The following is a 56,766-nucleotide window of genomic DNA, read 5'->3' on the forward strand; positions in this document are numbered from 1 at the left end:
GGTCTCCTTAATTCAATGCCAAGACAGCTACAGACATAGGAGGAAGCGTGATGTCTAATTTTTTACCGTCCAATGAATATCCAGTAAATTCCACAGGCTTTACATTTTCACCATCTTCAAATGAATTATGAGCATCCATCTTATCAGCTGTTAAAATTCTACCGCTAACTGCAGATGTTGCTAGACCACGAATGTCGATGGTCACTTCCGCTTCATTCTTATGGTCGACATTACAAATGCTTACATGCACCGTTCCTTCGTCATTTTTTGAAGCGGTAAGGCTGACTTGCGGAATGGTTTCTCCATCAAACTCATATTGGTTTGCCTTCATATCAATGGCTACCTTTGTTGCATCATGGTGGACCTTATACATTTCGAATACATGATACGTAGGGGTGAAAATCATTTTCTCTCCTTCCGTTAAAATCATAGATTGAAGAACATTCACGGTTTGAGCGATATTCGTCATTTGTACACGGTCACAATGATCATGGAAAATATGAAAATGGATACCTGCAACAAGTGCATCTCGAATCGTATTTTGTTGATACAAAAATCCAGGATTTGTACCAGGCTCTACATCAAACCATGTCCCCCACTCATCAATAATCATTCCAACTCGCTTGTCGGGATCATATTTATCCATAATGGTGCCATGCTTACGAATTAACGTATCCATATGTAACGCTTTTTTCATCGTTACAAACCACTCACCTTCAGGGAATCCAGTTGCTGCCCCTTTCCCAGTCCAAAATTCACCAGGCACCGTATAATAATGCAGACTTAGTCCATCCATGTAGCGCGCAGACTCTCGCATTAACACTTCTGTCCAATGATAATCATCCACATTAGCACCACCGGCAATCTTGTAAATTTGGTTTCCATCATAGTTACGAACATACGTCTGATAACGACGATAGAGATCAGAATAGTATTCAGGACGCATATTCCCTCCGCAACCCCAGTTCTCATTCCCAACACCAAAATAGGTTAATTTCCAAGGTTCTTCTTGGCCATTCTCTCTTCTCCAATTGGCCATCGGCGACTCTCCTTTGAATGTCATGTACTCAACCCATTCCGACATTTCTTGGACCGTCCCACTTCCAACATTTCCACAAATATACGGCTCACATTCAAGCATTTCACAAAGCATCATAAACTCATGTGTACCAAAATGATTGTTTTCAACTACACCACCCCAATGTGTGTTTACCATCCGTTTTCGATTTTCCCTTGGTCCTACCCCATCTTTCCAATGATACTCATCAGCAAAGCATCCGCCAGGCCAGCGAAGAACTGGGATGTTGATGTTTTTTAATGCCTCTACCACATCGTTGCGAATTCCATTTGTATTAGGAATCGGCGAATCTTCTCCTACCCATATCCCTTCATAAATACATCTACCTAAATGCTCAGCAAAGTGCCCATATATATTTTTATTAATCCTTCCCTGTTCAACATCTACATTTAAAATCGCCTGTTGTTTCATATTCATTTCACCTCATAGTTTTTGGTTTTTCTTACCTATCTGAATCCGTTTACGTACACGATAAAAAAATCACTTCCCACTTAGCAAAAAATATATATGCTAATTTACAATAGTTCGTGTACATAAACGTCTAAGATATAGTTACTTATTCTAGGGACTATATAAAATTCCCCCAAATAAGCTCAATCATATGCTCATCTACTTTTATCATCACCACTCCTCATTTATCATTTGATAAACGAGGAGTGATGAAATTTACGATCAACTATGACTATTCTTGCATATTGGCTTCAATAGTCTCCTGCGCACGTTTCAACGCTTCTTCTGCCGTTTGCGTTTGTTGTCTTAGTACATCATTAAAAATATTTGTACTAAACTCATTAGCTACACTAGGCGTATGTGGTGTAATATTTACTGAATTAATCTCATCACGAACCTCTAATAATACATCAAAAATATTATCACCAAAGTATTGATAGAAACTATTATCCTCTTTAAATACGTCATTATCCCATACATCCCAACGAGGAGGATCAAATCCAAGAACAGTCCAAAGCTTTTCGTTTGCCTCTTCAGACAGCTTCGCATAGGCTAAGAAATCTTTAGCAAGGTCTTCATGGTCTGTTTGATTTGTAACAACAGTTCCCGTCCCCCCCATACCGGCTGAACGGAATCCACCTTCTTCCCATGCAGGCAGTGGATTTATAACCATTTTCCCTTTTAAATCAGGCATATTTTCAAGGAAGCGTCCCATATACCAGATTGGCATCGCAAAAGAAGCTACATTCCCTTCATTCATATACGCATAAAATTCTTCAGCATGCGGTTCCCCACCTGGCGTAAGTTCAGCAATTTCATGGACATAAATGAGATCATGCAAGAACTGTAACACTTCAATATTTTCCGGAGCGTCTAGAGTTAAATTGCCATTCTCATCAAACCAATCTGAGCCACGTTGGCTGACCATCTGAAACATTGGTAAGTAATCATCCGTATGAACGGTTGTCATGACTTTTCCCGTTTTTTCTACCACTTGTTTACCAGCTTCAACATAGTCATCCCATGTTTGGATCGATTCAATGTCTACTCCTGCTTCATCCATAATTTCTTGATTATAGTACATTACAGACGCACCAACATGAGTAGGCATTCCGTAATATTGGCCCTCTTTAGCATAGATATCAAAACGAGCTTCAATGAATTTATCTATAATTGGTTCCACATGGTCATTCATTGGTAATAGTTGTGGTACCCCTTGGAGGAAGTTAGGAAAACGAGAAATCTCAATATCTGCTATATCAGGTGCTCCTGAACCTGATTGTAATGCTAGTAAGAGATTGTTGTGCATTTGATCAAATGGATAGGTTTCTGCAACAAGTTTCAGTGGTCTATCAGGAAATTCTTCATTCCAAGCAATCGCTGCATCCTCAAATAAATCCACATGCTGACCAGCAAATGTCCAATATGTGAGTTCTGTAGCACCCTCAATATCATCCCCAACAACAGACGTTTCATCTGCCTCCCCTGAAGAGGAAGAACTACCCCCACAAGCAACTAACACGAGTGTCATAAACCCAATCAACGTCAATAACAAACTTTTCCTTTTCATCACAATCCCCCTATTATTTAATAAGTGATATTTGAAAAATATATAGCAAATTAGTTCCCCTATCACCTCCTTAGATTTCTCGCTGCTTTTAGATGATCTTTTGTCGACGCTTACAATTTATTAGTTTAAGAGGTTTGTTCGTCTATTTTGACAAAAGTTTGCATAGAGAGCCACATGCATCCTATTGCAGCGAAGCTAACTGAGAAAAACGGGATCAATCCTGGAAAATCAAGTGAAACATATATGACTGTAAAAACCACTACACCACTTGCCATCGTATAGTGGATTTTCGTCAATCCAATAATGATCGCATTACGAATGTATGAAATCCATGTTGTTTGATAGTGTGCCAATAGTGGAAAAGCCCAAATAACAACGATAATATAAAAAAATAATATAAAATAGAAAGCGAACGGAATAACAAATAGTAGATCTTCACTTCTTGCTATTGCTATATAATTCAGATAAAGAATCCCTCCAATGACGGTTAAACTCCAACCCATTAAATTAGAACGAATGAACTCTTCTTTGTAAATTTGCTTAAACGATTTCCAAAGTTTAATATCCGTGTTTCCCATGATCAATTTTCTCGATAACCCTAATGCTGCTAACGTTGCTGGAAAGACGCCTCCTACAAATAAACCCAAGAGCGTGTAATAAAACCATAAAATATTAATTGCAGCTAGTTGCACGATCCAACGAAGGATTCGATCAAGGGATGATACAATTTGAGCTCCGTTCATATACTGCTCACCTCTTTAATTACAATAGTCCTTTTCCTCTAAAGTCATAAACAATTACCCTTTTACTCCCCCAACTGTTAGACCTGCTACAAAATAACGTTGGAAGAAAATAAACAATATAACGATCGGAACAATCGTCATGACAGAACCAGCAAGTAAAATATCATAGTTGTTACCATATGGTGTTAATAGTGTCGCTAAACCAATTGGTAGCGTAAACATATCATTAGATCGTAACACAACTAACGGCCATAAGAAGTTATTCCAACTATTTAATCCTTGTAATATAGCCATTGCTGCTAATGACGGCCCCATAAGCGGAAGCATAATCCTAAAAAAGATTCCATATTCAGTACAACCATCAATCCTTGCAGCATCCATTAGTTCTTTAGGAAGTCCTAACGCATATTGTCTAAAGAAAAAGACAGCAATTGGCGCAACTATCGCAGGCAAAATAACGGCTGAATAGGTATTTACCAAATTTAGCTTAATCATTAATTGAAAAAGAGGTAGCATTAATATTTCAAATGGAATCATCAAAATGATTAAAACGAGTAAAAAGAAAAAGTTTCTACCTTTGAAATCATATACTGCCAATGCATAACCTACCATAGAAGAAAATAGTAAAGATAAGACAACAATGACTAACGATATCCAAACACTATTTCCAAACCATTTCCAATAGATTTCAGCTTCAGTAAAAATAAAGATGAAATTATCGAGCGTTAATGTACTTGGATCAAAGATTAAGCTTATCCCATTTCTCATTAAATCGGTTGCTGGTCGAAATGAAGCAAGAGTTAAATTCAAAAGTGGAAATAAGGCAAGAAATGCTACAACCATAAATCCAATTGTAAGCAGCCATGTTAGTAAAGGATTATTTTTTTGCTTCATTACTCATCCCCCCTTTTAAAGGCACCGGTTAGAAACAGTTGAGTCAAACTAATGACAAAGATGATTAACATTAATACAACGCCAATCGCTGCACCAAACCCCATATCATTCTGTTGAATTCCTTCTTGATATAGATAACCAACGATCGTTAAACCAATATTCCCTGGTGAACCGGATGTCCAGAATACGAAGCTTTCCTCAAACATTCTAAATCCACCAATAATTGAAATGGTAGCAACGAAAATAGTAACCGGTTTTAAAAATGGCAACGTAACATAAAAGAATTTCTGCAGGGCACGGGCACCATCAATGTCTGCCGCTTCATATAGCTCTTTCGGTACATTTTGTAACGCAGCTAAAAAGTACAAGATATTAATTCCCATCCAGCGCCAAGATGCAAGTACTACCATTAGAAACATCCCAGACCAAGCGTTGTATCTCCAATCAACTGATTCAAGGCCAATCCAATTCAAGATTTGGTTCGCTACTGCCGTATCACTTTCAGCAAACATTAAACGAAAAACCATACCTGCAACAATGACTGACGTTAATGCAGGTAAAAAGAGAGCTGTCCTAAATAATATTCTGAATTTCACTACCTTCGAATTTAACAAGACAGCTAACAACATCGGCAATGAGACTAAAATAATAACGGTTAAAATCATATAGATCGTTGTATTTTGTAATGCTGTGAAAAACGTCGGATTAATAATTCTCGTATAATTCCTTAACCCAATAAATGTTACTTCACCAGGTAATACTCTTTGAAAGCTCATAATAATCGCTTGAATTGCTGGGTATAACGACAATACTAAAAACGAGAGTACAAATGGTGAAATCAAGACATACGGCACGACTTTTTGAGAGTTTAAGAATGTGAGTAATCCGCCATTCCTCCTGTTTCTCATTTGGACGACTTCTGTTTTGCTATCCTTTCCAGTTTGTAACATAGGAACCCCCTCTATCGTTTTGGATTTTCTGTTCAAATACAGCGTACACGACCGGAATGAATCCGCTTACATAATGTAGTTTGACATCAACTCCCCATTAAATGTAGTGAGTCTTGTTTTGCACTTCAATTGTTTTGTATACGAATTTCTCTAGCACCGTGTACGTACACGAAATTGCGCTTGATGATTCTACTAAATGATGTTGTTTTGTTTCATTTCTTTAATATGATTAATAGCGTGTACGTACACGAAAAAATCCGGTAAGCAATGATCACCTTTACTTTTGAAAGGTAATACATTTCTATTTAGCTCTTGCGAAAGCTTCGTGTACGTACACGAAAAAATGAATGTTAATTTAATCTCCTTTTCTTCCATAAAAAGGGAAGAAATTAATGACTTCCTTAGCTCTGAAATTATCGTAACACCCTTCTCAACGACCGTCAACTACATTTTAAAATTTTCTGAAAACGTATTAAATAGACTCACCTTTAATAATTTCATAATCTAACAAAGGAGTTGGTACAAAATCCCCATGATCAATTTTGTTTACGATGCTTTCTATCGCCCTTCTGCCGATTTCTTCAATTGGATATTTAACAGTCGTTAACCGTGGCGTGACATACTCTAATATATCAATATCATCAAAGCCCATTACTCCCACTTGCTCAGGAATGCTCACACCTTGTTTCTTAAGATAATGCATTACCTTTAATGCATAGAGATCCGTCGAACAGACGATAGCTGCTTTTTCATTTTTGCTAAACGTTAGATTCTCTAACTCTTTAATATACTCACTACTCTTAATAATAACTGGTTTAGAGTGAATTCTATTTCTTTTTAGTCCTTCATAAAAACCATTCAGCCTTTCTTCCTGCGTGTAAATATTTGATTTCCCTAAATAAGCAAGAGGCGGACTAATATAAATAAATTTTTGGTATCCTTGACTTACTATATAATCGATGGCATCCTTCATAGCTTGGCGCTCTCGAATCCCTATATATTCCCATTTTTCAGATATATAATTGAAGATTGTAATAATAGGAATATCAAACTTGCTTAAATAAGATTCAAATTGCTCCCCCTTATTAACAGTAAACAGGATGATTCCATCAACCTTTCCATTCACTAAATAGTTAATACAATCGATTTCACTTTCCGGCTTTTTGTCTGATAAAGTAATATTAACAAAGTAGCCTAATTGTCTAGCTTTCAGCTCAATTGCATTTAGTAATTGTGCAAAAGATCGATTATGCAAATCAAACAAGATTACCCCGATCGTCATCGTTTTTCCCATGACAAGACTTCTTGCCGTATAATCAGGTTGGTAGTTCATCTCTTTTGCTACTTCTAGAATCTTTTTTTTCGTTTTCTCGCTAATTCCTGTTCGGTTATTAAGTGCCCGGTCCACTGTACCAGCTGACACTCCGCAAATCGTTGCAATATCTTTAATGGTTACCTTCACTGTCTCTCCCCCCCCCTAGCATTTGACGGATAAGATTATTTCGATATGTGTATACCTCACCCTTTCGTTTGTACTTCTGTATTAAATCTATAATTCTAAAATATACAACATTTTATAAAATAAAAAACAAAAAAATACCATAGGAACTATTAACCCTTTTGTATAGCTTTTTTAGACAGCATAAGTAAAATGTGGTAAAATCACCCTACTTTTTATACTTAATTACAAGAAAGCCTTTTAGTAGAAGTTTTGCTAGCCTACCTATCCCTTCTAACATTAATCATCAACATCCAAAACAAGGTTCAAGTGTGTCATTTCGTCAACTTGATTCGTTCTTCATTTTTTCCATCATCTTTCTTGTCACATAGTTTTTTGCTTAAATTAAAATATAGCGTTATACTCACTACACCCATTATTCCTATTATTGTAGTTAAAGTTATAGGTGATAACCAACTACTCATGATCATAAAAATCCCCGCTGAACTAACACCCATGATAGCTGCAACTGAATAGAACGCCATATAAGTGCTGCGGGCATGATCAGGAACCATATTAGATAGCATCGCTTGTGAAACCGGAATATACATAATCTCACCAATCGATGCAAAAAACATTGCCAAAACAAGGATCATTGGCGTTTGGCTAATACTAATAATTGTATATCCAGCAAAAAAGAAAAACAAACCAATGACTAATACATGTTGATCGTTTCTTTTATTTATCAACCCTGTCAAAATCATCGTGAAACATACAACAAGAATGGTGTTTTCTGATTTCAATATCCCAAGGAGATTGACACCATCCACTTCAAATGGAAGAAAAGAAACAAACGGAATTGAATCAGTTATCTCATTGGCAAGACGTACACCAATGTAATTCGTTAACTGCTCTTCAACTGAAATAAAAAGAAGACTCGCAACAGAAAAGATCACAAAGAATCTATGACTCATAATTTTCGTATAAGACCTTAACATTTGAAAGGACTCTTTTCCTTTTTGATTGTTACTCTGTTGAACTGGGACATATGTTTCTTTAATAAATAGATACGTCATTAAGAATGTAAATAACGTCGTAACAGCAACACCTAGAAACAAGTAAAAAAGATAGTCAAAGAATAAAAAGGCACCAATCATACTACCAATCGCTATACCTATATTACGAAACCAATAAGAAAATGTATAAATAGATTTTCTTTCTTCTGGGGTACTCATATCGATAATCAAAGCTTGATAAACAGGGTTACCGACGCCATGACTAAACTGAATCAAAATAAAAAATAAAAATGTAACATAAGGAAAAACTCCCCAGTTAGAGTTCGCAAATGCTACACCGATATACCCAACAAAAATGATTAGCTCAGAAATAAGAATTAACTTCTTTCTACCTGTTTTGTCAGAGACATAGCCACCCAGTACGGAACCCAATACATTAAAGATCATTACGATTAAAAATAAAATACCTGTCATTAAACTCCCGACTTGTTTAGAAAAATATATAATTAAATAAGGGAGTACAGCCATGGTTGAAGTTGTAGAAATAAACATCAACCATAACCGGATTTGAATGGTTCGATCAAAGGAATAAAATTTCATATATTGCCTCCTCATAAACGATTGACTGATCAATCATTTGTAATGCGAAAAGAAAACCTATTTATAAATAGGTCCAAAAAGATTCATTATTGATGAAATATAACTATCCCATATTGCACTTAATCTAGCGTCTGTAGTATTTAAACGAACTCCAATTAAAAGGCTTGTATATAGGGCGGCAACCGTAAATGGTGGTTGTTGAATAAACAAGCCTTTATCCTGTCCATTCTCTACAAGGCGACTAACTTTATCCAGTAGTTTATCATGAAATTGATTCAGTTCACTAAAGATTTCAGGAAACTTATTGTGCTGTCCAACCACTTGAATAACAAGTGTTAGATATGAATTCATTCCGGAAAATATATGAATGTGCGTTTTAATCATTTTTTCTAACTCTTTAGTTGGATCTTCCGCATCTGGATTAAAATCAAATAATACATCGGAAAATTCATTCAGCGGTTCTAAAACTACTGTCCGAAAAAGTTCCTCTTTATCTTTAAAATAAGTAAAGACACTGCCATAACTAATATTAGCGGCTTCGGATACCTTTTTAATCGTTGTGCCCTCATATCCTTCAGTAGCAAAAAGACCTGTCGCGACCTCGAGAATACTTTCTCTTCTCTTCTTCATATTTAATTTTTGTTCTTCTGACAAAGGCATGTTCTCACCTATTCACGAGTGATTGATTAATCATTTGTGATCATCATATCGAATCTTTATCAATTTGTACAGCAATATTTTTCCATTTTATCTCTCAACCTGATAATATTACAAAAAAGAGCCCAATTAAACAGGCTCTTTTAATCAATTATTGAATTCAAGTACCGCAACATTTTCTATATGTGTTATCATTTACACTTGATACATTTTCGCTAAAGTTTGTATTTCGCGAGAAGGTGGCCTCGACTATCGGAGCATACTCGAATGGGTATTTATTCGCAGCTGCATTTGGGAGCATTACAGAGAATTATCGAAATATTCAAACCTCTATTACCATTGCGATTGGTTTGAAAAAAATCGTTATGATTTTCTCCTTAAATTATACCCATAATTCCGATAGTAGTACCCTATAAAAGTCTAATTTTTAATATATGAAAGCAACAAATCTTCTAGCCATTTAGGTATATAATCAACCTTTTTTCTCTTCGTAATTTTCCCAAAAATCTCAATACTATCCTCTTCTCTAAAAAATCGATCTCTTACATAGCAGTCATTGCTACAGAACTTACGCTTTTTAACCCTTTCAGATATATACTCTTTTCTGCAATAATCACAATGAAGCTTATAGAGCTTGGGGTTATCTCTTTCCCAATCTCGTTTACAAGCAAGAGAACAATATTTCTTCTTTGCTCCTCTTTTTGGATGTTCTAACTTCAACCCACAACTGAGGCAATACTGATAGGACATCTCACTAATAAATTTCTCGTCAATTTTTACCTTAAGATCTTTTCCAAAACCATCTAGACCATTACGCTTACAATAAAATCTAACGCTATCACGTGATAGGCCAGTTGCTTCTGCTATTTTCATATAGCCTATCCCTTGGTACCTCATAACTTTAATTTGTAGTCTTTGCTCTTCAGTCATTTTCAAATCACTCCTTAACAAATAGTAGCCTAGTAATCACTCGGCATGAACTATTTGTCAAGTTGTGCTTTTGACTAAGAAAAACTCTTACCAGTAATTTTCCTGACTAGTTTGCAAAAAGCTTTCCAGTCGTCTGGATACTTGTTTTCACCGTACTTTTTAATGTTTCTACCATTTCTAATAATCTCTACACTCCAGCTTGTACCATCAAGTACACCTGGCTCTTTGTATTCCCTTTTCCAGTTAAGAAGGTCGATCATCTTCAGCTCCTCAATAACTTTTTTTACAGTAGCTTCTTTTGCAGTCTTAAACTCCATATCCACTATTTCTCCTCTATCCCAATAGTGCCAAGATATGCTACCCATAGTTAAATCCACTTCAACACTATAAGAACCACCGAAGTAACCACCAACTGAAGCCTTAAGCCCCATAATTCTTTCATAAGCCGCTTCAGTGGCCTGTTCTTTATTCCATTCATTGTCGCAGTCATTACAGTAGTATTCCGGCCCACCAACTATAACGCAGCATCCACCAAGCTTAATTTTTCCTGCTTCAGCTTGTTCAATAGCCTCATGAGTTGGCATGCCATATAAAATTTTCACTGTATTTTTAGCCCCACATTTTGGACACTGCTTATAATTAATAGCCATGAATACTCCCTCGCTTCCTTAGCTACACTAAAGATCTTATTCGGTTGATTTTTTCTTTCAATTCTTTAATGCTATACGGTTTACCACCAACATTTGAGTGTATGGCTAGATGGCAGTTGGGACAAAACGGCCGTAAATCATTTATTGGGTCCACTTCATACTCATCATTTATTTCAGAAAGAGCTTTCAGATGATGGACATGAATTTTACCTTCAAACTCGTCTCCGTAAAACTTTGCAAAATCAAATCCGCAAACTGAACAGTGACAACCATAATGGTCGATACATTGTTGTCTTGCTTTGTAATCTCTTTCATACGCATTAACCAGAGCCTGTTTCTTTGCTCCTTCTTTTAGCTTAGGAGATTCTTTTACAGGCAATTCTTCTGCCATTAGTGTCATTTGCTTTCTTTTAATCAAATCATCAATTTCAGGCCAATATAAAACATCAATTTCCTGTTTCGATTGTGAAAATCTAGTTAGACTACCGTCAATTTTATTTATTTCTACTATGGTAATGGGTTGAAAGATTTTGACCGTGTTTATATCAAATTTATAGGCTCCATAATATTGTCCCTCGATTGGACTATCATACTTTATAATGCTCTGAAGATTCGCCGATGCAATAATGAAATTATCAAATTGAAAGAGTACTAGAGAACCTTCAGATGCATTCATCCCAGTTTTCCTAAAATAATACAAGCCCTCCCGATTATTTATTAACTTTCCTAAGAAAAAGTTCCTTTGAACATTCTCGATGCTCATTTCTGGAAATTTTTCTCTACTACTCATTGGTAATATTCTTATAGAAGGTGGAACATCATTTTTGGAAGTAGGCCTTGGCAGGTCAATATCAATCTGTAAAAAATCTGCAAGCTTATACCACTCATTACATTCTCTAATTTTTTTTAGTTCCTCACTAAATACTTCATTAGGAGTAAGCTTCTTTGCATCAGGAAAATACTCTGTGTAAAGTTTATAGAACCCCTGTCCTGCTACATTTAATCCTTTTGTTACAACCTTTGCTGAAAGAAATGGCAATCCTAGCTCATAGCATAGTTCCGAAATAACTCCAATATTTCGAGGAACCTGACGATGGTGAATCGGTGGAGAAATCCTATCTCCCAGCTCCTTATACTCCACAATTGTTTCCTTTTTCATCACTGTAATCAGAAGTTGTTCTGCAAGCTTTATCTGCTCTTCTGTAAGCTTAATCATTTTTTCAGCACCTACCTTACACCTCAAGATATTTATTTTTCGGGAATTTCAATAACAAAATACTTCCTACTATTATTTAGGTCAGTCCATTGAAACTCATGTCTTCTTGAAAGGGAAATAACATCTATACCTTTTCGAGCACCAGTTGGTTTATAAACGTCCCCGTAAACCGTGAATTCTCCTATAAAATATTTATAAATACCTTTATTTACTTTACCTTCATAAAAGGGCTTGTCCGATACAAGAACAACACAGGCTGTTTTATTGAAACCTCGGTCGTTCAGTTCTTCCATAAATTTAATATCTTTTGTGAATGAATACATCTGTTCAGGGTATTGACCATTTAACGGATGTTTAAGCTCAATAGCATATTTTTCAGACTGATCAGCATTATAGATTCAATATTATCTGCTTTGACGTAATGAAAAAAATCGTGAACAATCACCTTCAATTCAAGCATACTTATCACCTTTCTTCGTTCGTGTAATCCCGATCAATTATTTTCTACTTCCCCTAGGTACTTTTTCATTAATTCTTCAGCCTCTTTAATACCAGCTTCCGTTAAGTAAACGGATTTGGATCGCACGTTCCCTCGATTAAAATCCTCATCAGTTAATTCATTTAAGGTATCAAACGGATATCCCTTCCAGCTTCTTCTCATTTCCCCAGGTAGATCATTTTCTTTCCATGATGTTAAGTATAGTAATAACAGCGTAAGCTCTTTAACCTTTTCCTCCATGTCTAACTAAACCCTTTCTATATCAGTCTTAATTTTAGCTTATTAGAAAAACCAACAATTTACAATATTGTTTCTTCGTCGTCAGCCCTGTCTATCATAGGAATAATAGTTTATTAGTATAGGAGAGGATTTTTATGAATTTATCAACGATTTGGCAGGGTTACCAGGCAGATAAACAGATTGAAGGCTACTCACCTAAAACATTAAAGGCTTACCAACTTCAATCCACATTACTAATACGTTACCTCGGAGATGTTCAAATCAAAAAGATTACTACGGAGAATTTAAAACATTATTTAAGTGAGGATGGTAAAAAGCTTAAACCAGCAAGTCTTGGCCATCGAGTAAGATTTATAAAATCATTGTTCAGGTGGGCTCATGATGAAGGAATTATCTCCAAAAATCCAGCGGCTAAGTTAAAAGAACCAAAGACCGGGAAACGGATTCCAAAATTCCTTACAGAAAAAGAAATTGAGCTACTTAGAGAAGCTTGTTACTCCTCCATGGAAAATGCTTTGTTCGAGTTCATGTACTCAACCGGTTGCCGCATTGGAGAAATCGCTTCTTTAGATATCAGTAGCTTCGACTTCATGAATCGCTCTGCTATTGTTCAAGGAAAGGGCGATAAGGAACGGGAAGTATATTATAATATCCGTTGCGATATTTGGCTAAAAAGGTATCTACAAAATAGAACGGATGATGACCCAGCTTTGTTTGTGACTGAGCGCTTTCCACATCGAATGAGTATCGCTCAAATGAGATATGTAATTAAACGCATTTCGAGTAGAGCCGGTGTAAATAAAAGTATTCACCCTCACCAATTACGACATAGCTTTGCTACTCATATGTTAAACAATGGTGCGCCCCTTGAAGTGATCCAAAATTTAATGGGGCATGAAAAAAGTGAACCCACCCGACTCTATGCACAATTAAGTGGAAAATTGAGGCGTGAATTGTATAGTAAATATTTTTAAAAGGGAACGTCTTTCTTCTCATTTACCATTTTTTGTAAATTATTATGTTATTATGGAACTGTAATTCACTAAATATAAGATCGTTAATATGGAAGTTAGTGAACTTTTTCACTTAAAGTAACGGGGGAGTAGAGTTGAAGAATTTTTGTTTAAAGAATTGGCTATCCAATTCTTTTTTTTATTTCATTCAAATAAACACTTGAATATTTTTAAAATAGAGTTATACTATATTCAAGTAGATATTTGAATGATGATGGAGTGATGATAATGAATAAAAAAGACACTTGTGAAATCTATATTTATGACGAGGAAAAGGTCAATCGAATACAAGATGATTTACAAACAGTAGATATTTCTAGTGTTGCCCACATGTTAAAAGCTATTGCCGATGAAAATAGGGCGAAAATTACTTATGCTTTATGTCAAGATGAAGAACTTTGTGTGTGTGATATTGCAAATATCGTTGGAATTACGGTTGCCAATGCTTCACACCACTTGCGAACGCTTCATAAACAAGAAGTTGTGAAGTTTCGAAAAGAGGGTAAACTTGCGTTTTATTCGTTAGATGATGAACATATCAAGCAGATAATGATTATTGCATTAACTCATTCGAGAGAGGGGAAAAACAATGTCTGAACAAAAAGTAAAAGTGAATGAACAAGAAACAAAAACATATCGTGTTCAAGGGTTCACCTGCACTGACTGTGCGAAAAAGTTCGAAACGAATGTAAAACACCTGGATGGTATTTTGGATGCAAAAGTTAATTTTGGTGCTTCTAAAATCACGGTTACTGGTAAAACAACCATAGAATCACTTGAAAGTGCAGGAGCTTTTGAAAATTTAAAAGTTCGAGATGACAAAGAACAAAGAGTTGAAAGGGTTGCCTTCTGGAGACAAAAAGAGAATTTCAAAGTGTACATTGCAACATTTTTGTTGATTAGTAGCTTCTTTCTTCGATTACAATTAGGGGAAGAGCATATTATTCCTATTATTGGTTATGCGGCATCTATTGTAATTGGTGGATATTCTTTATTTATTAAAGGGTTAAAGAATTTAGTTCGTTTAAATTTTGATATGGCAACACTTATGACAGTAGCGATTTTAGGAGCAGCTGCCATTGGTGAATGGGGAGAAGGAGCAGTAGTTGTTATTCTCTTTGCTATTAGTGAAGCACTGGAGCGGTACTCAATGGACAAAGCTCGCCAATCGATTGAATCGTTGATGGATATTGCCCCTAAAGAAGCACTGATTCGTCGTGGCAATAAAGAAATGATGGTTCATGTTGATGACATTCAGGTTGGCGATGTTATGATTGTAAAGCCTGGGCAAAAATTAGCGATGGATGGAGTCGTTATCAAAGGAACATCAACTTTAAATCAAGCAGCGATTACTGGAGAAAGTGTTCCCGTAACAAAGACTATTGATGATGAAGTGTTTGCTGGGACTTTAAATGAAGAAGGTTTACTTGAAGTAAAGGTAACAAAACGAGTAGAAGATTCAACACTGTCTAAAATTATTCATCTAGTTGAAGAAGCTCAAGCTGAACGTGCACCTTCTCAACAATTTGTTGACCGTTTTGCAAAATATTATACCCCTGGCATTATCGTTTTTGCTCTTTTGCTAGTGATAGTTCCTCCATTATTCATGGGAGCGGATTGGAGCGAATGGATTTATAGGGGTTTAGCTGTATTAGTGGTAGGTTGCCCGTGTGCGTTAGTCATTTCAACTCCTGTTTCCATCGTTACAGCGATTGGAAATGCAGCTAAAAATGGTGTACTAATTAAGGGTGGTATCCATTTGGAAGAAACAGGGGGACTGAAAGTTATAGCATTTGACAAAACAGGAACTTTAACGAAAGGTGTGCCTGCGGTTACTGATATTGTCACCTTTAATAATAATGAAGAAGAATTATTGACTATTACAGCAGCTATTGAAAATGGTTCACAACATCCTCTTGCTTCAGCTATTATGAGAAAAGCAGAAGAACATGGTTTGAACTTTAATGAAGTATTGATTGAGGAGTTCCAGTCCATTACAGGAAAAGGTGTAAAAGCAATTGTTAACAATCAAATGTACTATGTCGGAAGCCCAAATTTATTTGAGGAAGTTCTTCCTAAAGGTGTAAAAGCAGAAATAAAAGAAAGTATTTTAAATCTTCAAACACAAGGAAAGACGGTCATGGTATTAGGTACAGACAAAGAAGTTCTTTCTTTAATCGCTGTTGCGGATGAAATAAGAGAATCGTCGAAAGAAGTTATTCGCAAACTTCATCAAGCTGGCATTGAAAAAACAGTGATGTTGACAGGTGATAATAAAAGAACAGCTGAAGCAATAGGAAAACAAGTGGGTGTTTCAGATATTGAAGCAGATTTACTTCCAGAAGATAAACTTAACTTTATCAAAGAACTAAAATCTAAACACTACAAGGTTGCTATGGTTGGTGATGGTGTAAATGATGCACCTGCATTAGCTGCTTCTACTGTTGGTGTAGCTATGGGAGGAGCTGGTACGGATACAGCACTTGAAACAGCCGATATAGCTTTGATGTCAGATGACTTAAGCAAACTACCATATACGATTAAATTAAGCCGTAGAGCATTAACTATTATTAAACAAAATATAACCTTCTCTTTAGCTATCAAAGCGATTGCTCTACTTTTAGTGATTCCTGGATGGTTGACTTTATGGTTGGCTATTTTTGCTGATATGGGAGCAACATTGCTTGTTACATTAAATAGTTTACGTTTGTTAAGGATAAAAGAATAAGTTTATGATAGCAGATAGATAATCACTTCATAGTTTTAAATTATTTCTGACATATTCTTCTTAAAGTAATGGAAGCGTTAGTGCAGGAAGCAATATAGGCTTGGAGCTATTTCCAAGCCTCTTTATCATTTGTCAATTACACACTCAATTTCTGTCCCATCAAGCAAAGTTACAATTACCATCCCTTCTTTTAATACTGTCATCTTTTCAACTAATGCAAAAAATAGGTTCGCATCAAACTCTGTGATTGGTTCGCCTTTGGTGATGATCTCAATAAACTGTTTTGCTTTATATTTTTCTAGTAGATTCTCACTACTAAGCTTCTCTCGCCATTTCTGAGTAAAGTAGTCTTTGTTTTCTAAGATGGTGTTGAACACATTCATAAAGATTTGGTATAAAACTTCATCGTTGATGTGCGTGTTGTCGCAGCCCTTTTCGCCTTTCTTTACGTATCTTTTATTGCATCTCCATACTCTCCGCCTAAAACGGTCATCATTAGAGTTCCAAACCTTTCTGCCATAGGCACCTCCACAATCGCCACATATCACCTTACTTGCAAATGGGTTATCATCCATTCCATAGTCCACTCTTCTAAATCCGTGTTTTTCTGCAAAGGATTTTTTCCTTTCCATCTCAAGCTGCACCGCTTCCCACATGTCTTTATCAATAATGGCCGGGTGATTATCTTCCACATAGTACCTTGGAATTTGTCCGGTGTTGGCTACCCGTTTCTTTGTTAAGTAATCGACTGTGTAGGTCTTTTGCAAAAGGGCATCGCCTTTGTATTTTTCGTTTTTTAACATATTCCTAATGCTGCCTTCATACCATTTTGTTTTCCCGTTCCAGTTTGGAACTCCCTCTGCTTCAAGTTCCCTTGCAATTCGATTTGGTCCTTTTCCATTCAAATAGTCAGTAAAAATCCTTTTGACGATTTTAGCTTGTTTTTCATTGATAATGAGGTTTCCATCTTCGTCTTTATCGTAGCCTAGAAACTTTGTATGGTTGAGTGCGACTTTCCCCTGCTCAAATCTCCTTCTAATTCCCCAGGTAGAGTTTTCTGAAATGGAGCGACTTTCATCTTGAGCCAGGCTCGAAAGGATACTGAGGAGCACTTCACCTTTTCCGTCTAATGTATTTATGTTCTCTTTTTCAAAAATCACGCCAATTCCTAAATCTTTCAACTGCCTCACATAATTCAAACAGTCTAATGTGTTCCTTGCAAACCTTGATATGGATTTGGTGATGATCATGTCTATTTTCCGGTCAAGACAGTCTACAATCATTTTATTAAATTGCTCTCGCTTTTTCGTGTTGGTGCCTGATATTCCTTCATCTGCATAGATTCCTGCTAAAACGTAGTCGGGATGATTGCTGATATAATTTGTGTAATACTCTACTTGGGCCTCATAACTTGATAACTGTTCTAATTGGTCTGTTGACACTCGGCAATAGGCTGCCATTCTCTTTTTCTGGGGTTCTAGCTGTTCGATACTGTTCTTCTTGCTTGTGTTTGCGGGAATAACTGTAATGTTTTTTGCCATTCTTCAAGGCCTCCTTCACAACCGTTTCTTCCTTTATATTGAGCTCGCCAACAACTTCATCGTCAATCCTAGTTCCTGGACAAGCTTTTTTTCCGTTTTTAATATAACTGCTGCATTGCCATACGATTTTTCTACAGGGGAGTTTACTATTCCATGTCCTGCGTTTCAAGGTCGCTCCACACTTGCTGCAATAGAGCATCCCTGTTAATGGATAGCGTTTTTGGTATTTTTTCTCCTGACCCTTGATGTTCCCCTTTGCTTCAGCCCTAGCCCTTAGTTCTTTCTGAACGTCATCCCACATTCCTTTTGGGATAATGGCTGGATGGTGATCTTCGATGTAATAGCTATCAACTTGTCCATTGTTTCGGATGGTTCCTTTCTTTAAATGGTCAGGTGTAAAGTATTTCTGCAGGATCACTGCCCCTTTATACTTTTCATTTTTAAGAATATTGAGGATCGTACTTTCTTGCCATTTGCCACCGGCTACTGTCGGTAACCATTCTGCATTTAATTCCTTTGCTATCGTAAATGCACCTTTTCCTTTTAGATACTCGGTAAATATTCTTCTAACAATTTCTGCTTCGTCTTGATTGATAACCAATTGGCCATTTTCATCTTTGTTGTAACCAAGAAACCGATTGGTGTTTATGAGCAATTCCCCTCGTTCAAATTTCTTCTTAATTCTCCATTTGATATTTTCACTGATATTTTTACTTTCTTCTTGTGCAAAAGAGGAGAGGACGGTTAACATCATCTCCCCGTCCCCCGATAATGTGTTTATACATTCTTTTTCAAATCTTACTTCTACACCTAACTCTTTAAGCTCTCTTACTTTTTGCAAGACCACAGTTGTGTTTCTAGCGAACCTTGATATAGACTTCGTGATAATAATATCGATAGCACCCTGCTTTGCGAGTTCTAGCATTCTTTTAAACTCTGGCCGGTTTTCAGTGGTTCCACTAATCCCATGGTCTGCAAAGACTCCAACAAACTCGAATTCTGGGTTAGTCTTAATTAACCTTTCATAATAAGCAATTTGGTTTTGCAGTGATTCTCCTTGCTTTTCATGATCAGTTGAAACGCGAGCATATGCACATACTCTTTTCTTTGTCTCTTTTTGAACGGTTGGTTCTATGATTCTAACTCGCATAAAAGGCTCTCCTTTCTATCAATTTGGTACTACCATATATCACTCTGAAGCCCTGAATAGTCAAGTTAATAGAGAATTATTCATACTTAATAAACCCTTCAAAACCTGCTGTTTTAAGCTTTTCAAGCAAAGTATTTGCATTATTTTTGTTCGTGAATGCTCCCACCTGCACCCTGTAATATTTCTGTTTCTCTTGAGGACTAGTTGATGAAGAGTTAATGGACCTCAAAGCCCCCTTATCAATCCACGTCATAATGCCAGCCGATTCTTTTCCGCTTCCCTTATCCACTTTTCTACCTAACAACACGCATTCCCTACCACCTCTAACAACAGGCTTTCCATTAGACACTGCCTGCGTCACTTTGTGATAAGAATTCCGTTTAACCCAGTCTGGAATGCTTGGCCCACCGGGATAGTAAGCATTAGCTGATGATTTCACTTCCACAACATCGCCCACTTTAATTGAAGATATCGTTTCTGTTGGGCCACTTGATTTATTTAATGCTGACCTAACAGCAGCACGAAAGGTTTCTGTACTTTCTTTGTGCTTCACAAACCAATGCATGACATCAGCATGATTACTCGCAATCCCTCTTTTACTACCTTCCGAGTGACAAATAATATCTTGCTCACTTAGCCGATACTTTCGGCAGAGCTTCACACAAAGTTCAACTGCATTCTGCCAAGCTTTTCTAAAATAAGCTTCGTTCTTCGCAACATTGTAGCCGACCATGTTCGAACCCCCTGAATAAGAAAAACCACCCGGTTCACAAATTTCAATACCAATATGAGTATTGTTTGCTGTTCCTCCAGCATGCCAACCACGATGATCCCACGGGAGATACTGCCACGCTTCTTTATCATCAACAAAGGCATGAACACAAACTTGACGGTTAATCTCACCAGCCTGATACGACTTGTTCCAGCGACTAAACCAAGCCGCAGCCATCACACCCGGAGTAGCTGTTGAATGAATCATAATCCCTTTTGGGTTAATTTTTCTCCCAGCCTTATAACAATCGTTCCTTGTCATATACTTAGTTTTTAAATTCATTCTTCTCATCTCCTTTCGACTTTCTATTTAATTGTGCGAGAACATCTTTAAGCTTCTGTGGTACTGGAAGTCCAATTCTAGAGGCATTTTCAATAATGCTAATCCCTTCATTTGAAAGGTAGAAAAATAGGACCGCAGTACGTATCGCACTACCGTCACCGATCAGTCGAGTGTCAATAATATGAGCAACACCGACAAGGATGAAAATAAGTATCTTTTTAAAAATACCTCTAGCACCAATTTCGCTCGAAAGTTCTCGATTAATAATGGCAACCATAATCCCTGTGATGTAATCAACAATCACAAAGGTAACAAGAGCATATAAAAAGCCGTCAAACCCACCAAGAAACCACCCTAACCAACCACCGACTGCTGCAATTCCAACCTGTGCATATATCCAAAGTTCTTTTACTGCCACGTTACCTCCCCACTCTCTCTTTGATTTGATCTATAAAAAAGACGCCTCTGACCAAGTGGGTCACAAAGCGTCTGAATTTTTGATTAAATGATTTAGTTAAATCCCTTTTACCCTAGCTCTCAGTCTTTTTATGAAAAATAATTACATAGTTGTGCTAGAATAAAAGTGACTTTTAATTGTTAGGTGTGAAAATAAAATGAGCTTGATTGAGAAACTGTATTCTTTCATTATTTTTCTTGCAGTTCTTATTGGCATACTTCTTGGCCAAGTTGGTTTTATACAAACGAATGCAGAAAGTTTTATTGTACCGCTGTTAATAGCAATGCTCTTTATAACCTTCTTACAGATCCCTATTGAAGAAATAAAGACAGCTTTTAAAAATATTAAGTTTACCTATACATCCGTTATCATTAACTTTGCTTGGACCCCTATTTTAGCATGGTTACTAGCACTTGTATTTTTAAGTGACAACCCTGCATTGTATATTGGTTTTATCATGTTAATGGTTACTCCTTGTACTGACTGGTACTTAATTTTCACTGGTATCGCAAAAGGAAATGTTGCTTTATCGACAGCTATATTACCTTTGAACCTTATATTACAGGTCACCTTGCTACCAGTTTATTTACTTATTTTTGGTGGAACAACAGGAGTGGTAGAACTCTCATTCTTGATAGAAAGTGTTCTTTTGGTTTTATTTGTGCCTTTATTGTTAGCCCTATTGACCAAGTTTCTCTTAAGAAAAAAAGAACAGATGAGAGAAAAAATCATTACCAATTTAAGTGTATTGCCAATCATTTTTCTAAGTCTAGCGATCGTAGCCATGTTTGCTTCGCAAGGTCAATTACTCCTTGAGAATTTAGATTTAATGTGGCAAATAACTATTCCCATTCTTCTATTCTTTGTGATAAACTTCATCATCGGTCAAAGGATGGGACAGCTTATGAAGTTCCCATACTCCGATAGAGCAAGCTTAAGTTTAACCACTTTAGCTAGAAATTCACCGATTGCTCTAGCCATTGCAATGACTGCATTTCCAGACCAACCTTTGATTGCTTTAACACTAGTGATCGGTCCATTGTTAGAACTTCCTATTTTAGCTATCATTACTCAGCTTTTACTATTGAAAGGTAAAAGTATATCTCACTGAAAAGTAAGAAGAACACATCGCCTAATAACATTGATGTGTTCTTCTTATTCTTCACAAACTGTCTACCCAGCACAACAAGATAATTTCGATACGTCTTTATCAAACGTAAGTGCAGCTAATTTTAGCCCTTCTGCCATCGTTAAATAAGGGGCAAGGCTTTCTTTTAAGTCTTCTACTGTTAAACCGAATTTTACGGCTAGAGTCGCTGCATAAATCACGTCCCCTGCATTTTCCGAGACGATATGAACACCTAACACTTTTAATGTTTTTGCATCTACTACAAGTTTAAAAACACCGGTTGTTTCTCTATTCACAATCGCTCTTGGAACAGCTTCTAACGGCAACACAGATGTTTTTACTTGATAGCCCTTTTCTTTGGCTTGTGCTTCTGTTAATCCCACCGTTGCAATCGATGGATTGGTAAACGTAACACCCGGCACAACCGATAAATTTACTTTTTTGTTTAACCCACCAATCGCATTATCAGCGACAATTCCACCTTCATATGCTGCGACATACACAAATTGCGGCCCTAAGGTGACATCTCCTGCTGAGTAAACTTTTTCATTACTAGTCTGAGCAAAGTCATTAATGATTATCTCTTGTCGTTTTCCAACGTCAACACCTGCTGCTTGTAGGTTTAAGTTGTCTGTATTTGGTTTTCTTCCTGTTGCAACAAGTAATTGCTCTGATTCGATTATTTTTTCCTTGCCATCAACTGAAACATAAACCTTTTTGATTTCGCCTTCTTGCTCAACACGCTCAAAGGTTGCCCCTTTTACAAGGTTTATGCCTTGATCAAGTAGTGCTTTTTCGACGGCTTCAGAAATCTCAGGATCATATTCTTTTAAAAGGCGCTCACTTCTTTGCATGAGCGTAACTTCTGATCCTAAATTGTGAAACAACTGTCCAAGCTCCATTCCAATATACCCTGAACCAATGACTGTCAGGCGTTTGGGCACCTTCTTTAATTCGAGTAGTGTTGTACTTGTTAGATACTCGACTTCTTCAAGTCCTGAAATTGGCGGTAAGGATGGAGAAGCACCTGTCGCAATTAAAAAGTGTTTAGCCGTTAATTTCTTCTCATTTACTTGAACGGTATCTTCAGCGATAAATTCAGCTTCACCCTCTATTAAATCAAAGCCATATTCATCAATTAAATCAACATATTTCTGGTTACGAAGCTCACTAACGAGCTCATTCTTTTGTTTAATTAAAGGAGCTAATTCCACTTCACCTGCAGATGTTTGTAACCCTATAAATGGATTTACTTTTGCCAGATGATTAATTTCTCCTGCACGAAGAAGCGTTTTTGATGGAACACAACCAATATTTACGCATGTTCCGCCAACCGTTCCACGTTCAATCATCCCAACTTTCGCTCCGTATTCAATCGCTTTAATGGCAGCAGAAAAAGCCGCTCCTCCTGAACCGATAATGAGTAAATCATAATTACCTTCACTACCTAGTTCCACATTCTCTTTTGATGAGATTTCTTCTATGTCTCCCGCTTGATATTTTGCATTATTAATTGCCTTTTTGGCATTTTCAACTTCCACTTCATCCGGTAGTTCAAACACTGCTTCACTGCGTTGATAACTAACGTCGATGTTTTTTGCACCGATATTTTCAAGTGCAACAGCTACATGTTCTTCACAGCCAGTGCATGTCATACCTTGTACATTTATTTTGAATTTTTCCACTCTACACCCTCCTCTTTTTTCTTACATTTTCCTATTTTCTTATTTCATAACCCAATTCAGAAATCACTTTTTCAATTTCAGCTAGACTTATTTCTGATGGATCATAGGATAGTGTTGTTTCACCTGAACCCTCAACATCAACTTCATATACACCATCCAAGTTGGAAACGGCGGAACTCACCGTAAAAGCGCAACCATCTCATGTAAATCCATCGATTTGAAGTGAAACTGATTCTATGTTTTCAGGTGGAACTTCTTTTGTATCACTCTGACCACCCTGTTGCCCACAGCCAGATAAAATGAAAACCACTCCCATTATGATTGCCAAATATGTTAAGTATTTCATAAAAGTTATAACCCCTGTCCAATTAGTGTATAAAGGATCATTGCTCCAGAAACAACGGTACTAATCCATAACAACTTTTCCGTTTTCTTAGATTTCTTTTTTTGTTTCCACACTAGGAAGTGAGCAATGAAAAGCATAATCACCGTAATGACAATAAACCACATTCGATATGGCAGAAACGCCACAGCAAGTGTTCCAGCTAAACCACTTAGACCAAGTGGTATTAAAATCGCTAAGCCAATTCAACAAAGGCTTGCTAAAAAAGCAGAAAATATTGAACCAATCGCAACCATTCTTTCTTTCATTATCAAGACTCCTCATTTCTCTTCAATTAATGTGTCAATAATCGGGCATTCATGTAACTTTTTTTCATTTGGACAACGATTTTTTAAATCTTGCAGCATACGTTCAATTCGTTTTAAATCCCTTATTTGCTTTTGAACTTCCTCTTCTTTTTTAGATACAAATTCAAACATATCTTGGCAACGAACCTCATCTTGATCGACAACGCCTAGTAATTTATGAATTTCATTTAAAGAAAAGCCGAGTTCTTGCATTCGCTTAATAAACCCGACACGTTTTACCGCATTCTCTGAATAAAGCCGATAACCGGCATTTGTTCGTGAAGGTTCCTGTAGTAACTTTTTTCTTTCGTAGTATCTAATTGTTTCTTTATTTACCCCGCATTTATCTGCAAACTCACTAATACGGTAGCTCATCAGATTCACCTCATTTAAAATTATAAACCATGTACTAAGGTACATAGTCAAGTATCGGGGGGAATTTTTCACTTTTTTAATAAGGAGCATAATACACAAACCCACTCGCCTTCACATAAAACCCATCGCCAGGTACATATATTGCTCCACCAAAGGTATCATAGGTCGTTGTTGTAAAGCCTGGTTGTTCCACTCCTTCCCAAGTCACTCCATCATCTGATACATAAAGCATGCTTTCGTTAAAAAGAGCAAACTTCCCCCAAGCATCCATCCATATGATATTTTGAGGGTTAGCAATTCGATTGTCAGCAAGATCGCCAACATGGGAAAGGTTCGTTTCTGTTAGCTGTGTAGCACTATCATTCAGTACACAAAGGTTCACATGATAAGTGTTATTGACATATCTCCACCTCATCACAAACAACTTCCCCTGAATGGACCTGATAAACATATACCGACTATTATAATTATCTTCTGGTATTGTTGTGGTCCATGATGTTGGACTAGAAGAACTGGCTACTGCAATCGATCGGTCACCACCAACCACACCAACAAATTGTCCTTTATGGGTAGTAAGATACCTAAAAATCGGAACCCCACCGCCACTTGCTAGCGGCCATTCGGTTCTTTCGGTCAACGAGTCAAAACTATAATAAATAGGGGTTTGGTTATACCACCAACTGACAACTCCACTGCCTCTATCAACATCATAAGCACCAGTCGTCATCGCATTTTGAGCCCCAACACAGTACCCAGCATTATGCCAAGTGATACCGTCAAAGGAAGCTATGATGTTTGCAAATCCCGTTATTTTTGCTAGAAACACGCCACCACCAGCATAAAGTATCTCAGGTTCCCCATGTGCCCACCAAGATACATCAACCACCGTCCATTGCCTCGTTGTTTTGTTGTAATAGGACATATAAGGTGTTTTCGCATGATACACAGCGATTTGAACGTTCCCGTTATCATGAACATTTATTTGCCTTTCACTTTCATATTGACTGTACCCAAAGTCGTAATAATATTTTCTTTGCCAGCTCAAGGTAGGGATAGGAAGAATAAGTTCACCTCTGCCACCAAAAGCTGTCCAGATCGCTAATGTATTATTGAAATTTCGATCATAACTCATGAACTCCCCTCCGTTTGAGCATAAAAAAGACCTGCAATCGCAAGCCCCTCTAATCGCTATAACATTATATCCATATAATTTATTCAACCATTAAATAAAACAAGGGTTAATCACCCTTGTTCAAATAGTAAAGTTATTGACCTAATCCAGCTGATTTCAATGCATCTACATTTACACCATTGTTATTACAACAATCAATTAACTTCCCATTGATTGCAACGGCTGGAACAGATTGAACACCATATTCTTTCGCTTTTGTTTCACATTCATTTGTTGCACATCCTTTATTTAAATCATAAACAACCACTTCACAGTTATCACAAGCTAAGTCTTTTACTTGTTTTACAACATCGTCACATAAATAACAACCAGATGTGAATACTTCTACTAAACGTTTAGCCATTTCCATTCACTCCTTCAGTAAAATTTTTAATAATTGGACATTCATTCTTCGGAACACCAGAACCAGGACACTTTTCTGCTAAGTCCTCAAGCAGTGCTTTCATCTGATGCAGATTACGAATTTTACTTTCAATTTCTGTTACTTTGTTTGTTGCATATTCGTAAATTTCTTCTGAATGAAAGTCTTCATCATTTTTGGAAGCAGATAAGAGCGTTTTTATTTCCTCAAGCGTAAACCCTAAATCTTGAGTACGCTTAATGAATTGAATATCTTTTACCACTTCTTTAGCAAATTTTCTGTATCCTGATTCATTACGAGGAGGTTCCGAAATCAAACCGCGTCTTTCATAATATCGAATAGTTTCAATATTAACATCTGCTTGTTTCGCCACTTGACCTATTGTTAATCCTTCCATTTCATCCCCTCCTCAGTTCTTAGTATGCACCCCGTACCATAGTACAGGGTCAATAGTAATTTTTAGTAATTTATTTTATTGAAAATAACTGTATATCATTTTATAACTAATATTATATATGTAAAAGGAGCTCTTTACTTTAACTTACTTCGTAATAACAAGTGCTCCTTTATCAGCAATTAAACCCTATTATTGTTCACGGTCCTCTATTCTAAATTACCCCTCCTCCACCTTATCAATCCCAGTAATTCGACCACTGCCATCAGTCGTATAGTTATAATTGGCAGTTGTACCATCCACATAAGTAATCTTAAACATTGAAGTATCTACCAACAACGAAGATACTTCTTTTAATAGTAATTCTGAAAAGATATCTTCTAGAGTTATAGATGTAATTCTTCCATTATTGTCCGCAGTGTAGCTGTACTCTGCATGGTACTGATGGGTGTCCCCTTTTTCTACTTCATAGGTAACATTAATCGAATTCACATCGACAGTCAGGTTTTTTACAATCGTATATGAAATACCAAGTTGATTCACTTGATACTGAAGGCCATCGACAGAACTACCAACTTGAGTTAAAGAAGATTCTACTGTACTCACGGAACTTTCAATTCGGTAAAACGTGTCAGAGATGCTCGGTCTATACCTTCCCACTTCTACACGAATGTTGTATCGGTAAAAAGGGTTGTACTCTAGTGAAATAATCCTTGTTTTTACATTAATACCAAGTGGTTTAAAGACGATATGAACATTGTCACCAACAGCTAGGTTCAAAAGCTTAAAGAAAGATATGTCATAAGAAGAGGCGTTTTCCCTCGAGTCATAAGAGACAGATACATTCGTTACATTTTTTGTGTCCATCACAGATTTATGTTCATCACTCCCTCGGTGGCTTCGAATATTAATCTGGTAGCCATCGTACTCTATCTCTCCACCTAATAGAGCAATAAACTGCATCAATGCGGCTCGTCTTCTAACCAATTGGTTTATTTTCATATTAATAGTATTGGTGAATTCAACCACACCTACAGAAAAAGGAGTCCCAACTAGCAGTAATCCGAGTCCTTCAGCTGGATCCCCGGAAAAATCAAAGTCATCAATTCTGTATCGGTCATCATTTAAGGTGTACGACACGTGTTCACAAGTTACTGAACAAATCGGAAGACTACCTTGAATGGATTTATTAATTTGAACAATTTCAAAGAACTGCTCGTTTATCTTCGCCACTTGTTTTGTTTTTAGGGCAAGGGCAGATTTGGTCAGAACCGTAAAAGATAGGGTAAACTCACCTTCAAGCGTTTCTCGGATGTTCGCTGTCATTACCTTTTTCACAGTTTGGATTAGAGTGTTTCCTGCAAAAATTTCAATCATTGCCTATCTGCCCTCCCTTCGCAATCTGAGGTTCATCTATGTTCTAGCCACTCCTAAGTTCCTAATGGTGACAGTGTTTTGGTTCCATTGAAGCTGGGCAATAATTCGAGTTAATACCGTTCCGTCAATAGTTAAAGGAATCGTTACATCAAGTAGCGAACCATTCGCTCCTTTGGCTGTGGCACCAACTTCACTATTTAGATCAAGGTCAAAGTCAGTAGGGATAGCACCTTCCATGTCTTTTTCCACATCTCTCATAGCACTACTAAAACCTTCTCCAATCCCTTCACCCATGTTCTCACCAATTCCAGCAAAGACTCTTGAAGGGGAACGAATACCGAGGACTCCTTTCACATTGCTGACAATCCCACCGACAAATCCACCAATCTTCTCTTTGATCCAACCAATCATGGAGGCAATCCCGTTCCAAAGACCACGAACAATTTCACGACCAATGGAACCTATTGATACAACAGCTTTGCCTAAGCCTATGAGAAGAGCGGAAATGACCTGTGGCAGTTGAGCAACGAGTTGAGGAATAGCTTGAAGAATACCAGCTGCCAATTGAACAATTAGTCTCACTCCCATCTCGACAATCTTCGGTAAGTTCCCAGTAATAAAATTGATAAGCGTTATAATAATTGTCGGCAGTGCTTCAATCAGTTTTGGAAGTGCATTAATTAAACCTATTGCTAGACCTTCAATAATTTTAAAAGCAGCATCTAATACCATGTCCAAATTGCTGATAATTGTATTTACAATGACCATGATCGTTTCTACAATGACTGGAATAAGTTCAGGTATGGCTTCTCCAATCCCTTCTGCCAATGTAACAACCATTACCAATGCCGCTTCTACTAATGAAGGTAGATTTTCGACGATGCCATTAACAAGTGCGAGTACCAGCTGAAGTGCACCTTCGGTGACCTGTGGTAGTGCCTCAATAATGCCACCCACCAAAGTCATGATGATGTTCGTTGCAGCAGTAATTAGGGTTGGTAAATTCTCAATAATTCCGTTTACCAGAGCCATCATGAGATCCGGGGCTACTTCTGCAATCGCTGAAATCAATCCTGTTACAACATCAAGTATTCGAGGAAGTATCTCTCCAATCTGCTTAACGGTTTCTTCAGCACCCTGCTTTAGCTTTTCAGATGCCCCTTCTTGTCCAGTGATGAGGCCAGTCAAACCATCAAGAATCATCGTAAATCCCGGTAGCAACTCGGAAGCAATGTTGTTTTTCACTGCTTGGAATGTTCGTGTAAAGTTATCCATCGCATCGGTATATTCAACTGCTGCATTGACCGCATCTTCACTCATGACAAGACCAAGTTCATGAGCTTTTTGCCTTAACTCATCCGTACCTTCAGCTGTCTGATTAAGTAGTGCGGATAATTCTACAGAAGAACTCCCGAGTAGATCATTGGCTACTGCTGCCCTCTCACTTTCATTCGTCATCCCTTGAAGACCACGAACGGTCATTTCAAAGATTTCTTCACGGCTTTTCCCTTGCAGATCATCCATGGAAATACCTAACCGTTCAAACCTTTTAGCCGCAGAATCACTCCCATTAATCGCATCATCAACAGTATTATTGAGTTTCTTCATACCGTTATCTAACGTATCGATACTGGCACCATTCTGAGATAAAACATAGTCCCATTCTTGATAAGCCTCTTTTGAAAAGCCAACTCGTTGACTCGCTTTGTCAATTTCATCGCCAGCTGCGGCTGCATCGTTGGCCATATCATATAACTTCTTTCCAGCTGTGACTGCAGCGGTACCAATGGCAGCCATGGCTACACCAATCCCAACCGCTACACCTTTTACGATTGAACCTAGCTTTTCAAATTTACCACCTGCATCATCTGCGGTATCAGCTGCGTCACTAATATCATCACCAAACTTCTCTGCTTCATCTCCAGCTTCATCAAAACCATCACTCGCTGCTTCTAAAGCTCGGTTATTCTCCTCTAATTCACTTTCCATCCCATTCAAAGCAGCTTTCGCATTATTCAACTGAATTTGCCAGGCTTGAGTCCGTCTATCATTTTCACCAAAGGAAGAGGCCGCATTTGCTAGAGCTTTTTCCAGCATGCCAACTTTGTCTTTCTGGGCGTCAATCTCTTTATTGAGTACAGCGTTTCTCGCAGTAACAGCCTGAACCGATTTATCCTGCTTATCAAACTGAGAGCTAACGAGTTTCATTTCACTACCTAGCACTTTAAAGTTACGATTGATATCCCTTAAAGCATTTTTAAACTCCTTCTCTCCCTCAACACCAATCTTTAGACCGAAGTTATCAGACACATTTCCACCTCCTCCCTTTCAGGCATAAAAAAATACACTCCTCAGAGTGCTGAAACTAGAGCCATGTCGGAATGACATCATCTATTGAAACTTCTTTCTTCGGTTGAGCTATCCCAGTGAACTGCTTGTGGCATTCCCATAAATCCAACAAATAACCTAAAGGCATGAGCCATACCTCTTCTTCTCTACGGTTCAAATGGGCCGTTCCATAATAAATAAGTCGGATAAACAACTCTTCATCGCTTACCCGACTTCCACGTTTTTTGCTTGTTCACTCTCGATGTGCCGTTTTGTACCTTTCATCATGCTGACCATGATCGCATTTTTGTACTCGGCTAATTCAAAAGGTGTTGTTAATAGTTCCACCTCGTCTTCTTGCAGCAAGTCCTTCTTGTCATCCTTATTTCGGATATTGTGAATAAGAATTGACTGGTTGGCCAGTAACGTAACAAGCCAGACAACTTCATCTAATGCTAGTTCAAAATCTTTACTCTCCATTAACTTAGTACCGAGGTTTTCTAAACCCCCATACCGTTTAGCAATCTCTTTCGTTGCTTTCGTCGTAAGAATTAGCTTATATTTCTCTCCACCAATTTCAATAGCTGCACTTCTTTCATTTGCTACTTCATCTACATCAAGTGGTTTCACTTCAATCTGTTCATTTGCCATTTTCTATCACCCTCTCCTATAACCCTCTATGAAACTACAACTGTAGCAACATCCGATTTAACATCTGTTGCCCCCACTGAACTAAGTACACAATAGTAATAATATGTTCCAGCAAGTAGGTCTGTTGGAATATTAAAGCTCGCTGAAGTTTCTCCATTAATAACCGTTCCACCAACTGTGCTATCAGTCGTGTTTTCATACCACTGATAAGTGATTGGATGACTTGTATTCACACTTGCTACAACAGAAAGACTACCGGAAATATCTCCTTCCACTACTTCCGTCAGTTCAGCTGGCTGGGTCGTAATCGTGATTACTGGTTCCACTGGAGTAAAGTCAGGTTCATACACTTTGTTGAACCATTCTGCAATCGTTGAAGTCGCAACACCTGAATCGCCTTCTGTGACCTCTGCCTTCCAGGGGTGCTTGCTTTCTCCATCTAGTTTGTTTCGTCTAAACACAGTCCCTTCAATGGTTGGACTACTAAACGTGATTGATTCTCCTTTGGTCGCCAAGCTTGTTGTAGGAATGCTGAAAATAACACGATACAACCAGAAGTAGCGATATCGTCCATTTGATTTCTTTGCACGAAAACCTATGGCCACAGGTTTTCCCCCATCTTCACTTCTAGAAACGACGACGTTATTACTATCAATCTTACATCCTGTTAAATCTTGAGCTGCAAGTGGTCCAATGTCATCAATGCCCAGATTTAAAGTCCCGCTTTGAAACTCCTTTACAATCTCAGACGCCCCGTCATCTGCATAAAGGATTGCTTCAATTAGTTCAACACTCAGTTCCGCTGTCATTGCCTTTGCTAGTACCTTTGGGGTTCCGTAAGTCTCGATGCCATTTTCATCTTCCGTAATGTTGGCATAATATAAACGATCCAGTCCTATCGTTGCCATTAATTTTCCTCCATTTCATATTCTTTCATTACGTCTATGGCGTAATGGTGATATTTTGTTTCGTTTTCAAACCCGATGTATCGCCTATCAGTGATTGTGATCTCATTCTGTAGCAGTTTTTTCGTTAGCTGCTTTTTAATAGGCAAGTAATTCTTTTTTGAAAACACAGATATTCTTACTTCTTCAATAACAGAGTGAGCTTGATTATCCGCAAATAAATCAAACCTATCAGAGAGGGGCGTGAGGACCATATATTCATCTGGAGGTAAACCAGAAAAATAACCTGTTTCAATAGGAATGTTCATAGGATGAATAATGGAATTTAACGCTGCTAATAGCTTCATAGTTTATCAATCTCCTTATCCAGTGCCACTTTCATCGCTTCAACACAAGCTTTTCTCGTCGCTGATTTTGTTGGTTTTAGCCATGGTTTAGGTGGCTGACCCGCTTTCCCATACTCCATGACCGCTGCTTTTAAGGCGTTGGATACACCTTTACTATCTTTGGTTGTTGGAATTCCAACACGGAGGTTCCAATTCCCTTTATAGTCCTGGACAGGTTTTGTCGTTTCTAAAGACGCGATCAGTTCACCCGTAGACTCAGAGGGATTTTTCGTTCCTACGCCTATCCTTGCAGCCAGATTACTCTTTGCTTTTTTAACAACAGGTTCTGTACCCGCTTGCAGGACTTCAGGGACAATCCGGTCAAACTGATTATTCAGCTTAGACAGTTTTTCTAAAAAATCATCAGGCATTTTAAAAGTTGCTCGTGCCATCCCCTCACCCCTTTGAACCTACAATTTTCTCAGCTAACACTTCGAGATACATCCCTCTTTCCTTTAAGTCTTCAACGCTTAAAATGTTATATCGCTCACCTCGACATACAACCTTCAAAGCCGTTGTCACATTAATGTCATGAGGTTTTCTGAAGCGAAAAAGAGAAGTGGCCGTTGAAAAACTTGCTCGATTCTTCCATGCCTCATTCCCGTGTCTGTCTTCTTTATAGGCACGGGTGGAAGCTAGGGTAAGTTCTTCTTCGGTTGTAAAACCATCTTCGTCTTTAATGGACTGTGTTTGAATGATGTCTATCATCGTTCTCATTTTTCCAAAGCTCATATAACCACTTCCCGGTTTAACCTAAGAAGCATATTAACGACTTTCCACACCTGCTGACTCGCCTCTACTTTATCTGCAAAAAAGCCACCAGTACTACCGTCTCGGCTTTCATAAAAGTGAGACGATAGCATGATGACCGCTTGTTCTGTCGTTGGATGCATGGGATTTTCTCCATAGTATCCATCCGCTTTCTTTTGATAACTCTCTGCATAAGAGGTCGCAGCAGCAATGAAACTTAGTAGTAAATCATCATCCTCATTGTGCGTTAGAATTAAGTTGCTTTTCACCTTAACAAGTAATGATTCCATTGCTGCCCCTCCTTATTATTCATTTGCCATTAGGCCCGCTTCCTTGAGTTTTGCTAACAGAGCATTGAAATCAGCAACAAGTCCTTCCACATCGGTTGCTGTACTATCCTCTTGATTTACTGATGGGCTTACTTCTTCACCCACAAATGTCAGCTTCCCACCTTCGGATATATCAAGCGTTCCTCCAATAACGGTTCGTTCTCCACCTTGTTCTGTATAATTCTTGACGTTACTCATTTCTTTTCACCTACCTTTATTTTTGCTGAAGTACTTTAATGGCTTCAGGAAGGATTAATTTTCCGTCTACACGTTGGCTTCCTTTAAATCCAACTTGTCCCGTTGCAGCGTACAATTCGTTTAAACGTTGGAACGAACGGCCTTGTCGATCTGCAACCCAGTAGTAACCAAAGTCACCAAAAGCGATCGTCTTCGCACCAGTAGCGACTGTTGGTACATACGCTGACGTTTTCACTGGACGATTTAAAATGGTATCTGGTTGTCCAGCTTGAATGGAAGGCTGCCATAAATATTGCCCGTTTCCGTCTTTTAGCTTACGAATCAGCTTCACGGTCGCGTCGTTCATGACAAAGACTGCATTTTTACGATATGGCGAACGTAAAGAATAGAATAAGTCCATAATCTCATCAACAGAAATGGCCGTTGCAGATGATGCTATAATGCCAAGTTCTGCTCCACCTGTGGCATTAAAAATGCCAGTCGGCTTTCCGGTACCATCTCCTACGAAGAACGCTTCCTCTTCTTTGGCACCAATCCGTCTGGCAAATTCTTTGGCAATATACGCTTGTAAATTAAACACACTGTCGTTTAATAGTTCCTCTGATACTTTAATCATCGTTGCGAGTTTATAGGCTCCAATTGAAACTTGACCAAAGCTGTCATCTGACTCTGGAATTAATCCTTCTTCGTCGACCCAAGAAGCGGTTCCTTTAGAAGCAACCACTGGAATTTTGCGATCCCCTGAAGAAGTGGTAATGACCTTGGCTAGCGAACGGAAAATATTTTCTTCTTCTAATGCTTCAATGAGTGTACGTTCAAATTCATCTGGTGCTAAATAACCTCCCTCAGAATCCGTACCAACCTTTAAGGCGTTTTGAACATCAAAGTTGCTTTTGTTTCGCATCGACTTCCAGAAAGCATCTTTGTACTCATCGGTTGCTCGTCCTGTTTTATGCTCGCCGGTGCCAGTAGGTTTTGATGTAATCGGCTGGTTAATTGGCTTGGATAACTCAAAATCAATAGCCTGTTGTCGTTCCAATCGGTCGATTTCCTTTCCAAGATTGACGACCTCTTTTGGAATCCAGAAAAGCCTTAGCCCCTTCCCATGCTTTTGCTCTTTTTTCACGAAGCTCTAATACTTTACTCATTCAAATCTCCTCCTTAATATTTCAAGAGTTCTAATCTCTTGTCTAAGATTGTGATATCGGTACCTTTTTTCTCTTCTTTTTGTGGCAGCTTGTGTAAGAACGAATTCACTACTGCCATTTTGCTGTAGATGATCCCTTCCTCTGGTGAATCTGATTCACTTTTATTTACAAACATGACTTCATCAGCAAACCCGAGTTCCACTGCCTTTTTGGAATTAAACCAACTTTCAGCATCCATTAAGTCAGAAAGCTCTGTCCTTGAAAGACCTGTCTTCAATTCATAAGCATTAATGATGCTCTCTTTAACTTCACTCAGCATATTAATGGCTTTTTCCATTTCAACTGCATCCCCAAAGGCGATAGTCATGGGATTATGAATCATCATCATGGAAACAGGAGACATATGCACTTCTCCACCAGCCATGGCAATAACTGATGCAGCACTAGCTGCAACTCCGTCAATTTTTACAGTAACCTTGCCCTTATAATCCATCAGCATGTTATAGATTTGACTAGCAGCAAAAACGTCGCCACCTGGTGAGTTAATCCAAATGGTAATATCCCCACTTTCATTGGTCAGTTCAGACTTAAATTGCTTCGGTGTTACTTCATCACCAAACCATGATTCTTCTGCAATCACTCCGTCAAGGTGGAGCGTTCGACCACTCTCGTTCTTGACCCAATTCCAAAATTTCTTCAAGGTTTATCCCTCCTCATATTTTTCTGTCCAAGCACCGGCTTTTGACATATCAACAAAGTTCCCATTCACCAAGTATTTGCCTCCGCCCTGTTCATCTGGAATTAAATTCATTTCTTCTAGTTCACGGATATCATTGGCAGACATCACACCATTTTGACGCATGATTTGATAGAATTGAGCCCTTGATCCTGCATCTCCACGAAGTCGACCGTTAAGGTTAAACTTAATGAAATACTCACCTTTCTCGGATCCACTTAACAGAGCTTTCTTCATCGATTGTTCAATTCTCGTCACCCATGGCATGATCGTATTATCAATAAAGCTAATAGATTGATGTTCGATATTACTAAAGGTCGCTTTATCAAGGTTGGCTACAAGATGAGGTGGAACCCGAAATATTCTACAAATCTCTTCTGTTTGAAATTTTCTAGTTTCAAGAAATTGAGCCTGTTCTGGTGGTATGCCAATGCTTTGAAACTTCATGCCCTCTTCAAGGACCGCTATTCGATGTGCGTTACCACTTCCTTGATATACTGCATTCCAGCTCTCTCTTATCTTTGCAGGGTCTTTCACCACACCAGGATGTTCTAACACCCCACCGGGATTGGCTCCATTAGCGAAAAACTTAGCACCATATTCTTCAGTGGCTAGTGCCATTCCAATGGCATTCTTGGCCATAGCAATTGGTGAGTATCCCACAAGACCATCAAAACCTAGTCCTGGGATATGAAGAACCTCATCACTTCTAAGAATGACTGTCCCGCTGCCCTTTAGGTATTTATAATAAAGCTCACCTGTTGAAGTTCGGTCCACCGTCATCTTGTCAGGAAGTAAGGGATAAAGAGAAAGCACATTCCCTCTGCCATCCCTAATGATTTGAACATAGGCATTTCCCCATAATAAAAGATGACTCATCAGTGTTTCCCTAAACACAAACGAAGTCATCTCGGAATTCGGCTCATCGTGGAGCATGTTATATAAATTGTGTTCCATTGCTTTTTCTTTACCGTTATCGGTGTATTTATATAAATGCAGCGGAAGACTAGCGATCGTTTCGGCTAGTATTCGAACACACGCATAAACTGCGGTTGTTTGCATGGCAGTTCTTTCATTTACTGCTTTACCGCTTGTGGTACTACCAAAGAAAAAACTGTACGTACTTCCTAGAAAGCTGTTCTTTGGGCTAGCTCTTGATTGAAATAGTTTTGATATAATTGGTATTTTCATGATCTCCACCTCCTAAAATGAGCATAAAAAAACACCCTTGAAAGAGTGTATAGGTCTATTTGAAACAGTAACTCCAAAATTATTGAGCTATTTTTTGTTTTTCTTCTAGTTTCCTTACCCAACCAATCCATAACCTAGTCACTAATGATTTTACATTAAGACTAATAAATGAATGATACCATTTCCAACCTTTCTTAAATTTAATTAAACCTGTCTTTCTTTCTGCCCAAAGTTCTACCAAAATCATTGGTATTGTGAAGCAAAATAGTTTTATAAATATAATATATGGCTTATGGTCTTTTTCGGTTAGCTGATTAAAAATAACAGTCATTGTTGGGTATAGTAAATAATCAAACAAAAAATTTATTTTAAATATTTTAGGCAATAGTCGTGTAGGATACTTCACTGTGTTGTACGAAACAACTATTTTATCAATTATTCCATTTGTTACTGCATTCCACAGATAAACCAATAACCAATCTTTAATTGGTGGTTTCCGTAGAACAAGTGTTAATAATCCAATTCCTAATACAAAAAAGCCTCGTAAGATATTCTTATCTATTATCTTATTTCCTTGCATTAAAAGAAGCACCTCCTATTGTTATAGGGTGCTTCTTTTATGAAAATTTATGTGATGATATTACACCATAACTAAAGGAAAAAAATTATCCTTCTACTTTAGCAACGCCCAATGCCAAGTGCTCCCAAAGTACCTCTTCTACTTTCTCCACAAGTTCACTAGGACACTCTACGACTAGAACAACTTCTGATTTTTTCCCTTTTACTTCCCGTTTCCTTTTATGCACAACTTTAAAAATGATGTAATCAATAATAAAACCAATAATAAATCCGCTTGCCGCCCCAATTAACCCCCAATATATTGGACCCCATTCTAAAACAAAACCGATACTTGCTCCAATCACAGCAAATGCAGTTCCAATTGCAGCCCCCTTATCGAACAAGCTAATACCATCTGCCCGGTGAAGTGTATCAAACAATCTTCTCTCTTCAACTCGATTAATGAGTGGTACAGCAAGTATACTCTCTTTTTTCACTCCTACTTTCTCTAAGGATGTAATGGCTAATTCAAGATAGGACGAGTGTTCAAAGGTAGAAAAGATTTGCATTTATTTCACCTCATCTGCTGAAATTGGAATTTTAACTCGATAGTTTTGATAGTTTTCTTTTAAAAATTTTCGTTGTTCACTTTCAAATAGCTTATTATTTTCAACGGTATTAACGTAAGAATCATATACAGCAAAACCAAAGTGAGAAGGCATAAACAAGAACCATTGCGGGTCGATGGCTTGAGTTGCTTGTCCAATCTCTCCTATGAATAGGTAATGGATAGCAACAAGGACATTCGAAAAGTAAACAAAAACAATGATAAAAGCCATCGTGAAAATCGCGGTTAGAACTCGATGAATATATAATTGTCCCAACCCTGGTGTTAAAAGTGACCAAACCACTGCCATAAGAGGTCTTCTTTTATCTAAATAGTTTATTTCTAAAGCAGCTATAGTGTATGAATTAAAATCAGCATTTTCCCTTTCGGCTAGGATGAATACTTTGTTCATATCAACAGAAGTACGATAACTATCCCATATTGCAAAAATATAAACAGGTATATACAAAAGCAACCATCTTGGTTCAAGAACTTCTTTTGCCATGCCTATATTACCAGTAAAAGAATAAACAATAGCAATGTTTAAATTGGACATATTATTTACAAGGATTTCCCACAAAAATAATGCATACCCTCTAAGATACTTAGATAAAAGAAGGTGACCAAAGCCAGGAAATGCTGCAGACCACCATGCGATCATATATGGATTACGTAAATGTAGTTGTGTTGTTCCAATAGCACTAACGTGAGCTTTAAATCTACGTTCCCTATTTGTTGGGTTAAAGTTATTCATAATACACCTTCAACTTTTCATAATGTTAAGGTTATAATTTACTTTATTTGGGAAATTTATCCATAGTCCAATCAACCTAATGTTTAATGTAATAGTAATGCAACCTTAATATTGGGATAATGATTAAATAAAAGATAGCTGAAAACCAAAGATTCCAGCCGGTATAGGTTAAATAACCAGAATAAACAACCGTCCACTCAAAAAATGTTGAAAAAGCTACCCAAAACAACCAATAAACGATAAATCGCAAGAACTCTTTAGGCATAAAGTTAATGAATAGTACACCAAACATAGGTGCAGTTAGGAGCTTAATTAACACTACTCCAACACTTAACCTTTCGTCTCCTGCAAAATAATAAAGCCCCATTACATTCCATAACAATAAATCAGCTATAACTTCTACGCATACTACTGTAATCCAAATAATATAAATGTCTTTTTTCTGCATTTTCTTAGGTATAAACGGAATAATTAATAGAAGTAGTGCAGTTACGAGATACACATAAAGCATAGGATGGTCTCCACCTTTTTAAAGAAATACCATTACCTATGTATTTTTTTACAATAATAAGCAGTTTTATACGAACCCTTCTACGCCACCGATATTCAGTAACGTAACTCTAATTGCAACATTCTTCTTTTTTACATAAATTGCTTTCTATTCAAATAGAGCATTTAGTACATTTTACTAACTATGTTAATCAAAGAATTAATATCCCCCTACCATCATAAACACTTTCTCTATTTTCATTTCGAATCGCTCGATCCAACGCCATAATCATTGCTACAGCACCATCAATTCGCTCTGTACTTTTCTCTTTATCAGGCTTTATGTTACCAGCAGGGTCGGTTTTGACGAAGATGTTGTCCATCATCCACCTTAAAACTGGATTCCCACCGTGAACAATCCTTTTCTCAAGGGTTATTTTCATTAATTCCTTTGATGCTGGAGACATATCTTTATATCCTTGTCCAAAAGGAACGACAGAAAAGCCCATCCCTTCTAAGTTCTGAACCATTTGTACGGCACCCCAGCGGTCAAAGGCTATTTCTTTAATGTTGTATTTCGTTCCTAGCTCTTCGATAAACTTCTCGATAAATCCATAATGAACTACGTTTCCTTCAGTGGTTTTGATATAACCTTGTTTCTCCCAGATGTCATATGGAACATGGTCTCGTCGAACCCTTACTTTCAAGTTATCGTCAGGGATCCAGAAGTAAGGGAGAACAATAAACTTCTCATCCTCCGTTCTTGGTGGAAAAACAAGTACAAAAGCTGTAATATCTGTTGTACTCGAAAGGTCTAACCCACCAAAACACTCTCTACCACGAAGCAAGTCCAAATCAACCTGTTCATCACAAGCATCCCATTTCTCCATTTGCATCCAACGGGTCGATTGCTTCACCCATTGATTTAGCCGCAGCTGTCTAAAAATGTTCTCTTCCGCAGGGTTTTCCTTTGCACTTAAATAAGCATTTCTCACTTTTTCTATGTCAATGGTATGGCCAAGAGATGGATTGGCTTTGTACCAGTTTTTTTCGTCAGTCCAGTCATCGTCATCATCAATTCCGTAAATGGCAGGATAAAAAGTAGGGTCAATTTTTCTCCCTTCCAAAAGATCCACTGCTTTTTGATGTACTTCATAACAAATTGAGTTTCGGTCTGTACCAGCTGTAGTAATTAAAAAGAATAAGGGTTGCAGACGAGCATCACCAGAACCCTTTGTCATTACATCAAATAAATCACGGTTCGGTTGGGCATGTAATTCATCAAACACTACAGCATGAACATTCAGACCATGTTTCGTGTAGGCTTCTGCAGATAATACCTGGTAAAAACTATTCGTAGGTTTATAGACTAGTCGCTTCATTGACATAACTGGTTTAAATCGTTTCTTCAATGCTGGTGACTGTTCTACCATTTCTACTGCAACATCAAACACTATCGAAGCCTGTTGTCTATCAGAAGCACAGCCATAAACTTCAGCGCCCCACTCTCCATCGCCACAGGTCATAAGGAGTGCAAGTGCGGCTGCAAGTTCACTTTTCCCATTCTTCTTAGGAATTTCAACATAAGCTGTATTATATTGCCGATACCCATTATCTTTCACAGTTCCGAAAATATTCCTGACAATTTGGTCCTGCCAAGGCAAAAGTTCAAAAGGAACCCCACGCCATTGCCCTTTCGTATGCTTTAAACAGTTGATAAAGTTGACGGCATGCTGTGCTTTTTTCTCATCATACACCCTTACCACCCCCACCTTGAAAGAGCATAAACTCCATTGGATCATTGGCATCAGTTGGTTTGTCAGCCGCAATTCTACTTCTCGATGAAGGAGTTAACCCAAACTGCTCACAGAAACGATTCATGATTTTGAGATAGCTCTGAGCGATGGACACCTGTGGCACTTGTTGCCAGTACCCTGAAGGGGTTTTTACAATCGTTCCATGTTTCGTGATAAATTCTTCTGCCTCTTTCCATCTTGCATAGGCTTGGCAGTATCCCGCAAAGGCTGCCATATCTACTTCTGTTAATATTCCTAGCTGCTCCAATTGCTTCACCATTCTACGCCACTCTTTTTTAGCTTCAGGTTCTAACCAAGCTGGACATCTAGGGGCTTTCTTATCCGGTTTTGGTTCATTTTGATTAAGATCCCTCTTTCCAGGGTTACCTTCTAATGCTTTAATTGCTGTTGGTTTTGGTTTTCTACCTCGTTGTGCCACAGGCTCCACCTCCCTTCTTTTCACAAAAGCAAAGAGCCTATCTTTTGATAGACTCCAAAATCCCAAACCTAAATTTTTAGTTATTGGCCTTTAATCCCTTTATAATTGTAATTCCCCTTCTTTATTTCCTCATGATCGGCTTTGACCGCTTCGTCATAGTCATCCCTTTTCTTTTCCTTATCCTTACACTTCAGACAAATACAATCGGTATTGTACATCGACATAATCCGTCCACCTTTCAAGCTTCCACCACATCGGTCACAGTGTGTTTGAGTGAAAAATGTATCCATCAGTTACCTCCCAATGTGTACTTTTCTCGAGTCTTATCGATGAACTGCTGGAGGTGTTCGGCATTCTCTTCGAATTCCATGTCGCTGTTCCAGAAAAGGTCCAAGTCCTCAAGCAAATACAGAATGGTTAGTACACTTTCCTTTGCATCAGCTTCACCAAGTACTACCTCTTTTTCAATGATGGTAGCAATCAACCCTCGTATCATTGCCCGAAAGGTTTCTCTATTCATTTGGCTTACCTGCTTTTCTAAAGGCCCCGCTTCCTTCAAGGTTGGCAAGTAGCACCTTTCTTGTTGTTTTATACTCGCTCCCGTTCATCCCAAGGCGAATGAGCCAAGTACGCAAGGCATATTTCGGATTGTCATCCTGTGCTTGCTTAAACGATGCTCGCTTTTGCTTTAGGGCACTTTTGTTGATGAATGCCGCTAGGTCTTGAAAAGCTGCAATCTGGTCCGCTTCCAAGATTTCCGCTTTTAGCTTAATGGTGAAGGTCTCCTTTTCAAAATCAAAAGCTAGTCCTGGGACCCTTTCCTGTCCGAGTTCATCGATTGCTTTCTGAAACTCTTCAAAGGTGTTTATCTCTTTGAAGCTTAAATCCTCTGCAAAAGTGCCATCAATCAGCGGTTCGGTTAGCTTGAAGGCTTTCACGATCAAGTGTTGCTTGCTAAAAAGCATGTTTACTAGATTGCGTAGCGTGGTTCCTGAATGCCCTTCTAGCGGAAGTGTAATTTCTAAACCGTCAATCTCTAAGGGCTCATGCTTTTCTTCTGCTGGCTGCTCTAGCTCTCTCTCCGGCTCTAGCGGGTTAGTAATCTCTTCAAAAGTCTTAACTTCTCCAACTGAAGTTGTGATTGTTCCTTGCCTGTCGATTGTGTAGGTTTCTTTAGTCATTTCAATTTCGTAGGCAAAGGTTGGAGCATTCAAATACTTCGGCTTTACTCCGAAAAACTCGCCTAGTTGCTTTACCATTTCTTTTCGGTTCATTTTAGTTACCTCCTGTGTTTTGGTGTAGTACATATATCACTCTAAACACAGGTAATAGCAAGTCTTTCCGGCCAGATATTCGCATTTATTTTTAACGTAAAAAGCAAGCCCCTCAAGGCCTGCCCTTTAATCATTTTCAATCCCAACATACCTTGCATAAGTATATCCCTCGTTATTAACAAGAATCTTTTCACCGGTATCTTGGTTAATCACTCGAATGCAACGAACCTCTCTGTTTTCATTCACTCCACCATCTTCCTCGGTGATCCAAGGCTGGTCGTTAAAAAAGTCATTTGCTAAGGAATGAAATTCGTCGCCCTCCAATAGCACCTCTTTTATCACACTGTAACTTTGACCCTGTTGCCCACTCTTTATCGCTTGTTCAGTCAATTCCTCCAACTCGGTCAGGTCGCCTATTTTCCTACCGAAGATCGCTCTCATGTACTAATCACTCCACTTCAACGTATTCCATCATAATTTGCAGGGCCTCATCATAGGAACCAGATAACATCACTCGCTCACTTACTTCCTTCGCTTCATCGGCTTTTCCGTTTTCCTTTAAGGTTCGACTGACCCGACCGAGGATAGAAAAGATATTTCCATCTTCACCAACAAGTTTGCAAGTTGGTTTAACTATTTCTTCCATTGCTACACCTCCAATCTATTAAGGTAGTAGCATATTGCCATACAGGTTGAAACATAGCAACTAGATTCATAGCTATTACTGTAGTAACTCCTCTTCTTCTACCGACTCTGGTTTTGGTACGTCAGCAAAGGCAATCTTTTCGCCATTTCTCAGTAAGAACACATCTTTTTCCGTTCCAGCCTGTTCAATGTACCTTTTCACAATCACATCAGAATACTTTTCATCCAGTTCAATCGTGTAGCATATGCGATTGGTTTGTTCACAGGCAATAAGTGTAGAACCACTCCCACCAAAAGGATCGAGCACGATACAATTGCTCATGCTGCTGTTTTGGATCGGGTAAGCACATAGTCCAACTGGCTTCATTGTTGGGTGAAGGGCATTTTTAGAAGGTCTATCAAAATTCCAGATGGTACTTTGTTTTCGATCTCCATACCAGTTGTGCTTTCCATCCTTTAACCAACCAAATAAAACAGGTTCGTGCTTCCACTGGTAAGGACTACGGCCAAGAACCAGGCTTTGCTTTGCCCAAATACAAACACCAGATAAGTAAAATCCTGCATCTTTAAAGGCCTTTCTGAAGTTGTATCCTTCCGTATCTGCGTGGAATACATAGATGGATGCGTCCTTTTCCATGCTTGCAGCCATGTTACTAAACGCTTTGAACAAAAAGCTATAAAACTCTTGGTCTTTCATATTATCGTTTTTGATACTACCTGCTTGAGAAGAGTAATTTACATTATAAGGCGGGTCCGTCACCACTAGATTCGCCTTTTGCCCATTCATGAGTTCTTGGTATACATCAGGGTCTGTACTATCTCCACAAATTAAGCGGTGCCTTCCAAGCAACCACACATCGCCCTTATGTGTAATAGTTGGTTCAGTCAGCTCCTTTTCTACATCAAAATCATCTTCGTTAATATCTTTGTCATGGACTTCGTTAAATAGTTGATCAATTTCAGGTGGATCAAAACCTGTAAATCCAATATCGTAGTCCATCGATTGCAAGTCCTGAATCAAATCTGCTAATAACTCTTTGTTCCATTCGCCACTGATTTTATTAAGAGCAATATTTAAGGCTTTTTCCTTTGTCTTATCAATATCGATAACAACACAATCAATCTCGGTATAGCCTAATGTCTTTAAGACTGAAGCTCTTTGATGCCCACCGATAACTGTCAAATCCTTGTTGACGATAATTGGGTCTACATATCCGAATTCACTGATACTATTTTTTATTTTTTCAAATTCACTGTCTCCCGGTTTGAGCTTCTTCCTTGGGTTATAACTAGCTGGAACCAAGTCGTCTATTCTTAATTTTTTAAAGTTCATCTTCTTCACTCCAAAATCTTGATTTTATGTAACAGTCATGGCTGCAGAACTTTCGTTTCTTATTCCCGTAAGTGCTAAACTCTTTTCCACAATGTGGACATGTATAGTGGTAGATCGCTGTTTCACTTTTGTTTTTCGCTTGCGGGTTTTCTTTCCACCATTTCCTGCGGCATTCTTCAGAACAAAACTTCCTAGCTCGGCCACGCCCTTTTTGTTTGATTGGTTTACCACAGCAAGTGCAGAGAAGATTATTATTGATCTGTTCTTTCACATTTAAAGCAACCACACTCGAATCACCGGTTAGGCCATTCCTTCTACAAAAGCCACGTATGCTGTCTCGTGATTTTCCCAACACTGCTGCGATTGCTTTATAGCCAACCCCTTTTAACCGAAGGTCATAAATAAGCTGCTTTTCTGCTTCTGTCATCTCTCATGCTCCTTTCTGCGTAAACAGTATTAAAAACAGCAATAAAAAAACGCCTGAATTAGCCATTTACTAAACTAATACGGACGCTTCATCGCCATTTCTTATTTAAGTGTTAAATGTTCCTCAAAACCAATAGCATCAAGGCTTTATCAGTATTTTTATAACTTTTCCAATTGTACTATTTCGCAAATTAGAAAATAGCTAAAACCCTTATTCTAACTAATGATTTTCACTATTCGATATCCGCTATGGATACCCCCCTTATTTAATTACGCGAAAATTCACGCGAAGGGGGCGCGCGGTCCCCAGCCAAGGGATTGTAGAGATTTGACCTCCCCTAGGGGGCCATCAAAAGGTGTACACCGGGTGTTGATCTTCTGTTCTCGTCTTACGATCATGACACTTCTTACACAAAGGCTGCCAGTTGCTTTCATCCCAGAACAAACGCTGATCTCCACGGTGAGGAGTAATATGGTCTACGACCGTTGCTGGTGCTATCTTCCCTTTCTTTTCACAATGTTTACAAATGGGATAGGCGTTTAAGAATTGTTTTCGTGCTTTCCTCCATCTACTGTCATAACCACGCTCTCTTGCACCAGCTCGTTCGTCTGCATAAAGCTTCGCATGAAACTCACAGTACGAATGGTCCGTTAACAACGGGCAACCCGGATGCTTGCATGGTTTCTTTGGTTTCATTGGCATTTATCTCAACTCCGTAATTCACTTTATAAATTAAGAAAGCCCCAGAAGATTCTCCTTCAAGGGCTGCTGTTTATGCTATTTCTACACCTTACACTTTATCACACCTACTACATGGCTTTTAATGGCTTTTCATGGCTTCTTTTAAGTCATTTATTTTTTTCTTTTAATTTTTATTTTAATTAAAGGAATTTGTTAATTGATGTAGAAGTATATCACATCCTCTAATTTAACCTCGAAAGGAGCACTTCGTTATGAATACCCCAATAATGAAAGAAGCTTATTCAATGCTGTATGAAATGGAAAATCATCTACGTTTAATTGTAAAAACAAACATGGAAAAAAAGTATGGGTACAGGTGGGTTTCCATCCTATATGAAAGACGAGACGAACAAACTTCATATTTCCACGAACTTGTCGCCTTCTTTGGAAAATACCCTCACATTCTGACCCATTTTAAACCAGAACAGTTAACTTTGCTTCGGCAACTAACCCCAATAAGAAACAAAATCGCCCATTCTCATTTAATAACTGAAACTGAATATGAACTCCTAGAAAAATGCTATAAGATTGTAATTAAACAACCGATTACTAAACGAAGAAAACTTATAAAAGTTTGATAGCTTCTTATCCCCTAGAATTTTTATCCTTTTTTAGCCCGAAACCAGAAAAAACGTAGGGCATTCTTCATACAAATGCCTTACGTTTATTCACAATTCCTTACACGAGTTATACTCATTTTCTTTCTAATAGTTGATTAGCCTCTTTCAAAGCTTTACTATGCAACCGATAAATCCAACGTAAATCATATCCCATAAGTGCGGCAACCTCTTCCCACGTACTACCTCCAAGATAACGTAGTTCAAGAACTAATTTGTGGGAAGGGTTCTCAATTTCAGCAACAAATTCTTTTAATTCCTGCTTTAAAGCTACCAACCTATCGATATCAGCATCGATTTCTTGTTCCAGATTCATTAACTTAACAAGAGTATTTTCCATTGGAGAGCGCTGCTTAGATCCTTGAACTGGGTCAGATTGAATAACCGATGTTACTTTTAGAGCATGGTTTCTTAACACAGCCACTTGCTCTAATTTACAATTAATTAACTGGTCAAGGCTAAAAGCCTGAGATAAGTATTCTTTTGCGTTCACGGTCATTTCCTCCTGTCTTGTAGCCAAATTAATCATAATCAAAGCCCTCCTACTTCATTCAACTGTTTTTCACTCTCTAAATTGTACACATCAATAATTTCATTCCGAATATTAGCATCCAGAGATTGTATATGTTCAAAAGCTTTTAGCCTGTCCAGTTGCAATTGGGGTTTCGTTTTAAAGAAGCTGCAACCAACTCCTTCACACTGTTTCACCCTTAGAACCTTGCACTTGCCATTCTTGTATGCGAAACAATCCTGTTCCTTCACTTCAATCATATTATCCATGAGGAGTAACCTCCTTGTATTTATTCATTCTGGCCTTTACTGCTTCAATGAGCGCAGCTTGGCTCGTGTCTTTATCCTCTAATGCTTTCATCACTCGTTCGTCAATCGTATCTTTAGCAACAATGTGATGGATCACCACTGTTTGCTTCTGTCCTTGTCGCCAAAGTCTAGCATTTGCTTGCTGGTAAAGTTCAAGACTCCAAGTAAGACCAAACCAGACAATGGTACTTCCACCTGTTTGAAGATTAAGGCCATGTCCAGCAGAAGCTGGGTGTGCTAAAAGAACTTGAACCTCACCTTTATTCCACGCCTTAATATCCTGATCTGATTGGAGGAGCTTTGGATTAAGCTTTTTCAAGTGATGTAGGAGCCTGTCCTTATCATGCTGATAACCATAAAACACAAGTACCGGTTTTCCATTTACTGCTTCAATCAGTTCATCTAATGCTTTTAGTTTTTCTTCGTGAATATGCTTTACTTCTCCGTCCTCATCGTAAACAGCGCCGTTGGCAACTTGTAATAGCTTGTTAGCAAGCACTGCTGCTGAACCTGCCAAGACATCGGCTTCTTCAATCGATAAGATCAATTCTTTTTCTAATTGGTCATATTGCTCTTTTGCCTTTTTCGGCAGTTCAATAGGTATCACATTGTCCATTCGTTCAGGTAACTCGAGATAATCTTTGGCCTTCATACTTACACAAATGTCTGAGAGTTTTTCATGAATACTGTCTTCTGCACCTTCTTTTAGCTTCCAAGTGTAGACAATCATTTGATTTCTTTTATCCGGAAGAAAGTATTTCTCACGGTAACCAGTGACTGTTTTACCTAATCGTTCTCCACCGTCCAGTAAATAAATCTGTGGCCATAAATCAATCAGGCCGTTTGGTGCTGGAGTTCCTGTTAGTCCGACTAACCTCTTAATAAAGGGCCTCACTTTTTTTAATGATTTAAACCGCTGAGCCTTCGATGATTTAAAGCTTGATAGCTCATCAATGACCACCATGTCAAAAGGCCAATCTGACTGGCACCAATCTACGAGCCAAGTGACATTCTCACGATTGATGATAAAAATATCAGCTTTTTTGTGTAGAGCTGCCACTCTTTGCTTTTCACTACCGAGCACTTTTGTAATTCGCAGGTGCTTCAGATGGTCCCATTTTTCAACTTCTTCTTCCCAAGTAGTACTCGCTACTCGCAATGGGGCAATTACTAATACTTTTGCAACATCAAAGTAATCGTACATTAATTCTAAGATTGCAGTCAGCGTTGCCACCGACTTCCCCATTCCCATCTCGAGGAAAAGTGCTGATTTGTGTTTTTCAATAATCCACTGTGTTGCATATGCTTGATAGTGGTGTGGTTTGTAAATCAAGTGACCATCTCCTCTAGCATTCGATCGACAGCTTCATAACTATCAATCTTATAAACTTTAAATCCTAGTTCCTCCAATTGTTTTTTCCGTTTCTGTTGCAACAATCGTAGCTTTTTTGCTGGTGCCTTTAATTCAGCAAAGGCAATCTTTGAACCATTAAAAAGTACCAACCTGTCAGGCACACCAGCGAACCCAGGAGAAACAAACTTTATTGCCAGCCCACCATGTTCCTTTACTTTCTTATTTAGCCTTTGTTCGATCCTAGCTTCATTCATGATCAGTCACCCCTAAAAATAAAGGTATACACTCCAATCCCAGTGTTCATGCGGTTCCTAGCCATTTGTATGCTCTGTATACTTTTTTTGAGTGGACTTATACTTATATGTGTATTAGAGGGTATAGGGTGTATATATTACTCTCTATTACTCCTATTTTCTTTTTTATATAGAAGAAGGTATACAAAGTATATATAGTATAAGGACTAACAGTCACAAGGGTTTGGGTGTATACTTTCAACCACTTTTAAAGTTTACAAGTATACATGTTCACGTCTAAAACCTTTTTGCATGCCATACGTTTTATCGAACCTCACCGAACTCACTCTCTTCCAGCCGGGGGTGTTCTGGATGATCATATTAATTTCTTTAGCATCATATCTTGTCATCATCGATACATCTTTTTGAAAGAGTTCCTCCCACACCATTTGAGCACACACTTTGTTGAGCTTTATAGTCTTCTCGGTTTCGTCATTTGGTTGGTCCATATGCAAATATGTTCGTCTCGTACCAATATCTAGCTCATACCAGTTGATCGGCACCGGTGTTTCAAGGTAACTTCTAATGCTCTCCGTAATTGGATTTTCCTGCGTATGGGCTGCTTGAAGTTCTCCTGCTTTCTCTTCGATTTCTTTGCTTAAAGCCAAGGTCTCTCCCTTTTCATACAGGACCTTTGCTTCTGCCCATATTTGATCCACTTCATCTTCCGTTAAATCGTCCCACATGTTTTTACTGCCACCACCGTTTACTACGATTGGTAAGAAACGTCGATTTCCTGTTGGGTCATTTAAGAAGTCGTAATCATTTGTCGTTCCAAAAAACACGCACTGCCGCTTGAATGTTTCATTATGTCTACCATAAGCAACCCGAAAGGTGTCCTCAGACTTCGAAATAAAATGCTTCACCGCTTCCACATCTACTTTCTTCGTTGCTGTTAATTCTGCCATCTCCAAAATCCAAGCCCCTTGAAGCTGCTCATAGGCTTCTTTGCCCTTGACGGTAATTAAGGAGTCCGAGTGCCATTCTTTGCCTAGGAGCTTTATAATGTAACTTTTCCCCACGCCTTGAGGACCAACAAGGACAACACAGTAATCAAACTTTGCACCTGGACGATAAATTCTTGTAACAGCTGCCACTAAGATAATTCGAGTAAATGCTCGTACACATTCGTTATCTTCAGCCCCAAGGTAATCAATCATAATTGTTTCTATTCGCTCTTTTCCGTCCCATTCAAGACCATTTAAATATTCTTTGATCGGGTGAAACGCATATTTCACTGCGACTTCACTCCATGCATCTCCAATAATTCCGGCTCCCTTAATGCCATAGACAGAGTAAAGATAATTTCTTAAACTGGCATCATCGGTGTCCGACCAGTATTCTCCTCTATCTATACTCCGCCAAGGCAAGTCATCTTTGATAACCACTCGATGCATAAAGTCATTTAAAGCAAGTCGAACTTTCAATGCAGGGTCATTTTCAAGAATAAGGATGACATTCGGTGCACTCGAGACGATGTTGCCTTTTTGGTCTCTTGTTAAATCTGTTAACCAATCCATCTCTTCTTCTTCAAAATCTGCAGCTGCAAGGTTTAACTGTTCTTTCCCCAGTGTCAATTTTACCTGCTTGTCTTTCAACGCTTCTTCAACCATCGCTTTATAAGATGGCAATCGATTGATAGGCGTTCCTTCTTTGGCCGTTTCATCAAGGTCACCAAATAGATGAATACGAACCAAGTCAAAAGCATTACAAAGCTTTCCACCAATTGGATCTGTTGAATGATGTGAATAAGCAAAGTCACCATTTTCATAAACCACTAACCCACCAGCAGTCGAACCAGCTGAATACGTGTAACGATTGGGGTCATCACAAGTGCTATAGACATCAGCTAAGTATTTCTCTATCACATCCGTAACAGAGTATGTCCGACAAAAAGCACCGATGACTCCGTCTTTTGCTCTTGGATCTCCTTGCTTATCTGCCAGCTTCTTTCGATCTTGAACAGTTCTTGAGCTTTCCGGCCAATAGGATGAATCTTGCCAGTTCGGATACCTCGCCAACACAGCATCTGGGTCAATCCAAGGCTCGTCCAACACTTTAAAAACAAACTCACCATCTGATGGTGTTGAGGGCCAGTACATTAAACGATGGACTTGATAAGTTGTATCATCGAAAAAATCAATGCCTAGGTCAGCTGCAATTCTTCTAGCAATAGGCACATATTCATCAGCAGTAACAGGTCTTGATAGAGGAATAACTAAACGTAACCTCGGACTTTTGGAATGATGTTTATGTGTGGAGTAGATGGCACATCCGTGGCCAAACATTGTCTCCACAGATGCCCATAAATCCCCTTTCACGAAGTCAGCATCAAGGGTGACGAGCTGACGCCAAACAACACTATCATGCTTTCTTCTGCCACCCTTTAGCGTTCCACCAACAAACCCACCGACATCTTTAATCTCATCTTGCTTTGATTTAGAGAGCTTTTTGTACTCTTCATATGTTTCATGGGTTCTAACAGTATTGCTTAATTTCTGAACAACTTCAGACCAAAGCATTTCACGATTTTTCCAGTTTATTTCTTTTCTGTTTCTGCCGATTGCAATCGTAAGGTTTGCATCATAATTCAAACTATGTGTTCTTCTTTCACCGAGCTCTTTCACACCTACCATTCCTCCTACGTAACACAGTACCTAGGCCTTTCTTGGCTCCTTCCAAATTACCGGAAAGAGCCTGACCTCTTAGCGTTTTCATTGCATGTTTAGGAAGTACATCTTTGTAGCGTTTTAGATCAATTACAAATTTCATCTTGTCTTTGTCAGCCATACTCGACACTTCCCTGTTATGCAGTCTTATTGGTTCGTTCAATTAAAGGTACTAGCCTCTTTTCACGTTTTAACAACTCATAGAGAAACAGTCGCCCTTTCTGAGTCCAGTATGTGTGCATAACGCTTTTATCTGCATCAATGGCGTGGGTTTTCGATTGGGTATAGCCCATCTCCGCATACTTTTGATATAGGAGCCATGTTTTGCCCATTTTATATTGAACACCCAACTCATGAAGCAGAGCATTTAACTTTCTTGCAGACAGTCCATAATCTTTCGCAATCAGGCTGATTGGTACAACCGATTTATTCTGAAGAACCAAGTCGTAATAGGATGCTTTCGGCTTTAATTCACCAATGATTTGCTTGTGTTGGGCATTTTCAAGCTCCAATTTCTTAGCTTTATCTTTTGCTTCTTTATACTCGGTGAAAATTTTAATTCCCAATTCTGGATTTTTAAGAATGTTATTTAAAAGCGACTCCGATGCATACAATCCATGCTTTCGGATATCTGGTAGCACTTCGTCAAACACCCAACGCTCAAATCGCTCAGCCATATCTAGATTCGATTTAGCAATCAGGCGATAAAGGTTGCCTTCATTAATGAACTTTTTCTCAACTTGCTGCACCGCATCAGTACCATCTGCCTTTTTCCCCGTCACTACCCCTACTGAACGAATCGTTACCCCGGGGGTCTTACAGTGGTCTTTAATTGCCTTGTTCGGGTTTTTATAACCTAAAATTTTCGCTACCTCTGTTGCTGGAAAATATTCTTTTCCGTCAATCACCATAATTTCTAACTGACCAAATTCCGAAGAATGAAACACTTGTAAACTATTCATCTTTTATTTCCTCCTGTTCGATTTAATCTTTCATGTAATAATCCGTTTCAAAACTATCCGCTCCTAACGGTAAACCCGGAGCCCATTTAATCGGTTGACCCATTACCTTTTCTACCTCTTCCTTTGACCCTGTTCCAACTGGTACATCCAAAATGACCTCATCATGAACATGAAAGTTTATCCGGTAACCAGCATCATTTAACTTCACCATCGCTTCAGCAAGACAATCTCTAGCAATGGCCTGAATGATGTTCTCCGTCAATTTCCCGCCGTAAGTAGGAATCCTGCCCCACTGTTTGGAGCCTTGTTCCGTACCTTCATAAGTCAATTGCTCTTTACCAAAACGTTCATCAACACCCATTCTTGGTCTTACATAGGCTAGTGAACGTCCTGACGGTAAAGTAATAAATAAAATTCCTTTTCTATAATGGAAGGTGAGACCGTACTGCATCTTTACAACCGCTTTTTCTTTCACTGCTTTAATTGCTGCAGCTTCGACATTCCACCAAAGCTTTACTATCTTAGGGTTGGCCTCACGCCATGCAGAAACTAACTCTGGAAGTTCAACTTCAGTGAGGCCCATCTCTAAAGCACCCATTTGAGTTAGTGCTCCTTTTGAGCCACCGTACCCAAGAGCCAATTCAGCAATTTTCCCTTTCTGTCTCAAAGGACTACCTTTATCTATCGTTTCAATTGGCACTCTAAACATTTGAGCTGCAGAAGCTTCGTAAATCTTCCCATGTGACTGGAACACTTCCATCCGCCACCGTTCCCCAGCTAGCCATGCAATCACTCTAGCTTCAATAGCTGAGAAGTCCGCTACTATAAAGCGATGTCCCTTTGACGGGATAAATGCTGTTCGAATTAACTGCGATAATACGTCAGACACACTATCAAAAAGAATTTCCAAAACTTCATAGTTTCCTGACTTTAAAAGGTCTCTAGCTATGTCCAAATCAGTCATGCTGTTTCTTGGTAGGTTATGAATTTGTACAAGCCTACCTGCCCATCGCCCTGTCCTATTCGCACCGTAAAACTGTAACAGTCCCCTTATTCTTTGGTCAGGGCACATTGAACGCTCCATTACCTCATACTTCTTCACCGATGTTTTGGACATGGCTTGCCTTAGTTCAAGCAACCTTCTCACGTCTGAATGTTCTACCTCGCCCATTAATGCCTCGACGTTTTTCTTAGCAAGGCTCCCCACTTCCACACCCTGCTTTAATAACCAGCTTTTTAATTGTGCTGGACTATTGGGATTATCTAGCCCAGTTAAACCCACAGCTTCATTAAACAAATTTTCCTGTAATGTTATATCTGCTTGAATGGCATGTATAACTAGTTCTACATCCACTTGAACGCCCTGATCATTGATGTTTTGGTCCAGTTCCCAGAGCTTTTGTTCTGCCGGTGGAATTGGAAATGCTTCTAGTTTCTTTCGTATTTGCCTTTCCACTTCGACGTCTTGTTTGCAGTACTCTTTGAAACTAGTCCATTTCTCAACATCATGTTCTGGTAGGTTACGAGTTCTTCCACCATTTACTTTGGTAGCTTTGCACGGGATTGAAAAATAACGAATCAAGGCTTTTCCTTCTTTCATTTTCTGTTCATTTAGCTTGAGACACTTTGCCACCCCATCAAGGTGTCCGGGGAGACCTAGCATTAAAGCATGAACGGAAGAACAACGCCACTGCTCAGGTGGCATAGCTGCATTAAAGTATTTTGACAAACAAGTACGTTCGAAATTGGCATTGTAGGCAGTCTTAGTAACCATTGGATCCGTTATTGCTGCTAAAATGTCATTAGGTACCTTTTCACCAGAAGCAAGGTCAATGATTTGTACTTCTTCATCATCAACTGCATATGCAAGAAGTAATATTTCAAAATCTTCAGACTCACAGTAGTGGTAAACCCCGTGTTTCACGAGGCTCACACTACTATACGTTTCTATATCAATGGACAAGGTCTCCATTAGCATTAACCTAAGATGTCATCGTCATCACTATCATCTGCAAAGTCCGCTTCAGCACTGCTTCGTCCACCTAGCGGTTCACCATCTGCAGTTTTCATAACGTGATTCAAGCCAAAAGTTGCCCCTTTGTTTCCATTAACTTGATAAACATAGCAGTTCAAACTGACTCTTCCATAACACCCAGAGTAAAGCTCCGACGGATCTAAGATAGGGTTTAAATCCTTATCAACAATACCCGGCTTCAGCTTACTATTCGCATTAATGAAATATGAATTGGCATAAGCTGCATCACCTTCTCTATCTACATCTCCATCACGTAGAGGTGTTCTTAAATTTTTTGGTACTTTACCACCAAATTTATCTTTGTTATCTTGAATAGTTTTCTGAATAGCATCTTGGATCTTCTTCACAGTCCTCTTGTCCGATTTCGGAATGATAATACTCACTGAATACTTCGGATCGCTTCCATTCACACTTACTGGTTGATGCGTATTCACATAACTTAATCGTACTGGTTCTTCATTTGTTCCAATCGTAATTTTCATCGTTTCTTCCTCCCTATTATTGAAAGTCTACTTCCGGAGACTCTTTTATTTCAGGTCGTTTATCATCTTCAGGTGCCAACTTAGGCTTGCCCGGTGCCTTTGTAATAAACGAGCCTAGTAAATCATTAAATGTTCTCTTTCCTAGCTCTTTTTCAAGCGTGGTTATCGTTTGTAATGACTTTTTGTATATAACATCAATATCGTACCCAGCAGCAGTTAAGGCCGTTGCAACAGCTTCTTCGTCTGTATACTTTCGGCTCCCTCTACCTTGCACAAGTTTCATGCCTGGCCACTGCTTGTTTTCATTCATTGCCATTGATAAGGCATAATCCTGAACACTTTTTCCCCAGCTAATTAATTCATCAAGCGAATGAAGTACTTCAACCACTTCATCATCAGTCAGAAGCGGAGGGCTCTGAAAATCTAAACAAGCAAGTTTCATGTTTTCATCTGCCCTCGCTCTGCAAATTGCTCTTGCCTTGCACCACCTGCAGTGGGGACCAGTTACAAAACTCCCAAGTCCAGCAAATGCTAGTTCCGCCTTTGGCTTGACTTCACTTTGCGCCCATTCCAACAAGTCATCTTTCTTTATTTCATCAGTGGAAATGTTATCTAATCTTGGTTGTACAATTGTCATACGTATTGTTTCAAAGTTGTAAAGCATCCCAAACCCATGAATGGCTCCTAATGCATACAACCGCATTTGTGGATTTTCAGCAGATACTTTGACGCCTTTTCCACCTTTAAGGTCAACCACTTCTAGAATGCCGTCAGATATAATCACTACATCTCCAGTTCCAAACCCTTCTGGAACCCAAGGACTGAAATCCAACCTTTCCTCAATGAGGATAAGTGGATCTTTACTTCTTGCCCTCGCTTCATTTATTTTTTCGATGACAATATCCACATAGCTTTGGACAGCTTGTTCAATTTCTACGTTGTAGAATTCATTTTCTTTCATTTGCTTTAACTTTTTGTTCAATTGGTCTTTTGTCATTTGTTTTAAGAAATAGGACAAATGAATCTCTGATAGTTCATGCATGAAAGTGCCTTCTCTGGCAAATACACTCGTTTCCCCTTCGAATTGTTCTCCTAGCCGAATACTTGGTGAACAATTTAACCACAGGTTTGACTTAGAGGCACTTGCAACTGCATGATCTCTGTCTGAATGATTCATAGATAAAAGAAACCTCCTTTCCCGTTTGACTGACTGATTCTTTATCAAAGCTTGTCCGCTTTTTCTAACAGTTCAGGATATTTTTCAGCTGGTATATCGCTTAGTTTTTTTGCTCCAAAGCTAGTAATTAGCTCTTTGACTTGAACCTGTTTTCCATCTTGGGCTAGTGATGCAAGTTTTGATCTGACATCTTCAAAAACTGGTAGTTTAGCTTTTGGAGGCTTAGCTCGCTCTGGCTCCTGTTCCTTATTTGATTGCTTTTTTTCAATAGTTGCTGTCAATTCGTCTTGACTTTCAAATGAAAGAGCATAAGTTTCAATACTCCCCGCAACATTTTGTAAGTCATTCACAATATCAAGTAAAAGTTTTGTTTTACTCATTTTCTGTTCTCCTTTCTTTTCATTTGCTCATCTAACTGAGTCGGTCGATTTGCTAGTCTCTTAGATACAATACTGATAGCAGTAAAAACCCCAACCATTTCTCCTTTTGCATTTGTTTGTCAATAGACATAGCCTTTTCAACGTCGTCGGTTGTAACCTTCATCTTTCCTCACCCCCTTGTTACCTATATGGCCTTTCACTTATTAGCCAACGGGG

Annotated in this window: 67 protein-coding genes and 1 pseudogene; 5 read left to right on the plus strand and 63 right to left on the minus strand. The window is 38.5% G+C overall.

The features are described 5' to 3' along the window. Positions 1–7 precede the first annotated feature (7 nt). The 13 genes from LQ50_RS03830 to LQ50_RS03895 all read right to left on the minus strand — a co-directional run bounded on the left by LQ50_RS03830 (position 8) and on the right by LQ50_RS03895 (position 12,931). Positions 8–1,489, minus strand: a complete 1,482-nt coding sequence (locus LQ50_RS03830) for an alpha-N-arabinofuranosidase (RefSeq protein WP_034626328.1) — start codon at positions 1,487–1,489, stop codon at positions 8–10. A gap of 271 nt (positions 1,490–1,760) precedes the next feature. Further along, positions 1,761–3,098 carry an ABC transporter substrate-binding protein gene (locus LQ50_RS03835; RefSeq protein WP_034626330.1) on the minus strand — a complete coding sequence of 446 codons (1,338 nt, stop codon included), beginning with the start codon at positions 3,096–3,098 and terminating at the stop codon, positions 1,761–1,763. 125 nt (positions 3,099–3,223) lie between these two features. Then, complete coding sequence (locus tag LQ50_RS03840) at positions 3,224–3,841, minus strand: YesL family protein (RefSeq protein WP_034626333.1); 618 nt, start codon at positions 3,839–3,841, stop codon at positions 3,224–3,226. A gap of 54 nt (positions 3,842–3,895) precedes the next feature. Continuing rightward, positions 3,896–4,735 (minus strand): carbohydrate ABC transporter permease, encoded by an 840-nt coding sequence (locus LQ50_RS03845; RefSeq protein WP_034626334.1) that lies wholly within the window; start codon positions 4,733–4,735, stop codon positions 3,896–3,898. Continuing rightward, a complete protein-coding gene (locus LQ50_RS03850) occupies positions 4,735–5,685 on the minus strand; it encodes a carbohydrate ABC transporter permease (protein WP_034626336.1) in 951 nt (316 codons plus the stop codon). Before LQ50_RS03850 ends, LQ50_RS03845 begins: the two co-directional genes overlap by 1 nt. 472 nt (positions 5,686–6,157) lie before the next feature. Continuing rightward, positions 6,158–7,147, minus strand: coding sequence for a LacI family DNA-binding transcriptional regulator (locus LQ50_RS03860; protein ID WP_034626341.1), 990 nt, complete (start codon positions 7,145–7,147; stop codon positions 6,158–6,160). Between the two features lie 311 nt (positions 7,148–7,458). Further along, positions 7,459–8,739 (minus strand): MFS transporter, encoded by a 1,281-nt coding sequence (locus tag LQ50_RS03865; protein WP_034626344.1) that lies wholly within the window; start codon positions 8,737–8,739, stop codon positions 7,459–7,461. A 57-nt stretch (positions 8,740–8,796) separates the two neighbouring features. Beyond that, positions 8,797–9,399 (minus strand): TetR/AcrR family transcriptional regulator, encoded by a 603-nt coding sequence (locus LQ50_RS03870; protein WP_034626346.1) that lies wholly within the window; start codon positions 9,397–9,399, stop codon positions 8,797–8,799. Between the two features lie 417 nt (positions 9,400–9,816). Further along, positions 9,817–10,326 carry an RNA polymerase subunit sigma-24 gene (locus LQ50_RS03875; RefSeq protein ID WP_034626348.1) on the minus strand — a complete coding sequence of 170 codons (510 nt, stop codon included), beginning with the start codon at positions 10,324–10,326 and terminating at the stop codon, positions 9,817–9,819. 74 nt (positions 10,327–10,400) lie between these two features. Next, the gene (locus LQ50_RS25690) at positions 10,401–10,976 is read right to left on the minus strand and encodes a hypothetical protein (RefSeq protein ID WP_052144570.1); all 576 of its coding nucleotides are present in this window, start codon (positions 10,974–10,976) and stop codon (positions 10,401–10,403) included. Between the two features lie 22 nt (positions 10,977–10,998). After that, a complete protein-coding gene (locus tag LQ50_RS25935; protein ID WP_052144571.1) occupies positions 10,999–12,192 on the minus strand; it encodes an HNH endonuclease in 1,194 nt (397 codons plus the stop codon). A 32-nt stretch (positions 12,193–12,224) separates the two neighbouring features. Beyond that, positions 12,225–12,485 (minus strand): hypothetical protein, encoded by a 261-nt coding sequence (locus LQ50_RS03890; protein WP_052144572.1) that lies wholly within the window; start codon positions 12,483–12,485, stop codon positions 12,225–12,227. 200 nt (positions 12,486–12,685) lie between these two features. Beyond that, positions 12,686–12,931 (minus strand): DUF6429 family protein, encoded by a 246-nt coding sequence (locus tag LQ50_RS03895; RefSeq protein WP_034626349.1) that lies wholly within the window; start codon positions 12,929–12,931, stop codon positions 12,686–12,688. Between the two features lie 134 nt (positions 12,932–13,065). On the opposite strand from LQ50_RS03895, the gene LQ50_RS03900 reads away from it, so the two are divergent. From LQ50_RS03900 to LQ50_RS03910, 3 genes are all read left to right on the plus strand, one after another. Beyond that, positions 13,066–13,905 (plus strand): tyrosine-type recombinase/integrase, encoded by an 840-nt coding sequence (locus LQ50_RS03900; RefSeq protein WP_034626350.1) that lies wholly within the window; start codon positions 13,066–13,068, stop codon positions 13,903–13,905. 267 nt (positions 13,906–14,172) lie between these two features. Beyond that, complete coding sequence (locus tag LQ50_RS03905) at positions 14,173–14,541, plus strand: ArsR/SmtB family transcription factor (protein WP_034626352.1); 369 nt, start codon at positions 14,173–14,175, stop codon at positions 14,539–14,541. Continuing rightward, positions 14,534–16,672 (plus strand): heavy metal translocating P-type ATPase, encoded by a 2,139-nt coding sequence (locus tag LQ50_RS03910; RefSeq protein ID WP_034626353.1) that lies wholly within the window; start codon positions 14,534–14,536, stop codon positions 16,670–16,672. Before LQ50_RS03905 ends, LQ50_RS03910 begins: the two co-directional genes overlap by 8 nt. A gap of 125 nt (positions 16,673–16,797) precedes the next feature. On the opposite strand, the gene LQ50_RS03915 is transcribed toward LQ50_RS03910, so the two are convergent. The 4 genes from LQ50_RS03915 to LQ50_RS03930 all read right to left on the minus strand — a co-directional run bounded on the left by LQ50_RS03915 (position 16,798) and on the right by LQ50_RS03930 (position 20,835). Continuing rightward, complete coding sequence (locus LQ50_RS03915; protein ID WP_034626354.1) at positions 16,798–18,132, minus strand: recombinase family protein; 1,335 nt, start codon at positions 18,130–18,132, stop codon at positions 16,798–16,800. Beyond that, positions 18,077–19,363 carry a recombinase family protein gene (locus tag LQ50_RS03920; RefSeq protein ID WP_034626356.1) on the minus strand — a complete coding sequence of 429 codons (1,287 nt, stop codon included), beginning with the start codon at positions 19,361–19,363 and terminating at the stop codon, positions 18,077–18,079. The genes LQ50_RS03915 and LQ50_RS03920 overlap by 56 nt, the downstream gene beginning before the upstream one ends. 76 nt (positions 19,364–19,439) lie before the next feature. Continuing rightward, positions 19,440–20,417: an N-acetylmuramoyl-L-alanine amidase gene (locus LQ50_RS03925; protein ID WP_034626357.1), complete on the minus strand. Its 978-nt coding sequence runs from the start codon at positions 20,415–20,417 to the stop codon at positions 19,440–19,442. After that, positions 20,401–20,835: a phage holin family protein gene (locus LQ50_RS03930; RefSeq protein WP_034626359.1), complete on the minus strand. Its 435-nt coding sequence runs from the start codon at positions 20,833–20,835 to the stop codon at positions 20,401–20,403. Before LQ50_RS03930 ends, LQ50_RS03925 begins: the two co-directional genes overlap by 17 nt. A 196-nt stretch (positions 20,836–21,031) precedes the next feature. Here LQ50_RS03930 and LQ50_RS03935 point away from each other — a divergent pair, with 196 nt between their 5' ends. After that, positions 21,032–21,985, plus strand: coding sequence for an arsenic resistance protein (locus LQ50_RS03935; RefSeq protein ID WP_034626361.1), 954 nt, complete (start codon positions 21,032–21,034; stop codon positions 21,983–21,985). Between the two features lie 62 nt (positions 21,986–22,047). Here the strand turns inward: LQ50_RS03935 and merA are convergent, their stop codons facing one another. The 36 genes and pseudogenes from merA to LQ50_RS04095 all read right to left on the minus strand — a co-directional run bounded on the left by merA (position 22,048) and on the right by LQ50_RS04095 (position 45,723). Beyond that, complete coding sequence (gene merA, locus LQ50_RS03940) at positions 22,048–23,688, minus strand: mercury(II) reductase (RefSeq protein ID WP_034626362.1); 1,641 nt, start codon at positions 23,686–23,688, stop codon at positions 22,048–22,050. Positions 23,689–23,719: 31 nt separating this feature from the next. After that, positions 23,720–23,872, minus strand: a pseudogene (locus LQ50_RS24835) (heavy-metal-associated domain-containing protein); the annotation flags it as partial. A gap of 15 nt (positions 23,873–23,887) precedes the next feature. Further along, complete coding sequence (locus LQ50_RS25695) at positions 23,888–24,034, minus strand: lipoprotein (RefSeq protein WP_202595344.1); 147 nt, start codon at positions 24,032–24,034, stop codon at positions 23,888–23,890. Positions 24,035–24,039: 5 nt separating this feature from the next. Then, complete coding sequence (locus LQ50_RS26210) at positions 24,040–24,339, minus strand: mercuric transporter MerT family protein (RefSeq protein ID WP_272913699.1); 300 nt, start codon at positions 24,337–24,339, stop codon at positions 24,040–24,042. 12 nt (positions 24,340–24,351) lie between these two features. Beyond that, positions 24,352–24,753 carry a mercury resistance transcriptional regulator MerR gene (merR, locus tag LQ50_RS03950; RefSeq protein ID WP_034626365.1) on the minus strand — a complete coding sequence of 134 codons (402 nt, stop codon included), beginning with the start codon at positions 24,751–24,753 and terminating at the stop codon, positions 24,352–24,354. 76 nt (positions 24,754–24,829) lie between these two features. Further along, positions 24,830–25,885 (minus strand): hypothetical protein, encoded by a 1,056-nt coding sequence (locus LQ50_RS03955; protein ID WP_034626368.1) that lies wholly within the window; start codon positions 25,883–25,885, stop codon positions 24,830–24,832. A 133-nt stretch (positions 25,886–26,018) separates the two neighbouring features. Further along, positions 26,019–26,288, minus strand: coding sequence for a thioredoxin family protein (locus LQ50_RS03960; protein ID WP_034626370.1), 270 nt, complete (start codon positions 26,286–26,288; stop codon positions 26,019–26,021). Continuing rightward, complete coding sequence (locus LQ50_RS03965) at positions 26,281–26,703, minus strand: MerR family transcriptional regulator (protein ID WP_034626372.1); 423 nt, start codon at positions 26,701–26,703, stop codon at positions 26,281–26,283. Before LQ50_RS03965 ends, LQ50_RS03960 begins: the two co-directional genes overlap by 8 nt. Before the next feature lie 216 nt (positions 26,704–26,919). Beyond that, a complete protein-coding gene (locus LQ50_RS03970) occupies positions 26,920–28,077 on the minus strand; it encodes a phage tail protein (protein ID WP_034626374.1) in 1,158 nt (385 codons plus the stop codon). Positions 28,078–28,113: 36 nt separating this feature from the next. Next, entirely contained in the window at positions 28,114–30,387 is a 2,274-nt protein-coding gene (locus LQ50_RS03975; protein WP_034626376.1) for a phage tail protein, read from the minus strand. A gap of 55 nt (positions 30,388–30,442) precedes the next feature. Next, positions 30,443–30,619 (minus strand): hypothetical protein, encoded by a 177-nt coding sequence (locus LQ50_RS25700; protein WP_202595345.1) that lies wholly within the window; start codon positions 30,617–30,619, stop codon positions 30,443–30,445. Positions 30,620–30,630: 11 nt separating this feature from the next. Next, on the minus strand, positions 30,631–31,056 hold the full coding sequence (locus LQ50_RS03980) for a hypothetical protein (RefSeq protein ID WP_052144573.1): 426 nt from the start codon (positions 31,054–31,056) through the stop codon (positions 30,631–30,633). A 26-nt stretch (positions 31,057–31,082) separates the two neighbouring features. Next, on the minus strand, positions 31,083–31,964 hold the full coding sequence (locus LQ50_RS03985) for a major tail protein (RefSeq protein ID WP_084138619.1): 882 nt from the start codon (positions 31,962–31,964) through the stop codon (positions 31,083–31,085). Further along, a complete protein-coding gene (locus tag LQ50_RS03990; RefSeq protein WP_034626378.1) occupies positions 31,964–32,308 on the minus strand; it encodes a hypothetical protein in 345 nt (114 codons plus the stop codon). The genes LQ50_RS03985 and LQ50_RS03990 overlap by 1 nt, the downstream gene beginning before the upstream one ends. Beyond that, positions 32,305–32,739, minus strand: a complete 435-nt coding sequence (locus LQ50_RS03995; RefSeq protein ID WP_034626380.1) for an HK97 gp10 family phage protein — start codon at positions 32,737–32,739, stop codon at positions 32,305–32,307. The genes LQ50_RS03990 and LQ50_RS03995 overlap by 4 nt, the downstream gene beginning before the upstream one ends. 4 nt (positions 32,740–32,743) lie before the next feature. Continuing rightward, positions 32,744–33,079 (minus strand): phage head closure protein, encoded by a 336-nt coding sequence (locus tag LQ50_RS04000; protein ID WP_034626382.1) that lies wholly within the window; start codon positions 33,077–33,079, stop codon positions 32,744–32,746. Continuing rightward, positions 33,076–33,387 carry a head-tail connector protein gene (locus LQ50_RS04005; protein ID WP_034626384.1) on the minus strand — a complete coding sequence of 104 codons (312 nt, stop codon included), beginning with the start codon at positions 33,385–33,387 and terminating at the stop codon, positions 33,076–33,078. The genes LQ50_RS04000 and LQ50_RS04005 overlap by 4 nt, the downstream gene beginning before the upstream one ends. A 15-nt stretch (positions 33,388–33,402) precedes the next feature. Continuing rightward, on the minus strand, positions 33,403–33,624 hold the full coding sequence (locus tag LQ50_RS04010; protein ID WP_034626386.1) for a head fiber protein: 222 nt from the start codon (positions 33,622–33,624) through the stop codon (positions 33,403–33,405). A gap of 16 nt (positions 33,625–33,640) precedes the next feature. Next, positions 33,641–34,663: a phage major capsid protein gene (locus tag LQ50_RS04015; protein WP_444542583.1), complete on the minus strand. Its 1,023-nt coding sequence runs from the start codon at positions 34,661–34,663 to the stop codon at positions 33,641–33,643. Beyond that, positions 34,641–34,772, minus strand: coding sequence for a hypothetical protein (locus tag LQ50_RS26585; RefSeq protein WP_444542584.1), 132 nt, complete (start codon positions 34,770–34,772; stop codon positions 34,641–34,643). Before LQ50_RS26585 ends, LQ50_RS04015 begins: the two co-directional genes overlap by 23 nt. 13 nt (positions 34,773–34,785) lie before the next feature. After that, positions 34,786–35,472: a head maturation protease, ClpP-related gene (locus LQ50_RS04020; protein WP_034626387.1), complete on the minus strand. Its 687-nt coding sequence runs from the start codon at positions 35,470–35,472 to the stop codon at positions 34,786–34,788. Between the two features lie 3 nt (positions 35,473–35,475). Then, on the minus strand, positions 35,476–36,699 hold the full coding sequence (locus tag LQ50_RS04025; RefSeq protein WP_034626390.1) for a phage portal protein: 1,224 nt from the start codon (positions 36,697–36,699) through the stop codon (positions 35,476–35,478). 79 nt (positions 36,700–36,778) lie between these two features. Next, a complete protein-coding gene (locus LQ50_RS04030) occupies positions 36,779–37,279 on the minus strand; it encodes a CBO0543 family protein (RefSeq protein ID WP_034626391.1) in 501 nt (166 codons plus the stop codon). An 85-nt stretch (positions 37,280–37,364) separates the two neighbouring features. After that, the gene (locus LQ50_RS04035; RefSeq protein WP_034626394.1) at positions 37,365–37,826 is read right to left on the minus strand and encodes a hypothetical protein; all 462 of its coding nucleotides are present in this window, start codon (positions 37,824–37,826) and stop codon (positions 37,365–37,367) included. Further along, positions 37,827–38,618: a membrane protein gene (locus LQ50_RS04040; protein ID WP_034626397.1), complete on the minus strand. Its 792-nt coding sequence runs from the start codon at positions 38,616–38,618 to the stop codon at positions 37,827–37,829. Between the two features lie 76 nt (positions 38,619–38,694). Next, entirely contained in the window at positions 38,695–39,129 is a 435-nt protein-coding gene (locus LQ50_RS04045) for a hypothetical protein (protein ID WP_034626399.1), read from the minus strand. Positions 39,130–39,319: 190 nt separating this feature from the next. After that, positions 39,320–40,864 carry a terminase large subunit gene (locus tag LQ50_RS04050; RefSeq protein WP_034626401.1) on the minus strand — a complete coding sequence of 515 codons (1,545 nt, stop codon included), beginning with the start codon at positions 40,862–40,864 and terminating at the stop codon, positions 39,320–39,322. Next, entirely contained in the window at positions 40,857–41,342 is a 486-nt protein-coding gene (locus tag LQ50_RS04055) for a phage terminase small subunit P27 family (RefSeq protein ID WP_034626403.1), read from the minus strand. Before LQ50_RS04055 ends, LQ50_RS04050 begins: the two co-directional genes overlap by 8 nt. 80 nt (positions 41,343–41,422) lie before the next feature. Continuing rightward, positions 41,423–41,632: a hypothetical protein gene (locus tag LQ50_RS04060; RefSeq protein ID WP_034626406.1), complete on the minus strand. Its 210-nt coding sequence runs from the start codon at positions 41,630–41,632 to the stop codon at positions 41,423–41,425. Further along, positions 41,632–41,862 (minus strand): hypothetical protein, encoded by a 231-nt coding sequence (locus LQ50_RS04065; RefSeq protein ID WP_034626407.1) that lies wholly within the window; start codon positions 41,860–41,862, stop codon positions 41,632–41,634. Before LQ50_RS04065 ends, LQ50_RS04060 begins: the two co-directional genes overlap by 1 nt. Further along, positions 41,855–42,616, minus strand: coding sequence for a hypothetical protein (locus LQ50_RS04070; protein WP_034626409.1), 762 nt, complete (start codon positions 42,614–42,616; stop codon positions 41,855–41,857). Before LQ50_RS04070 ends, LQ50_RS04065 begins: the two co-directional genes overlap by 8 nt. A gap of 126 nt (positions 42,617–42,742) precedes the next feature. Beyond that, positions 42,743–43,057, minus strand: coding sequence for a hypothetical protein (locus LQ50_RS04075; protein ID WP_034626410.1), 315 nt, complete (start codon positions 43,055–43,057; stop codon positions 42,743–42,745). A gap of 7 nt (positions 43,058–43,064) precedes the next feature. Beyond that, complete coding sequence (locus tag LQ50_RS04080) at positions 43,065–43,262, minus strand: hypothetical protein (protein ID WP_034626412.1); 198 nt, start codon at positions 43,260–43,262, stop codon at positions 43,065–43,067. A 75-nt stretch (positions 43,263–43,337) separates the two neighbouring features. Beyond that, a complete protein-coding gene (locus tag LQ50_RS04085) occupies positions 43,338–44,594 on the minus strand; it encodes a site-specific DNA-methyltransferase (protein ID WP_034626413.1) in 1,257 nt (418 codons plus the stop codon). Further along, positions 44,584–45,021 carry a helix-turn-helix domain-containing protein gene (locus LQ50_RS04090; RefSeq protein WP_034626415.1) on the minus strand — a complete coding sequence of 146 codons (438 nt, stop codon included), beginning with the start codon at positions 45,019–45,021 and terminating at the stop codon, positions 44,584–44,586. The genes LQ50_RS04085 and LQ50_RS04090 overlap by 11 nt, the downstream gene beginning before the upstream one ends. 348 nt (positions 45,022–45,369) lie before the next feature. Beyond that, positions 45,370–45,723: an HNH endonuclease gene (locus tag LQ50_RS04095; protein WP_034626416.1), complete on the minus strand. Its 354-nt coding sequence runs from the start codon at positions 45,721–45,723 to the stop codon at positions 45,370–45,372. A gap of 251 nt (positions 45,724–45,974) precedes the next feature. Here LQ50_RS04095 and LQ50_RS04100 point away from each other — a divergent pair, with 251 nt between their 5' ends. Next, on the plus strand, positions 45,975–46,340 hold the full coding sequence (locus LQ50_RS04100) for a hypothetical protein (protein ID WP_034626417.1): 366 nt from the start codon (positions 45,975–45,977) through the stop codon (positions 46,338–46,340). Positions 46,341–46,455: 115 nt separating this feature from the next. Here the strand turns inward: LQ50_RS04100 and LQ50_RS04105 are convergent, their stop codons facing one another. The 10 genes from LQ50_RS04105 to LQ50_RS04155 all read right to left on the minus strand — a co-directional run bounded on the left by LQ50_RS04105 (position 46,456) and on the right by LQ50_RS04155 (position 56,550). Further along, positions 46,456–46,908: a DUF1492 domain-containing protein gene (locus LQ50_RS04105; protein WP_052144574.1), complete on the minus strand. Its 453-nt coding sequence runs from the start codon at positions 46,906–46,908 to the stop codon at positions 46,456–46,458. Positions 46,909–46,910: 2 nt separating this feature from the next. Continuing rightward, a complete protein-coding gene (locus LQ50_RS25705; protein ID WP_034626419.1) occupies positions 46,911–47,159 on the minus strand; it encodes a hypothetical protein in 249 nt (82 codons plus the stop codon). Then, complete coding sequence (locus LQ50_RS04115; protein WP_034626420.1) at positions 47,152–48,531, minus strand: SNF2-related protein; 1,380 nt, start codon at positions 48,529–48,531, stop codon at positions 47,152–47,154. The genes LQ50_RS25705 and LQ50_RS04115 overlap by 8 nt, the downstream gene beginning before the upstream one ends. Next, the gene (locus tag LQ50_RS04120; protein ID WP_034626422.1) at positions 48,528–48,806 is read right to left on the minus strand and encodes a VRR-NUC domain-containing protein; all 279 of its coding nucleotides are present in this window, start codon (positions 48,804–48,806) and stop codon (positions 48,528–48,530) included. The genes LQ50_RS04115 and LQ50_RS04120 overlap by 4 nt, the downstream gene beginning before the upstream one ends. A gap of 254 nt (positions 48,807–49,060) precedes the next feature. Further along, a complete protein-coding gene (locus LQ50_RS04125) occupies positions 49,061–51,472 on the minus strand; it encodes a virulence-associated E family protein (RefSeq protein ID WP_237563639.1) in 2,412 nt (803 codons plus the stop codon). 179 nt (positions 51,473–51,651) lie between these two features. Further along, positions 51,652–52,476 (minus strand): phage antirepressor, encoded by an 825-nt coding sequence (locus LQ50_RS04135; protein ID WP_034626425.1) that lies wholly within the window; start codon positions 52,474–52,476, stop codon positions 51,652–51,654. Between the two features lie 22 nt (positions 52,477–52,498). Continuing rightward, the gene (locus LQ50_RS04140; RefSeq protein ID WP_034626428.1) at positions 52,499–54,448 is read right to left on the minus strand and encodes a DNA polymerase; all 1,950 of its coding nucleotides are present in this window, start codon (positions 54,446–54,448) and stop codon (positions 52,499–52,501) included. A gap of 5 nt (positions 54,449–54,453) precedes the next feature. Then, complete coding sequence (locus LQ50_RS04145; protein WP_034626431.1) at positions 54,454–54,993, minus strand: DUF2815 family protein; 540 nt, start codon at positions 54,991–54,993, stop codon at positions 54,454–54,456. Between the two features lie 16 nt (positions 54,994–55,009). Next, entirely contained in the window at positions 55,010–56,170 is a 1,161-nt protein-coding gene (locus LQ50_RS04150; protein WP_034626434.1) for a DUF2800 domain-containing protein, read from the minus strand. 44 nt (positions 56,171–56,214) lie between these two features. Further along, positions 56,215–56,550: a hypothetical protein gene (locus LQ50_RS04155; protein ID WP_034626437.1), complete on the minus strand. Its 336-nt coding sequence runs from the start codon at positions 56,548–56,550 to the stop codon at positions 56,215–56,217. Positions 56,551–56,766 lie beyond the last annotated feature (216 nt).

It is taken from the genome of Halalkalibacter okhensis (genome assembly GCF_000787375.1).
GTDB lineage: Bacteria > Bacillota > Bacilli > Bacillales > Bacillaceae_D > Halalkalibacter > Halalkalibacter okhensis.

Bases quoted from the DNA above. Each gene is read 5' to 3' on its own strand.
- LQ50_RS03870 (WP_034626346.1), bottom strand. From the start codon at position 9,399: ATGCCTTTGTCAGAAGAACAAAAATTAAATATGAAGAAGAGAAGAGAA.
- LQ50_RS03920 (WP_034626356.1), bottom strand. From the start codon at position 19,363: ATGCGAGTTAGAATCATAGAACCAACCGTTCAAAAAGAGACAAAGAAA.
- LQ50_RS03935 (WP_034626361.1), top strand. From the start codon at position 21,032: ATGAGCTTGATTGAGAAACTGTATTCTTTCATTATTTTTCTTGCAGTT.
- LQ50_RS04080 (WP_034626412.1), bottom strand. From the start codon at position 43,262: ATGGAAGAAATAGTTAAACCAACTTGCAAACTTGTTGGTGAAGATGGA.
- LQ50_RS25935 (WP_052144571.1), bottom strand. From the start codon at position 12,192: ATGATTAAGCTTACAGAAGAGCAGATAAAGCTTGCAGAACAACTTCTG.
- LQ50_RS03915 (WP_034626354.1), bottom strand. From the start codon at position 18,132: ATGGCAGCCTATTGCCGAGTGTCAACAGACCAATTAGAACAGTTATCA.
- LQ50_RS03875 (WP_034626348.1), bottom strand. From the start codon at position 10,326: ATGACTGAAGAGCAAAGACTACAAATTAAAGTTATGAGGTACCAAGGG.
- LQ50_RS03845 (WP_034626334.1), bottom strand. From the start codon at position 4,735: ATGAAGCAAAAAAATAATCCTTTACTAACATGGCTGCTTACAATTGGA.
- LQ50_RS03925 (WP_034626357.1), bottom strand. From the start codon at position 20,417: ATGAATTTAAAAACTAAGTATATGACAAGGAACGATTGTTATAAGGCT.
- LQ50_RS04095 (WP_034626416.1), bottom strand. From the start codon at position 45,723: ATGCCAATGAAACCAAAGAAACCATGCAAGCATCCGGGTTGCCCGTTG.
- LQ50_RS26585 (WP_444542584.1), bottom strand. From the start codon at position 34,772: ATGAGTAAAGTATTAGAGCTTCGTGAAAAAAGAGCAAAAGCATGGGAA.
- LQ50_RS04090 (WP_034626415.1), bottom strand. From the start codon at position 45,021: ATGACAGAAGCAGAAAAGCAGCTTATTTATGACCTTCGGTTAAAAGGG.
- LQ50_RS03960 (WP_034626370.1), bottom strand. From the start codon at position 26,288: ATGGCTAAACGTTTAGTAGAAGTATTCACATCTGGTTGTTATTTATGT.
- LQ50_RS04105 (WP_052144574.1), bottom strand. From the start codon at position 46,908: ATGATTAATTTGGCTACAAGACAGGAGGAAATGACCGTGAACGCAAAA.
- LQ50_RS25690 (WP_052144570.1), bottom strand. From the start codon at position 10,976: ATGGCTATTAATTATAAGCAGTGTCCAAAATGTGGGGCTAAAAATACA.
- LQ50_RS04060 (WP_034626406.1), bottom strand. From the start codon at position 41,632: ATGGATACATTTTTCACTCAAACACACTGTGACCGATGTGGTGGAAGC.
- LQ50_RS03985 (WP_084138619.1), bottom strand. From the start codon at position 31,964: ATGGCAACGATAGGACTGGATCGTTTATATTATGCCAACATTACGGAA.
- LQ50_RS04140 (WP_034626428.1), bottom strand. From the start codon at position 54,448: ATGGAGACCTTGTCCATTGATATAGAAACGTATAGTAGTGTGAGCCTC.
- LQ50_RS25695 (WP_202595344.1), bottom strand. From the start codon at position 24,034: ATGAAATACTTAACATATTTGGCAATCATAATGGGAGTGGTTTTCATT.
- LQ50_RS04075 (WP_034626410.1), bottom strand. From the start codon at position 43,057: ATGAGAGCGATCTTCGGTAGGAAAATAGGCGACCTGACCGAGTTGGAG.
- LQ50_RS04030 (WP_034626391.1), bottom strand. From the start codon at position 37,279: ATGCAAGGAAATAAGATAATAGATAAGAATATCTTACGAGGCTTTTTT.
- LQ50_RS04010 (WP_034626386.1), bottom strand. From the start codon at position 33,624: ATGAGTAACGTCAAGAATTATACAGAACAAGGTGGAGAACGAACCGTT.
- LQ50_RS25705 (WP_034626419.1), bottom strand. From the start codon at position 47,159: ATGGATAATATGATTGAAGTGAAGGAACAGGATTGTTTCGCATACAAG.
- LQ50_RS03995 (WP_034626380.1), bottom strand. From the start codon at position 32,739: ATGGCACGAGCAACTTTTAAAATGCCTGATGATTTTTTAGAAAAACTG.
- LQ50_RS03980 (WP_052144573.1), bottom strand. From the start codon at position 31,056: ATGGCAAATGAACAGATTGAAGTGAAACCACTTGATGTAGATGAAGTA.
- LQ50_RS04065 (WP_034626407.1), bottom strand. From the start codon at position 41,862: ATGAATAGAGAAACCTTTCGGGCAATGATACGAGGGTTGATTGCTACC.
- LQ50_RS03890 (WP_052144572.1), bottom strand. From the start codon at position 12,485: ATGGAAGAACTGAACGACCGAGGTTTCAATAAAACAGCCTGTGTTGTT.
- LQ50_RS04040 (WP_034626397.1), bottom strand. From the start codon at position 38,618: ATGAATAACTTTAACCCAACAAATAGGGAACGTAGATTTAAAGCTCAC.
- LQ50_RS03865 (WP_034626344.1), bottom strand. From the start codon at position 8,739: ATGAAATTTTATTCCTTTGATCGAACCATTCAAATCCGGTTATGGTTG.
- LQ50_RS04120 (WP_034626422.1), bottom strand. From the start codon at position 48,806: ATGAATGAAGCTAGGATCGAACAAAGGCTAAATAAGAAAGTAAAGGAA.
- LQ50_RS04070 (WP_034626409.1), bottom strand. From the start codon at position 42,616: ATGAACCGAAAAGAAATGGTAAAGCAACTAGGCGAGTTTTTCGGAGTA.
- merR (WP_034626365.1), bottom strand. From the start codon at position 24,753: ATGAGCTACCGTATTAGTGAGTTTGCAGATAAATGCGGGGTAAATAAA.
- LQ50_RS03910 (WP_034626353.1), top strand. From the start codon at position 14,534: ATGTCTGAACAAAAAGTAAAAGTGAATGAACAAGAAACAAAAACATAT.
- LQ50_RS04155 (WP_034626437.1), bottom strand. From the start codon at position 56,550: ATGAGTAAAACAAAACTTTTACTTGATATTGTGAATGACTTACAAAAT.
- LQ50_RS03900 (WP_034626350.1), top strand. From the start codon at position 13,066: ATGAATTTATCAACGATTTGGCAGGGTTACCAGGCAGATAAACAGATT.
- LQ50_RS03965 (WP_034626372.1), bottom strand. From the start codon at position 26,703: ATGGAAGGATTAACAATAGGTCAAGTGGCGAAACAAGCAGATGTTAAT.
- LQ50_RS04035 (WP_034626394.1), bottom strand. From the start codon at position 37,826: ATGCAAATCTTTTCTACCTTTGAACACTCGTCCTATCTTGAATTAGCC.
- LQ50_RS04100 (WP_034626417.1), top strand. From the start codon at position 45,975: ATGAATACCCCAATAATGAAAGAAGCTTATTCAATGCTGTATGAAATG.
- LQ50_RS03955 (WP_034626368.1), bottom strand. From the start codon at position 25,885: ATGAGTTATGATCGAAATTTCAATAATACATTAGCGATCTGGACAGCT.
- LQ50_RS04135 (WP_034626425.1), bottom strand. From the start codon at position 52,476: ATGAATAGTTTACAAGTGTTTCATTCTTCGGAATTTGGTCAGTTAGAA.
- LQ50_RS03905 (WP_034626352.1), top strand. From the start codon at position 14,173: ATGAATAAAAAAGACACTTGTGAAATCTATATTTATGACGAGGAAAAG.
- LQ50_RS03835 (WP_034626330.1), bottom strand. From the start codon at position 3,098: ATGAAAAGGAAAAGTTTGTTATTGACGTTGATTGGGTTTATGACACTC.
- LQ50_RS03830 (WP_034626328.1), bottom strand. From the start codon at position 1,489: ATGAAACAACAGGCGATTTTAAATGTAGATGTTGAACAGGGAAGGATT.
- LQ50_RS03970 (WP_034626374.1), bottom strand. From the start codon at position 28,077: ATGATTGAAATTTTTGCAGGAAACACTCTAATCCAAACTGTGAAAAAG.
- LQ50_RS04085 (WP_034626413.1), bottom strand. From the start codon at position 44,594: ATGAACTTTAAAAAATTAAGAATAGACGACTTGGTTCCAGCTAGTTAT.
- LQ50_RS04145 (WP_034626431.1), bottom strand. From the start codon at position 54,993: ATGAAAATTACGATTGGAACAAATGAAGAACCAGTACGATTAAGTTAT.
- LQ50_RS04005 (WP_034626384.1), bottom strand. From the start codon at position 33,387: ATGGAATCATTACTTGTTAAGGTGAAAAGCAACTTAATTCTAACGCAC.
- LQ50_RS04045 (WP_034626399.1), bottom strand. From the start codon at position 39,129: ATGCTTTATGTGTATCTCGTAACTGCACTACTTCTATTAATTATTCCG.
- LQ50_RS03990 (WP_034626378.1), bottom strand. From the start codon at position 32,308: ATGAAGCTATTAGCAGCGTTAAATTCCATTATTCATCCTATGAACATT.
- LQ50_RS03850 (WP_034626336.1), bottom strand. From the start codon at position 5,685: ATGTTACAAACTGGAAAGGATAGCAAAACAGAAGTCGTCCAAATGAGA.
- LQ50_RS04025 (WP_034626390.1), bottom strand. From the start codon at position 36,699: ATGAAAATACCAATTATATCAAAACTATTTCAATCAAGAGCTAGCCCA.
- LQ50_RS03840 (WP_034626333.1), bottom strand. From the start codon at position 3,841: ATGAACGGAGCTCAAATTGTATCATCCCTTGATCGAATCCTTCGTTGG.
- LQ50_RS04000 (WP_034626382.1), bottom strand. From the start codon at position 33,079: ATGAGCTTTGGAAAAATGAGAACGATGATAGACATCATTCAAACACAG.
- LQ50_RS03895 (WP_034626349.1), bottom strand. From the start codon at position 12,931: ATGGAGGAAAAGGTTAAAGAGCTTACGCTGTTATTACTATACTTAACA.
- LQ50_RS04150 (WP_034626434.1), bottom strand. From the start codon at position 56,170: ATGAATCATTCAGACAGAGATCATGCAGTTGCAAGTGCCTCTAAGTCA.